Annotated in this window: 58 protein-coding genes and 1 pseudogene (1 of these 59 cut by a window edge); 36 read left to right on the forward strand and 23 right to left on the reverse strand. The window is 64.1% G+C overall.

The annotated features are described in order from the left end of the window. Window positions 1–749 carry the 5' portion of a transcriptional regulator GlcC gene (glcC, locus tag FQ664_RS17945; RefSeq protein ID WP_144173801.1) on the reverse strand. It extends 16 nt beyond the left edge of the window, so only the first 749 of its 765 coding nucleotides appear in the window; it begins with the start codon at window positions 747–749; its stop codon lies beyond the left edge, outside the window. Between the two features lie 195 nt (window positions 750–944). Between glcC and glcD the strand changes: the two genes are divergently transcribed. The 7 genes from glcD to pdxR all read left to right on the forward strand — a co-directional run bounded on the left by glcD (window position 945) and on the right by pdxR (window position 9,536). Then, window positions 945–2,444 (forward strand): glycolate oxidase subunit GlcD, encoded by a 1,500-nt coding sequence (gene glcD / locus FQ664_RS17950; protein WP_144173803.1) that lies wholly within the window; start codon window positions 945–947, stop codon window positions 2,442–2,444. Then, window positions 2,444–3,496 carry a glycolate oxidase subunit GlcE gene (gene glcE, locus FQ664_RS17955; protein ID WP_144173805.1) on the forward strand — a complete coding sequence of 351 codons (1,053 nt, stop codon included), beginning with the start codon at window positions 2,444–2,446 and terminating at the stop codon, window positions 3,494–3,496. The genes glcD and glcE overlap by 1 nt, the downstream gene beginning before the upstream one ends. Window positions 3,497–3,505: 9 nt before the next feature. Then, window positions 3,506–4,741 (forward strand): glycolate oxidase subunit GlcF, encoded by a 1,236-nt coding sequence (gene glcF / locus FQ664_RS17960; RefSeq protein WP_144173807.1) that lies wholly within the window; start codon window positions 3,506–3,508, stop codon window positions 4,739–4,741. Further along, window positions 4,734–5,132, forward strand: coding sequence for a heme-binding protein (locus tag FQ664_RS17965; RefSeq protein ID WP_144173809.1), 399 nt, complete (start codon window positions 4,734–4,736; stop codon window positions 5,130–5,132). Before glcF ends, FQ664_RS17965 begins: the two co-directional genes overlap by 8 nt. Window positions 5,133–5,284: 152 nt before the next feature. Next, entirely contained in the window at window positions 5,285–7,456 is a 2,172-nt protein-coding gene (locus FQ664_RS17970) for a malate synthase G (RefSeq protein WP_144173811.1), read from the forward strand. Between the two features lie 172 nt (window positions 7,457–7,628). Then, window positions 7,629–7,967, forward strand: coding sequence for a hypothetical protein (locus tag FQ664_RS17975; protein ID WP_144173813.1), 339 nt, complete (start codon window positions 7,629–7,631; stop codon window positions 7,965–7,967). Window positions 7,968–8,102: 135 nt separating this feature from the next. Beyond that, window positions 8,103–9,536: a MocR-like pyridoxine biosynthesis transcription factor PdxR gene (gene pdxR, locus FQ664_RS17980; protein WP_144173815.1), complete on the forward strand. Its 1,434-nt coding sequence runs from the start codon at window positions 8,103–8,105 to the stop codon at window positions 9,534–9,536. On the opposite strand, the gene FQ664_RS17985 is transcribed toward pdxR, so the two are convergent. Together FQ664_RS17985 and FQ664_RS17990 are read right to left on the reverse strand one after the other, a co-directional pair. Continuing rightward, window positions 9,529–10,725, reverse strand: coding sequence for a CynX/NimT family MFS transporter (locus tag FQ664_RS17985; RefSeq protein ID WP_144173817.1), 1,197 nt, complete (start codon window positions 10,723–10,725; stop codon window positions 9,529–9,531). The two genes, pdxR and FQ664_RS17985, sit on opposite strands and share 8 nt — an antisense overlap. Then, the gene (locus tag FQ664_RS17990) at window positions 10,722–11,180 is read right to left on the reverse strand and encodes a nucleoside deaminase (protein ID WP_144173819.1); all 459 of its coding nucleotides are present in this window, start codon (window positions 11,178–11,180) and stop codon (window positions 10,722–10,724) included. Before FQ664_RS17990 ends, FQ664_RS17985 begins: the two co-directional genes overlap by 4 nt. Window positions 11,181–11,378: 198 nt before the next feature. Between FQ664_RS17990 and FQ664_RS17995 the strand changes: the two genes are divergently transcribed. Continuing rightward, entirely contained in the window at window positions 11,379–11,816 is a 438-nt protein-coding gene (locus FQ664_RS17995; RefSeq protein WP_144173820.1) for a carboxymuconolactone decarboxylase family protein, read from the forward strand. A gap of 131 nt (window positions 11,817–11,947) precedes the next feature. Here the strand turns inward: FQ664_RS17995 and FQ664_RS18000 are convergent, their stop codons facing one another. Next, entirely contained in the window at window positions 11,948–12,958 is a 1,011-nt protein-coding gene (locus FQ664_RS18000) for an AraC family transcriptional regulator (RefSeq protein ID WP_144173822.1), read from the reverse strand. A gap of 168 nt (window positions 12,959–13,126) precedes the next feature. On the opposite strand from FQ664_RS18000, the gene FQ664_RS18005 reads away from it, so the two are divergent. The 3 genes from FQ664_RS18005 to FQ664_RS18015 are packed head-to-tail and all read left to right on the forward strand — an operon-like array spanning window position 13,127 to window position 15,767. Continuing rightward, window positions 13,127–14,311, forward strand: coding sequence for an acetyl-CoA C-acyltransferase family protein (locus FQ664_RS18005; RefSeq protein WP_144173824.1), 1,185 nt, complete (start codon window positions 13,127–13,129; stop codon window positions 14,309–14,311). A gap of 13 nt (window positions 14,312–14,324) precedes the next feature. After that, the gene (locus FQ664_RS18010; RefSeq protein WP_144173826.1) at window positions 14,325–15,173 is read left to right on the forward strand and encodes a 3-hydroxybutyryl-CoA dehydrogenase; all 849 of its coding nucleotides are present in this window, start codon (window positions 14,325–14,327) and stop codon (window positions 15,171–15,173) included. A gap of 12 nt (window positions 15,174–15,185) precedes the next feature. Next, window positions 15,186–15,767, forward strand: coding sequence for a TetR/AcrR family transcriptional regulator (locus tag FQ664_RS18015; protein ID WP_144173828.1), 582 nt, complete (start codon window positions 15,186–15,188; stop codon window positions 15,765–15,767). A 92-nt stretch (window positions 15,768–15,859) separates the two neighbouring features. Here FQ664_RS18015 and FQ664_RS18020 read toward each other — a convergent pair whose 3' ends face one another. Genes FQ664_RS18020 through FQ664_RS18040 form a run of 5 tightly spaced genes read right to left on the reverse strand, consistent with a single transcriptional unit; the run spans window position 15,860 to window position 22,359 of the window. Next, window positions 15,860–16,237: a response regulator gene (locus tag FQ664_RS18020; protein WP_144173829.1), complete on the reverse strand. Its 378-nt coding sequence runs from the start codon at window positions 16,235–16,237 to the stop codon at window positions 15,860–15,862. A gap of 44 nt (window positions 16,238–16,281) precedes the next feature. Further along, window positions 16,282–17,508 (reverse strand): hybrid sensor histidine kinase/response regulator, encoded by a 1,227-nt coding sequence (locus tag FQ664_RS18025; protein WP_144173831.1) that lies wholly within the window; start codon window positions 17,506–17,508, stop codon window positions 16,282–16,284. Continuing rightward, window positions 17,478–18,077, reverse strand: coding sequence for a chemotaxis protein CheB (locus FQ664_RS18030; RefSeq protein ID WP_144173833.1), 600 nt, complete (start codon window positions 18,075–18,077; stop codon window positions 17,478–17,480). The genes FQ664_RS18025 and FQ664_RS18030 overlap by 31 nt, the downstream gene beginning before the upstream one ends. Continuing rightward, the gene (locus tag FQ664_RS18035; protein WP_144173835.1) at window positions 18,074–18,895 is read right to left on the reverse strand and encodes a CheR family methyltransferase; all 822 of its coding nucleotides are present in this window, start codon (window positions 18,893–18,895) and stop codon (window positions 18,074–18,076) included. Before FQ664_RS18035 ends, FQ664_RS18030 begins: the two co-directional genes overlap by 4 nt. Beyond that, window positions 18,892–22,359 carry a response regulator gene (locus FQ664_RS18040; RefSeq protein WP_144173836.1) on the reverse strand — a complete coding sequence of 1,156 codons (3,468 nt, stop codon included), beginning with the start codon at window positions 22,357–22,359 and terminating at the stop codon, window positions 18,892–18,894. The genes FQ664_RS18035 and FQ664_RS18040 overlap by 4 nt, the downstream gene beginning before the upstream one ends. A 248-nt stretch (window positions 22,360–22,607) precedes the next feature. Here FQ664_RS18040 and FQ664_RS18045 point away from each other — a divergent pair, with 248 nt between their 5' ends. Then, a complete protein-coding gene (locus tag FQ664_RS18045; RefSeq protein WP_144173837.1) occupies window positions 22,608–22,958 on the forward strand; it encodes a response regulator in 351 nt (116 codons plus the stop codon). A 120-nt stretch (window positions 22,959–23,078) separates the two neighbouring features. On the opposite strand, the gene cobF is transcribed toward FQ664_RS18045, so the two are convergent. Both cobF and FQ664_RS18055 read right to left on the reverse strand, forming a co-directional pair. After that, the gene (cobF, locus tag FQ664_RS18050; RefSeq protein WP_144173838.1) at window positions 23,079–23,828 is read right to left on the reverse strand and encodes a precorrin-6A synthase (deacetylating); all 750 of its coding nucleotides are present in this window, start codon (window positions 23,826–23,828) and stop codon (window positions 23,079–23,081) included. Window positions 23,829–23,895: 67 nt separating this feature from the next. Further along, window positions 23,896–25,185, reverse strand: coding sequence for an OprD family porin (locus tag FQ664_RS18055; protein WP_144173839.1), 1,290 nt, complete (start codon window positions 25,183–25,185; stop codon window positions 23,896–23,898). 362 nt (window positions 25,186–25,547) lie between these two features. Between FQ664_RS18055 and FQ664_RS18060 the strand changes: the two genes are divergently transcribed. The 3 genes from FQ664_RS18060 to FQ664_RS18070 all read left to right on the forward strand — a co-directional run bounded on the left by FQ664_RS18060 (window position 25,548) and on the right by FQ664_RS18070 (window position 27,000). After that, window positions 25,548–25,907 carry a histone-like nucleoid-structuring protein, MvaT/MvaU family gene (locus FQ664_RS18060; RefSeq protein ID WP_144173840.1) on the forward strand — a complete coding sequence of 120 codons (360 nt, stop codon included), beginning with the start codon at window positions 25,548–25,550 and terminating at the stop codon, window positions 25,905–25,907. 225 nt (window positions 25,908–26,132) lie between these two features. After that, window positions 26,133–26,660: a lactoylglutathione lyase gene (gloA, locus tag FQ664_RS18065; RefSeq protein WP_144173841.1), complete on the forward strand. Its 528-nt coding sequence runs from the start codon at window positions 26,133–26,135 to the stop codon at window positions 26,658–26,660. 97 nt (window positions 26,661–26,757) lie between these two features. Beyond that, entirely contained in the window at window positions 26,758–27,000 is a 243-nt protein-coding gene (locus tag FQ664_RS18070) for a hypothetical protein (protein WP_144173842.1), read from the forward strand. 128 nt (window positions 27,001–27,128) lie between these two features. On the opposite strand, the gene FQ664_RS18075 is transcribed toward FQ664_RS18070, so the two are convergent. Further along, complete coding sequence (locus FQ664_RS18075; protein WP_144173844.1) at window positions 27,129–27,950, reverse strand: shikimate 5-dehydrogenase; 822 nt, start codon at window positions 27,948–27,950, stop codon at window positions 27,129–27,131. 162 nt (window positions 27,951–28,112) lie between these two features. Between FQ664_RS18075 and FQ664_RS18080 the strand changes: the two genes are divergently transcribed. Beyond that, window positions 28,113–28,457: a hypothetical protein gene (locus FQ664_RS18080; protein WP_144173845.1), complete on the forward strand. Its 345-nt coding sequence runs from the start codon at window positions 28,113–28,115 to the stop codon at window positions 28,455–28,457. Window positions 28,458–28,551: 94 nt separating this feature from the next. Continuing rightward, window positions 28,552–28,734, forward strand: a complete 183-nt coding sequence (locus FQ664_RS18085; protein WP_144173846.1) for a hypothetical protein — start codon at window positions 28,552–28,554, stop codon at window positions 28,732–28,734. A 230-nt stretch (window positions 28,735–28,964) separates the two neighbouring features. Here the strand turns inward: FQ664_RS18085 and FQ664_RS18090 are convergent, their stop codons facing one another. Next, entirely contained in the window at window positions 28,965–29,330 is a 366-nt protein-coding gene (locus tag FQ664_RS18090; protein WP_144173847.1) for a chemotaxis protein, read from the reverse strand. Window positions 29,331–29,493: 163 nt separating this feature from the next. On the opposite strand from FQ664_RS18090, the gene FQ664_RS18095 reads away from it, so the two are divergent. Beyond that, window positions 29,494–30,318: a S24 family peptidase gene (locus tag FQ664_RS18095; RefSeq protein WP_144173848.1), complete on the forward strand. Its 825-nt coding sequence runs from the start codon at window positions 29,494–29,496 to the stop codon at window positions 30,316–30,318. 37 nt (window positions 30,319–30,355) lie between these two features. Here the strand turns inward: FQ664_RS18095 and FQ664_RS18100 are convergent, their stop codons facing one another. After that, the gene (locus FQ664_RS18100; RefSeq protein ID WP_144173849.1) at window positions 30,356–30,679 is read right to left on the reverse strand and encodes a DUF1654 domain-containing protein; all 324 of its coding nucleotides are present in this window, start codon (window positions 30,677–30,679) and stop codon (window positions 30,356–30,358) included. A 232-nt stretch (window positions 30,680–30,911) separates the two neighbouring features. On the opposite strand from FQ664_RS18100, the gene FQ664_RS18105 reads away from it, so the two are divergent. Together FQ664_RS18105 and pbpG are read left to right on the forward strand one after the other, a co-directional pair. Then, the gene (locus FQ664_RS18105; protein WP_144173851.1) at window positions 30,912–31,586 is read left to right on the forward strand and encodes a polysaccharide lyase family 7 protein; all 675 of its coding nucleotides are present in this window, start codon (window positions 30,912–30,914) and stop codon (window positions 31,584–31,586) included. Window positions 31,587–31,835: 249 nt separating this feature from the next. After that, window positions 31,836–32,762, forward strand: a complete 927-nt coding sequence (gene pbpG, locus FQ664_RS18110) for a D-alanyl-D-alanine endopeptidase (protein ID WP_144173853.1) — start codon at window positions 31,836–31,838, stop codon at window positions 32,760–32,762. 110 nt (window positions 32,763–32,872) lie between these two features. Here the strand turns inward: pbpG and FQ664_RS18115 are convergent, their stop codons facing one another. Further along, window positions 32,873–33,307, reverse strand: coding sequence for a kinetochore Spc7 family protein (locus tag FQ664_RS18115; RefSeq protein WP_144173855.1), 435 nt, complete (start codon window positions 33,305–33,307; stop codon window positions 32,873–32,875). Window positions 33,308–33,509: 202 nt separating this feature from the next. Between FQ664_RS18115 and FQ664_RS18120 the strand changes: the two genes are divergently transcribed. From FQ664_RS18120 to FQ664_RS18160, 9 genes are all read left to right on the forward strand, one after another. After that, window positions 33,510–34,844, forward strand: a complete 1,335-nt coding sequence (locus tag FQ664_RS18120; RefSeq protein WP_144173856.1) for a lysine N(6)-hydroxylase/L-ornithine N(5)-oxygenase family protein — start codon at window positions 33,510–33,512, stop codon at window positions 34,842–34,844. Window positions 34,845–35,187: 343 nt separating this feature from the next. Then, window positions 35,188–36,381, forward strand: coding sequence for a PepSY-associated TM helix domain-containing protein (locus tag FQ664_RS18125; RefSeq protein ID WP_144173858.1), 1,194 nt, complete (start codon window positions 35,188–35,190; stop codon window positions 36,379–36,381). After that, the gene (locus FQ664_RS18130; protein WP_144173860.1) at window positions 36,378–36,917 is read left to right on the forward strand and encodes a thiamine pyrophosphate-binding protein; all 540 of its coding nucleotides are present in this window, start codon (window positions 36,378–36,380) and stop codon (window positions 36,915–36,917) included. Before FQ664_RS18125 ends, FQ664_RS18130 begins: the two co-directional genes overlap by 4 nt. Continuing rightward, window positions 36,914–37,234, forward strand: coding sequence for a hypothetical protein (locus FQ664_RS18135; protein ID WP_144173862.1), 321 nt, complete (start codon window positions 36,914–36,916; stop codon window positions 37,232–37,234). The genes FQ664_RS18130 and FQ664_RS18135 overlap by 4 nt, the downstream gene beginning before the upstream one ends. Further along, window positions 37,231–37,800, forward strand: coding sequence for a DUF6162 family protein (locus FQ664_RS18140; RefSeq protein WP_144173864.1), 570 nt, complete (start codon window positions 37,231–37,233; stop codon window positions 37,798–37,800). Before FQ664_RS18135 ends, FQ664_RS18140 begins: the two co-directional genes overlap by 4 nt. 16 nt (window positions 37,801–37,816) lie before the next feature. Then, window positions 37,817–38,719, forward strand: coding sequence for a metal ABC transporter substrate-binding protein (locus FQ664_RS18145; RefSeq protein WP_144173866.1), 903 nt, complete (start codon window positions 37,817–37,819; stop codon window positions 38,717–38,719). Further along, entirely contained in the window at window positions 38,716–39,462 is a 747-nt protein-coding gene (locus FQ664_RS18150; RefSeq protein ID WP_144173868.1) for a metal ABC transporter ATP-binding protein, read from the forward strand. The genes FQ664_RS18145 and FQ664_RS18150 overlap by 4 nt, the downstream gene beginning before the upstream one ends. Then, window positions 39,462–40,361: a metal ABC transporter permease gene (locus tag FQ664_RS18155; RefSeq protein WP_144173870.1), complete on the forward strand. Its 900-nt coding sequence runs from the start codon at window positions 39,462–39,464 to the stop codon at window positions 40,359–40,361. Before FQ664_RS18150 ends, FQ664_RS18155 begins: the two co-directional genes overlap by 1 nt. After that, window positions 40,358–41,221, forward strand: coding sequence for a metal ABC transporter solute-binding protein, Zn/Mn family (locus FQ664_RS18160; RefSeq protein ID WP_144173872.1), 864 nt, complete (start codon window positions 40,358–40,360; stop codon window positions 41,219–41,221). Before FQ664_RS18155 ends, FQ664_RS18160 begins: the two co-directional genes overlap by 4 nt. Before the next feature lie 133 nt (window positions 41,222–41,354). Here the strand turns inward: FQ664_RS18160 and FQ664_RS18165 are convergent, their stop codons facing one another. From FQ664_RS18165 to FQ664_RS18190, 6 genes are all read right to left on the reverse strand, one after another. Continuing rightward, a complete protein-coding gene (locus tag FQ664_RS18165) occupies window positions 41,355–42,407 on the reverse strand; it encodes a DUF1615 domain-containing protein (RefSeq protein ID WP_144173874.1) in 1,053 nt (350 codons plus the stop codon). A gap of 26 nt (window positions 42,408–42,433) precedes the next feature. Next, on the reverse strand, window positions 42,434–42,985 hold the full coding sequence (locus FQ664_RS18170; protein WP_144173876.1) for a hydrolase: 552 nt from the start codon (window positions 42,983–42,985) through the stop codon (window positions 42,434–42,436). Window positions 42,986–43,042: 57 nt separating this feature from the next. Further along, window positions 43,043–43,762: a thioesterase II family protein gene (locus tag FQ664_RS18175; RefSeq protein WP_144173878.1), complete on the reverse strand. Its 720-nt coding sequence runs from the start codon at window positions 43,760–43,762 to the stop codon at window positions 43,043–43,045. Continuing rightward, on the reverse strand, window positions 43,759–43,980 hold the full coding sequence (locus FQ664_RS18180) for an MbtH family protein (RefSeq protein WP_003256222.1): 222 nt from the start codon (window positions 43,978–43,980) through the stop codon (window positions 43,759–43,761). The genes FQ664_RS18175 and FQ664_RS18180 overlap by 4 nt, the downstream gene beginning before the upstream one ends. Before the next feature lie 103 nt (window positions 43,981–44,083). Next, on the reverse strand, window positions 44,084–44,485 hold the full coding sequence (locus FQ664_RS18185; protein WP_144173894.1) for a hypothetical protein: 402 nt from the start codon (window positions 44,483–44,485) through the stop codon (window positions 44,084–44,086). 110 nt (window positions 44,486–44,595) lie between these two features. Next, on the reverse strand, window positions 44,596–44,889 hold the full coding sequence (locus FQ664_RS18190; RefSeq protein ID WP_013973151.1) for a DUF1330 domain-containing protein: 294 nt from the start codon (window positions 44,887–44,889) through the stop codon (window positions 44,596–44,598). 78 nt (window positions 44,890–44,967) lie between these two features. On the opposite strand from FQ664_RS18190, the gene ribBA reads away from it, so the two are divergent. The 7 genes from ribBA to FQ664_RS18230 all read left to right on the forward strand — a co-directional run bounded on the left by ribBA (window position 44,968) and on the right by FQ664_RS18230 (window position 53,318). Continuing rightward, entirely contained in the window at window positions 44,968–46,089 is a 1,122-nt protein-coding gene (gene ribBA / locus FQ664_RS18195; RefSeq protein ID WP_144173880.1) for a bifunctional 3,4-dihydroxy-2-butanone-4-phosphate synthase/GTP cyclohydrolase II, read from the forward strand. 328 nt (window positions 46,090–46,417) lie between these two features. Beyond that, window positions 46,418–47,443 (forward strand): ABC transporter substrate-binding protein, encoded by a 1,026-nt coding sequence (locus FQ664_RS18200; RefSeq protein ID WP_144173882.1) that lies wholly within the window; start codon window positions 46,418–46,420, stop codon window positions 47,441–47,443. Next, window positions 47,440–48,357 carry an ABC transporter permease gene (locus FQ664_RS18205; RefSeq protein ID WP_015270844.1) on the forward strand — a complete coding sequence of 306 codons (918 nt, stop codon included), beginning with the start codon at window positions 47,440–47,442 and terminating at the stop codon, window positions 48,355–48,357. Before FQ664_RS18200 ends, FQ664_RS18205 begins: the two co-directional genes overlap by 4 nt. Window positions 48,358–48,363: 6 nt before the next feature. Beyond that, on the forward strand, window positions 48,364–49,173 hold the full coding sequence (locus FQ664_RS18210; RefSeq protein ID WP_015270845.1) for an ABC transporter permease: 810 nt from the start codon (window positions 48,364–48,366) through the stop codon (window positions 49,171–49,173). Window positions 49,174–49,192: 19 nt separating this feature from the next. Beyond that, on the forward strand, window positions 49,193–50,341 hold the full coding sequence (locus FQ664_RS18215) for an ABC transporter ATP-binding protein (protein ID WP_144173884.1): 1,149 nt from the start codon (window positions 49,193–49,195) through the stop codon (window positions 50,339–50,341). 429 nt (window positions 50,342–50,770) lie between these two features. After that, window positions 50,771–52,078, forward strand: coding sequence for a substrate-binding domain-containing protein (locus tag FQ664_RS18225; protein ID WP_144173888.1), 1,308 nt, complete (start codon window positions 50,771–50,773; stop codon window positions 52,076–52,078). A gap of 175 nt (window positions 52,079–52,253) precedes the next feature. After that, window positions 52,254–53,318 (forward strand): TerC family protein, encoded by a 1,065-nt coding sequence (locus FQ664_RS18230; RefSeq protein WP_144173889.1) that lies wholly within the window; start codon window positions 52,254–52,256, stop codon window positions 53,316–53,318. A 9-nt stretch (window positions 53,319–53,327) separates the two neighbouring features. Here FQ664_RS18230 and FQ664_RS18235 read toward each other — a convergent pair whose 3' ends face one another. Both FQ664_RS18235 and FQ664_RS27515 read right to left on the reverse strand, forming a co-directional pair. Then, window positions 53,328–53,720, reverse strand: coding sequence for a hypothetical protein (locus tag FQ664_RS18235; protein ID WP_144173891.1), 393 nt, complete (start codon window positions 53,718–53,720; stop codon window positions 53,328–53,330). Then, a pseudogene (locus FQ664_RS27515) lies at window positions 53,713–54,225 on the reverse strand (hypothetical protein); the annotation flags it as partial. The pseudogene FQ664_RS27515 and the gene FQ664_RS18235, both read right to left, overlap by 8 nt.

Raw genomic sequence — 54,225 nt, forward strand, 5'->3', positions numbered from 1 at the left:
ATGCGCATGGTCGCCCGCACCAAGCGCTGCTCTTCTTGCTCGATCTCCCGCAAACTGTCGCGGATCCCGTTGATATGCTCGCGCGCCGCCCGCTGCGCCTGCTCGGGCAACTGCTCCATCACTGCGTGATACAACCGCGCATGCTGGCGGTCGATCTGGCGCTTCTGCGCCGGTCGGCAATACAGGTTGTTGACCGAGGCGAACACCGTGCTCAAGGTCAGGTCACTGAGCGATTGCAAGGTATGCACCAGCACCGGGTTGTGCGACGCCTCGCTGATCGCCCGGTGAAAGGCATGGTCGCGGCGGGCATGTTCACGGGCATCGAGCGCTTCGGCGGCTTCGTGCGCAGCCAGCATTTCTTCATAGCGCCGGCGGATCAGCAAACGGTCGACTTCGGTGGCCCGCAACGCCGCCAGGCGTGCCGATTCGGCCTCCAGCAACGCCCGCACTTCCAGCAAGTCGAACAGCGTGCGCGGCTGCGAGCTGAACAGGTGCATCAACGGCGTGGCAAGCGCCTGGCCCGTCAGGTCGGCGACGAACGAGCCCCGCCCCTGCTCGGTGTCGATGATGCCGCGCCCGCGCAGGATGCGCAGGCCTTCACGCAGTGCCGAGCGCGAGCAGCCCAGTTTGTCCACCAGACGTCGCTCCGACGGCAGGGCCTGGCCCACCTTGAGTACGCCTTCGACGATCAACCGCTCGACCCGTTCGGCCACCTGGTCGGCGACCTTGGCCTTGCCTTCAGTTCCCACTGCGCACCCTCCAACTGGTAGGACCAGTTTGCTCACCTGCCTCAATCTAGCCAGGCAAAGCCGTCAATAACCAGTACCCGCCGCAAAAACTGGTAGGACCAGTTCACCCCGCACTCGACCCCCGCCGCTGCCACGCGCAGGCTGCAAGGGTGAGCGCTTTGCCAACAACAACAAAAACCGTTGCCGAGTGAGCCGATGAATATCCTGTACGACGAACGCGTCGATGGCGTGCTGCCCGACGTGGACCAGGCGGCGCTGCTGCAGGCGCTGCGCGCTGCCCTGCCGGACCTCGAGATCCTGCACCGCGAGGAAGACCTCAAGCCCTATGAGTGCGACGGCCTCTCGGCCTACCGCACGGTGCCGCTGCTGGTGGTGCTGCCCGAGCGCCTGGAACAGGTGCAGACTCTGCTCAGGCTCTGCCACCAGCGTGGCGTACCGGTGGTGGCACGCGGTGCCGGTACCGGCCTGTCGGGCGGCGCCCTGCCGCTGGCCAAAGGCATCCTGCTGGTGATGGCGCGCTTCAACCGCATTCTCGAAGTCAACCCGCAAGGCCGCTTCGCCCGTGTGCAGCCCGGCGTGCGCAACCTGGCCATCTCCCAGGCTGCCGCGCCCCACGGCCTGTACTACGCGCCGGACCCGTCCTCGCAAATCGCCTGCTCCATCGGCGGCAATGTCGCCGAAAACGCCGGTGGCGTGCACTGCCTCAAGTACGGCCTGACCGTGCACAACCTGCTCAAGGTGGACATTCTCACGGTCGAGGGCGAACGCCTGACCCTCGGTAGCGACGCCCTGGACAGCCCTGGTTTCGACCTGCTGGCGCTGTTCACCGGCTCCGAAGGCATGCTCGGCATCGTCACCGAAGTCACCGTCAAGCTGCTGCCCAAGCCCCAGGTCGCGCGGGTGTTGCTGGCCAGTTTCGACAGCGTCGAGGACGCCGGCCGGGCGGTGGCCGAAATCATCGCCGCCGGGATTATCCCCGGTGGCCTGGAGATGATGGACAACCTGGCCATTCGCGCCGCCGAAGACTTCATCCACGCCGGCTACCCGGTGGACGCGGCGGCCATCCTGCTGTGCGAGCTGGATGGCGTCGAGGCCGATGTACACGACGACTGCGAGCGGGTCGCCGCCGTGCTGGCGCACGCCGGCGCGCGTGATGTACGGCTGGCCTGCGACGAGGCCGAGCGCGTGCGCTTCTGGGCCGGGCGCAAGAACGCCTTCCCGGCGGTGGGGCGCATTTCCCCGGACTACTACTGCATGGACGGCACCATCCCGCGCCGCGAACTGCCACGGGTGCTCAAGGGCATCAGTGAGCTGTCCCGCACGTACGGCCTGCGCGTGGCCAACGTATTCCATGCCGGCGACGGCAACATGCACCCGCTGATCCTGTTCGATGCCAACCTGCCCGGCGAGCTGGAACGTGCCGAAGCCATCGGCGGCAAGATCCTCGAACTGTGCGTGGCCGTGGGCGGCAGCATCACCGGCGAGCACGGGGTGGGGCGCGAGAAGATCAACCAGATGTGCGCGCAGTTCAACAGCGACGAAATCACCCTGTTCCATGCGGTAAAGGCCGCCTTTGACCCGCAGGGCCTGCTCAACCCCGGCAAGAACATCCCCACTTTGCACCGCTGCGCCGAATTCGGCGCCATGCACGTGCACCATGGGCAATTGCCCTTCCCCGACCTGGAGCGCTTCTGATGAGCATGGACCGCGACATCAGCCAGGCCCTGCTGGAGCAGGTCAACCAGGCACTGAACCAGGCCACGCCGCTGCGTATCCAGGGTGGCAACAGCAAGGCCATGCTCGGCTGCCCAGTGGCCGGCGAGGTACTCGACACCCGCAGCCACCGTGGCATCGTCAGCTACGACCCGACCGAACTGGTGCTGACTGCCCGCGCCGGCACACCGCTGCGCGAGATCGAGGCGGCACTGCACGAAGCTGGCCAGATGCTGCCCTGCGAGCCACCACACCTGGGCCCCGACGCAACCTTGGGTGGCATGGTCGCGGCCGGGCTGTCGGGCCCACGGCGGCCGTGGGCCGGGTCGGTACGTGACTATGTGTTGGGCACGCGGGTGATCACCGGCCACGGCAAGCTGCTGCGCTTTGGTGGCGAAGTGATGAAGAACGTCGCCGGCTACGACGTGTCGCGGCTGATGGCGGGCAGCTTCGGCTGCCTCGGGTTGCTGACCGAAGTGTCGCTGAAAGTACTGCCGCGCCCGCGCCAGTGCCTCAGCCTGCGCCTGCCGATGGGCCGCCACCAGGCGCTGGCGGAGCTGGCCGAATGGGGCCAGCAGCCGCTGCCGATCAGCGCGGCCTGCCATGACGGCGACGCGCTGTACCTGCGCCTGGAAGGCGGCGAAGGCTCGGTACAATCGGCGCGCCAGCGCCTGGGCGGCGAAGCGCTGGACAGCCGTTTCTGGAGCGACCTGCGCGAGCAGCGCCTGGCGTTCTTTACCGACCCCGCACCGCTGTGGCGCTTGTCCGTGCCCAACGCCACCGGCGAGCTGGACCTGCCCGGCCAGCAGCTGGTCGACTGGGGTGGCGCCCAGCGCTGGCTCAAGTCCAACGCAGCGGCGCAGGACATCCGCGAGCAGGTCGCCAAGCTCGGTGGCCATGCCACCTGCCATGCCCCTGGCGCTGCCAGCAGCCCGCCGCTGCCCGCTGCGCTGATGCGCTACCACCGTGCGCTCAAGCAGCAACTCGACCCCCAGGGGGTGTTCAACCCTGGTCGCCTGTACCCGGACCTGTGAGGCCAGACCATGCAAACCAACCTGAGCGAAACCGCCCGGCGCCTGGCCCGCGCCGACGAGGCCGAAAGCATCCTGCGCTCCTGCGTGCACTGTGGCTTCTGCACCGCCACCTGCCCCACCTACCAGTTGCTGGGCGATGAACTGGACGGCCCACGCGGGCGCATCTACCTGATCAAGCAGATGCTCGAAGGCGCGCCGATCACCGCCAGCACCCAGTTGCACCTGGATCGCTGCCTGACCTGCCGCAACTGTGAAACCACCTGCCCTTCCGGGGTGAAGTACCACGACCTGCTGGACATCGGCCGCGCCGTGGTCGAACAGCAGGTGCCGCGCCCGCTCGGCCAGCGCCTGTTGCGCCAGGGCCTGCGTGCAGTGGTACCACGCCCGGCGCTGTTCAAGGCCCTGACCCGCGGCGGCCAGACCTTGCGCCCGCTGTTGCCGGCCACGCTCAAGCGCAAGCTGCCGGCGCGGGTCACCGCCCCCGGCCAACGCCCCGCACCACGCCATGCGCGTCGGGTGCTGATGCTGGAAGGCTGCGTGCAACCGGCGCTGTCGCCCAACACCAATGCTTCCGCCGCACGCCTGCTGGACCGCCTGGGCATCAGCGTGGTACCGATCCGGCAGGCTGGCTGCTGTGGCGCGGTGGACTATCACCTCAATGCCCAGGAACAAGGCTTGCAACGGGCACGGCACAATATCGATGCCTGGTGGCCTGCCATCGAGGCCGGTGCCGAGGCCATCGTGCAAACCGCCAGTGGCTGCGGCGCGTTCGTACGCGACTACGGCCACCTGCTGGAAAAGGACCCGCACTACGCCGCCAAGGCCGCACGGGTCAGCGCCCTATCCCGCGACCTGGTGGAAGTGCTGCGCGACGAGCCGGTCGAGCAACTGGGCCTGTGCACCGAACAGCGCCTGGCCTTCCATTGCCCGTGCACCCTGCAGCACGCGCTGAAACTGGGCGGTGCGGTGGAGGCGTTGCTGACACGCCTGGGCTTCACCCTGACCCCGGTGCCGGACGGCCACCTGTGCTGCGGCTCGGCCGGCACCTATTCGCTGACCCAGCCTGAGCTGTCGCTACAACTGCGCGACAACCGCCTCAACGCCCTGGAAAGCGGCAAACCGCAAGTCATCGCCACCGCCAACATCGGCTGCCAGGCCCACCTCGACGGGGCCGGGCGCACACCGGTGCGGCACTGGATCGAAATCGTCGAAGCAGCCTTGAACCCGGAGAACCACCATGTATAGCAAGTCCGTGATCGGCCAGGCCGAAGTCGCCCGCGTGCTGACCGCCGCCCGCCAGGAAGCCCAGGCGCAACAATGGAACGTGACCATTGCCGTGGTCGACGACGGTGGCCATCCGCTGGCCCTGGAGCGCCTGGACGGCTGCGCGCCGGCCAGCGCCTACATTGCCATGGAAAAGGCCCGTACTGCGGCGCTGGGGCGCAAGGAAACGCGGGACTACGAGGAAATGGTCAATGGTGGCCGTACTGCTTTCGTCACCGCGCCGCTGCTGACCAGCCTGGAAGGTGGCGTGCCGCTGCGGGTGGATGGGCAGGTGGTGGGGGCGATCGGCGTGTCCGGGGTCAAGTCCGAGCAGGATGCCCAGGTGGCCAAGGCCGGGGCGGCTGCCCTCTGAATCCTGTACTGGCCTGTTCGCGGGTAAACCCGCTCCCACAGGTACTGCACAGGTCTCAGGTCTTGTGAAAGCCCTGTGGGAGCGGGTTCACCCGCGAACAGGCCGGCACAAGCAACAACTATCCAGAAGACTGAACATCGAGCGAACAGACAATGCCAAACCACGCACTCCAGATCGCCCCCACCCTGCAGCGCTTCATCGAAGACGAAGTCCTCCCCGGCACCGGCATCGAAGCCCACACCTTCTGGCAAGGCTTCAGTACCCTGGTCCACGACCTCGCACCACAAAACCGCGCCCTGCTCGCCGAACGTGAGCGCCTGCAGACAGAACTGGACAACTGGCACCGCCAGCACCCCGGTCCGATCCGTGACATGGCCGCCTACCAGCACTTCCTGCAAGACATCGGCTACCTTGTGGAGCCCCCGGCAAGCGTGCAGGTCAACACAAGCAACGTCGACCGCGAGATCGCCGTGCAGGCCGGCCCGCAACTGGTGGTGCCGCTGAGCAATGCCCGCTACGCCCTCAACGCCGCCAACGCCCGCTGGGGCTCGCTGTACGATGCCCTGTACGGCACCGATGCCATCGCCGAAACCGATGGTGCCGAACGCGGCCAGGGCTACAACCCGCGACGCGGCGCCAAGGTGATCGCCTATGGCCGACAGTTCCTCGATACCGCTGCCCCTCTCGACGGCGCGTCGCACAACGATGCCAAGGCCTACGTGATCAACCAGGGCACGCTGCAGGTAACCCTGGCCGATGGCCGCCAGGTCGGCCTCAGGCACCCTGCGCAACTGCGTGGCTACCAAGGAGAGCCGAACACGCCAACGGCGATCCTGTTGCAGCATCACCAACTGCATTTCGAAATCCAGGTCGACCCGGCCAACGCGATCGGCCAGCAGGACCCGGCCGGGGTCAAGGACATCCTCCTGGAAGCCGCGCTCACCACCATCATCGACTGCGAAGACTCGGTAGCTGCCGTGGATGCCGACGACAAGGTCAACGTCTACCGCAACTGGCTGGGCCTGATGCAAGGCGACCTCAGCGAACAGGTCAGCAAGGGCGGCAAAACCTTCAACCGCACCCTGGCCGAAGACCGCCACTACCACGGCGCAGACGGCCAGCCACTGATCCTGCCGGGCCGCTCGTTGCTGTTTATCCGCAACGTCGGCCACCTGATGAGCAACCCGGCCATCCACGACCGCGATGGCCGGGAAGTCCCGGAAGGCATCCTCGATGCCGTGGTCACCAGCCTGATCGGCCTGCATGACCTCAAGCGCCGCGGCAACTCCCGCGAGGGCAGCCTGTACATCGTCAAGCCGAAGATGCACGGGCCAGCCGAAGTGGCCTTTGCCGACCACCTGTTCAGCCGCGTCGAAACGCTGTTGGGCCTGCCTGCGCATACCCTGAAAATGGGCATCATGGACGAGGAACGGCGTACCAGCGTCAACCTCAAGGCCTGCATCGCCAGCGCCGCGTCACGGGTGGTGTTCATCAACACCGGCTTCCTCGACCGCACCGGTGACGAGATGCACACGGCCATGGAAGCCGGTGCCATGCTGCGCAAGGGCGACATGAAGGGCAGCGCCTGGATCCAGGCCTACGAGCGCAGCAACGTACTGGTGGGGCTGGCCTGTGGCCTGCGCGGCAAGGCGCAGATCGGCAAGGGCATGTGGGCCATGCCTGACCTGATGGCGGCCATGCTCGAACAGAAAATCGCCCAGCCCAGGGCCGGCGCCAACACTGCCTGGGTGCCCTCGCCCACAGCCGCGACGCTGCATGCGCTGCACTACCACCAGGTGGATGTGGCGGCCGTGCAGCAGGCGTTGGAACAGGTTGACCTGAATGCCCAGCACGTGGAGTTGCTACATGACCTGCTAAGTATCCCGGTCAGCCCCGAGCGGCCATGGAGCGCTGCCGACATCCAGGCCGAACTGGACAACAACTGCCAGGGTATCCTCGGTTACGTAGTGCGCTGGGTCGAGCAAGGGGTCGGCTGCTCCAAGGTGCCGGACATCCATGATGTGGGCCTGATGGAAGACCGCGCGACCCTGCGGATTTCGGCGCAGCACATTGCCAACTGGCTGCACCATGGGGTGGTCGATGCCGAACAGGTCGAGGCGACCTTGCAGCGCATGGCCCGGGTGGTCGACCAGCAGAATGCCGGGGACCCGGCGTACCGGCCGATGGTGGCCGGTTTCGAGGCATCGCATGCCTTCCGCGCTGCGCGCGAACTGGTGTTCAGGGGGCGGCAGCAGCCGAGTGGGTACACCGAGCCGTTGCTGCATGGCTGGCGTTTGCGCTTCAAGCAGGAGGTTCAACGGTAAACGAGCAGTCGGGAGGGCGGGTAAGACCACCACTGCCACCCTCCCCCACCTTTTCGCATAGAACCAGAAATATCCTACATTCTGCTCGGAAGCCCCCTACTTGTTGCCCCTGCCCACTGAAAACATGATCGGCACTGGATGACGCAAGGTCGCGATCCAGAGGAGGCTCCGCATGCACCTGTACGCCCGCCCCACCGCCGAATTGCGCAGCACCCTGCGCGAACTGCTGGCCCATGACATGAACAACCCGGATGAAGACCCCCACCTGTCAGGGGTGATGTTCTTCTGCGCCACCGACGAACGCTCACGACAGCTGATCGAGCGTATCGAGTTGCTGGCCAGCGAGGTGTTCTTCGACCCGAACGGGCGGGCCATTTCCGAGTATATGAAAGCCGCGGCGGTGGAAGGCGTGCGCATCAAACGCAACCGCAAGGCACCGGCTGACGAGACGGTGATACGCATCGCGCTGGCGGACAAGGGCTACATCACGGTGAGTACGGCACGCTTCTGATTACCGACCGCATAGACCTCAAGCCATGTGCTATCCATATGGGAGCTGGCTTGCCGGAGATGGGTCGCAAAGCGGCCCCATGCCCGTCCCCGGTCAATCCGCTATCCTGAGCACTCCCCTGCTCCGGACCACGCCATGGAACTGCACATTCGCCTGGAAGGCCGCAAAGGCCTGGCCGACCAGCTTTACCAGCAATTGCGCGCCGGCATCGACAGCGGCCACCTGGCCGCCGGCACCCAACTGCCGCCAAGCCGCCTGCTGGCAGAGCAGTTGGGCGTATCGCGCAAGACCGTGGCCGAGGCCTATTCCCGGCTGACCTACGACAACCTGCTAAGCGGCGTGGTCGGCCGTGGCACCTTCATCACCCCGCGCCAGCCGCTGCGCAACAGCGAATCAACCGCCATTCCCCTGGCCGGTGCTGCATCCCTCGAACGCTGGCAGCAGCGCGCCACCGTGCTGAGCCAACGTCAGCTGGAGGCCCCCTCGCGCTATGACTTCATCGGCGGGGCCTCAAGCAAGGCGCAGTTCCCGTTCGACCAGTGGCGCAGTTGCCTGAACTATGCCCTGCGCCGCAGCCAGCACCACCCTGAGCGACAGTTCCCGGCCCAGGGCCTGCCAGAGCTGCGCGAGGCCATCGCCCATCACGTCGCCTACGCCCGCGGCGTGCATTGCAGCGCCGCCGACCTGCTGGTGTGCAACGGCGCCCAGCAGGCACTGGACCTGATCGCCCGGGTGCTGGTCGAGCCGGGTTGCCAGGTGGCCATGGAAGACCCCGGCTACCCGCCAGCGCGGCAACTGTTCCTGGCCCTGGGCGCGCGCCTGCAATCGGTACCGGTGGACGATGAAGGCCTGTGCGTGGAACAGATCGCCGACGGCACGCGGCTGATCTATGTGACACCCTCGCACCAGTTTCCACTGGGCATGCCGATGAGCGAACCACGTCGGCACGCGCTGCTGGCACGGGCCGCCGAGCTGGGTGCGTTGATCATCGAAGACGACTACGACTGCGAGTTCCGCTACCACGGGCCCGCCTCGGATGCACTACAGCGGCTCGACCGCCATGGCCTGGTGGCCTATGTGGGGACCTTTTCCAAGACCTTGCTGGCAGAACTGCGCCTGGGCTACGCCGTACTGCCGCCCGCTGTGTCAAGGGCCGCCTGCGTGGCCAAGCACCTCAGCGACTGGCACAGCCCGACCCTGTTGCAGTGGGCACTGGCGCGGTTTCTCGGCGAAGGCTACCTGAACAAGCACATCCGCCGTTGCCACGAGGTCTACAGCGCCCGCCGCGAACGCATCCTCGCACGGCTGGGCGGCGACCTAGCGCCGTGGTTCAGCGCCATCCCCGCCAGCGCCGGCTTCCACCTCAGCGCCCTGGCCAAACCTGGAGTCGATGTCGAGCTGCTGGCCAACCTCGCGCGCAAGGTGGAAGTCGGCCTGTACTCGCTGGCGCCGTTCTTCAGCGAAGCGCCAGTGCGCCCGGGGCTGTTGCTGGGCTTCGGCGCCATCGAGCTGCTGGACATCGACCCGGCGCTGGACCGGGTGCGCGACACCCTGCAGCGCCTCAGTTGACCGGCGCGGTCTTGCCCACCACAACCTGGCGGGCAATGGCTGCGGCATAACCGCGTGGGTTGAAGCACGCGGTAACCAGCAGCATCGCCACCACGGTCACGGTCAGCAGCGTCCACGAGGCCTGGAAATCGCCGCTCATGTCGCGCAACCAGCCGGTGACGTACGGCACGATGCCGGTGATGATGAAGCCGATGCCCTGCACGAACGCCGCCAGGCTACCAGCCTCGGCAGGTGTTTTCAGGTGTTCCAGGGTCAGCGTCAGGCTCTGGCTGAAGCAGGCGCCCAGGCCAAAACCGATCATCGCCACCCACAACCCCGAGGCCGATGTGGGTGCCAGCAGCAGGCCGAGGAAACCCACCAGCTGGATCGCCAACGCCAACCACAGGCCCGGGCGCCGGTCTGCCCAGCGCCGCAGCAACAGCGGCAGGCCCAGTGCGCCGGCCACCTGGAAGATGGTCATCAGGCCAACCAGGTCGGCGCCGCCCTGGGCGCTGCCGCCGTGCTCGATGTGATAAGCCGGCAACCAGGCCACCATGCTGGTGTAGCCGCCGTTGATCAAGCCGAAGTACAACGCCAGTAACCAGGCCCGGCGCCTACCGAACCAGTGCCCGCCGGTGGCACCGGCCAGCTTCGGCGCCGCCTGGCGTGGCCGCAGCACGGCCCAGGCCAGCACCGCCAGCACGGCAGGGACCGTCCACAGGCCCAGGCCTGCCTGCCAGTGGCCGAAGTAGCCACTGATGTGCGGCCCGAGCACGGCGGCCAGGCCGCCGCCGCTCATCAGCGCTGCCGAATACAGGCCCATCGCCCCCGCCAGGCGGCCGGGGAACCAGCGGTTGACCAGCCCCGGCATCATGCCCTGCACTACCGCCACTCCCAGGCCAGCGACCACCGCACTGGCAATCAGCGCCCAGGCGCTGTCCAGTTGCAGGCGCCACAGGCAGGCCAGAGCGATGGCAGACAGGCCGGCGAGCATGCCGCCATGTTCGCTGATCCAGCGCCGTAACCAAGGTTGCAGCAAGGGCACCAGGCCCATGCACAGCACCGGCAACGCCGTCAGCAAGGCCGCCTGCTGGTAACCCAGGCCGGTGCTGGCGCGCATGGGTTCGAGCAACGGGCCGATGCTGGTCAGGATCGGCCGCAGGTTCAGTGCCAGCAGCATGACCAGCAACAGGTTCAATGCCGCTCTCATTGTGCGTTGGCCTGTTTCCATTCGATGTACAGACCGGCTTCGCCACTGGGCTTCAGGGGGCGCAGCGGCAGGCTCTGCTGCTGGGGCGGGCGGGCCATCTGCGCGTATACCGCCGCGGTCGACAAGCCGTAGGGTTCGCCCTCGGCGTTGTCGTAGGCAAACCAGGCCCGCTCGATGCCGCACAGGTGCATGGCCGCCAGGCACATCGGGCACGGGTGGCCGCTGGCGTAGATTTCGGCGCCATCCAGGCGCGCCTGGCCCAGGGCGTGGCTGGCCTTGCGGATGGCCTGCATCTCGGCGTGGGCAGTCGGGTCCTGGGTGCTGTGGATCTCGTTGACCGCACGCGCCAGTACCTTTCCCTGGTACACCAGCACGGCGCCGAAGGGCCGGCCACCGGCCTGAATGTTGGCACGGGCCAGGTCGAGCGCTTCGCGCATGTAGCGTTCTTCGGACATGAATCGGTTCTCCTATTGCAAGACCTGGTCATTATCCGGCCTTGGGCGGCCTGGCAGAAATGAAGAGATTGGATGCCTGTCAGTGGCCTGCCAAATGGCCGATTGGCCTCCCGCTTATGCGCGTGATTGGCTATCGGGCAGGCCAACGGGCGGCGCTACAGTAGCGTCCATCCCACCCCACACCCTTTGGAGACAGCCATGCACAACCGTATCGAATGGGCCAAACACGCCCCTGAGGCCTACAAGGCCATGGTCGGCCTGGAGCAGGCCCTGGCCAAGAGCGGCCTGGAGAATTCCCTGCTGGAACTGGTGCGCCTGCGAGCTTCGCAGATCAACGGCTGCGCCTACTGCGTCAACCTGCACGCTAACGATGCGCGCAAGGCCGGTGAGACCGAGGCACGCCTGCAGACCTTGTGCGTGTGGCAGGAAACCGCCTACTTCACCCCGCGCGAACGTGCTGCGCTGGCCTGGGTGGAGAGCCTGACCCGGCTGCCCGAGCACGGCGCGCCGCAGGCGGAATATGCGGCCTTGCAGGAACACTTCGAGCCAGCCGAGGTAGCCAACCTGACCTTGGCAATTGCCACCATCAATGCCTGGAACCGCTTCGGGGTCGGGTTTGCCATGGTGCCGGCCTGATCATTGACCGGTAGCACCTACGGGCCTCTTCGCGGGTAAACCCGCTCCCACAGGGATCTCACAGAGTCTGAAAGTGGCGCTGTACCTGTGAGAGCGGGTTTACCCGCGAAGAGGCCGGCACTGGCAACATCTCAACGCCCGGCCAACCGCGCCCGGTAGCTTCCGGGGCTTTGCCCGGTCCACTTCTTGAACGCCCGGTGAAACGCACTGGGTTCCTGGAATCCCGTCTGTTCGGCAATCTCGGCAATGCTCAACTCCCCTTCGCGCAGCCGCTCGAAGGCCATTGCCCGGCGTACCTCATCCTTGATCTGCTGGTACGAACGCCCCTCCCGCTCCAGCTGCCGGCGGAAAGTACTGGCACTGACCCGCTGCTGCTGCGCCAGCGCCGCCAGCGTCGGCCACTGCCCATAGCGCCGCGCCCGCAGGTGTCGGTACACCTCGGCCACCAGCCCGTTCTGGTTGCGAAAGCGAATCACCAGCCCCTGCGGCGCGCTGCGCAGGAAGGTTTTCAGGGCCGCCAGGTCCTGTACCACCGGCAGGCGCAGGTAGCCGCTGTCGAACTCCACCTCGGTGCGCCCGCTGCCCAGGCGCAAGTCCGGCCCCCACAGCAGCAGGTCGTCCTCCTGAGCCGGGCGCGACACCGCCAGCTCGGTGCGGTCGATGGCGATCCGCCGCCCGGCCAGCCAGCACAGCATGCCGATCATCAGCACCAGGTAGGTTTCCTCGGCATACACCCGGGTCAGCGGGTCGGCAATGCTCGACTGCACGCTGATCAGCGCCCGCCCGCCACGCACCGTCAGGCTGCCGCGCAAGTCACGCAGGAACAGGCCGAAACCAGCCATGCACTGGCGCAAGGCTTTCTCCAGGTTCGGCTCCAGGATCAGGCCCCGGCAGATCAGGGCGAAACTGCCCGGCGGCATGCCGTGGCTGTCGAGGCGGAAGAACTCGTCGTCCAGGCGCTGGATCAGCGCCAGCCACAGCTGGGCGAAGGCCTTGGCCGGTACACGGGCCTGGGGCTGCTCGAGCAGTTGCGGGTCGATGTCCACCGCACGCAGTTGCGCATCGCGTTCGGCGGGGCAGTCGCGCAGGGCATGGAGCATGGCATTGAGGAAGTACACGGCGACCGAATCGCTATCGCGCATGGCGGTTTTCGCTGTCTATGCTGAGTGGCAAAAAGTGCCAGGTTGTCTGAACAGTTCCGGCATAGGCTGCAACAGAGCCTTTGCCTAGACTCGGTCCCACTCCGGGATTACCGGCCATTCTCGCAGAGCCTGGCCCCGTCCCGCCATGCCTTCGCAATCGGAGCCCCTATGAGCGCCGCAGAAATCTACGTCGTCAGTGCCGTCCGTTCAGCCATTGGTGGCTTTGGCGGTTCCCTCAAGGATCTGCCACTGGCCGACCTGGCCAGCGCCATCACCCGTGCCGCCATCGAGCGCTCGGGCGTGGCCGCCGAGCAAGTCGGCCACCTGGTGATGGGTACGGTGATCCCTACCGAACCGCGTGACGCTTACCTGGCCCGCGTAGCGGCAATGAACGCCGGCATCCCCAAGGAGACCCCGGCATTCAACGTCAACCGCCTGTGCGGCTCGGGCCTGCAGGCCATCGTCTCGGCGGCGCAATGCCTGCTGCTGGGCGACACCGACGTGGCCGTGGCGGCCGGCGCCGAATCCATGAGCCGTGGCCCGTACCTGCTGCCGCAGGCACGCTGGGGCGCACGCATGGGTGACCTGCAAGGCATCGACTACACCGTCGGCGTGCTGCAGGACCCGTTCGAACACTTCCATATGGGCATCACTGCCGAGAACGTTGCGGCCAGGCACGGCATTACCCGCGAAATGCAGGACGAACTGGCCCTGACCAGCCAACGCCGCGCCGCTCGCGCCATTGCCGAGGGCCGCTTCGCCAGCCAGATCGTTCCGCTGGAACTGAAAACCCGCAAGGGCAGCGTGCAGTTCAGCACCGACGAGCATGTGCGTGGCGAGGTGACCGCCGAGCAACTGGCGGGGATGAAGACCGTGTTCAAGAAAGACGGCACCGTTACCGCCGGCAACGCCAGTGGCATCAACGACGGCGCTGGCAGCCTGGTGCTGGCCAGTGGTGATGCGGTACGCCGCCTGGGGCTGAAGCCGCTGGCACGCCTGGTCGGCTACGCCCATGCCGGCGTCGAGCCCGAACTGATGGGCCTAGGCCCGATCCCGGCCACCCGCAAGGTGCTGGAGAAAACCGGCCTGAAGGTGCAGGACCTGGACGTGATCGAGTCCAACGAAGCCTTCGCCGCCCAGGCCTGCGCCGTGGCCCGCGAACTGGGCTTCGACCCGGAAAAGGTCAACCCCAATGGCTCGGGCATTTCCCTCGGCCACCCGGTGGGAGCCACCGGCGCGATCATCGCCACCAAGGCCATCCATGAGCTGCAGCGCATCCAGGGCCGCTACGCCCTGGCCACCATGTGCATCGGCGGTGGCCAAGGCATCGCCGTGATCTTCGAGCGCGTCTGAGGGAACCTGACACATGAACATTGAACAGATTGCCGTGATCGGTGCCGGCACCATGGGCAACGGCATTGCCCAGGTGTGTGCGGTAGCCGGCTACCAGGTGCTGCTGGTGGACGTTTCCGACGCTGCGCTGGAGCGCGGCGTGGCCACCTTGAGCAAGAACCTCGAGCGCCAGGTCAGCAAAGGCACCCTCGACGCCGACAAGGCGGCAGCCGCCCGCACGCGCATTCGCACCAGCACCGACTACACCCGGCTGAGCGGCGCGCAACTGGTGATCGAGGCTGCCACCGAGAACCTGCAGCTCAAGCAGCGCATCCTGCAGCAGGTGGCCGCCAACGTCGCCGGCGACTGCCTGATCGCCACCAACACCTCGTCGCTGTCGGTCACCCAGCTGGCCGCCAGCATCGAGCACCCCGAGCGTTTCATTGGCGTGCATTTCTTCAACCCGGTGCCGATGATGGCGCTGGTCGAGATCATTCGCGGCTTGCAGACCAGCGACAGCACCTACGCCCAGGCGCTGGTGGTGACCGAAAAGGTCGGCAAGACCCCGATCACCGCCGGCAACCGCCCGGGCTTCGTGGTCAACCGCATCCTGGTGCCGATGATCAACGAAGCGATCTTCGTGCGCCAGGAGGGCCTGGCCAGTGCCGAGGACATCGACACCGGCATGCGCCTGGGCTGCAACCAGCCGATCGGCCCACTGGCCCTGGCCGACCTGATCGGCCTGGACACCCTGCTGGCGATCATGGAGGCCTTCCATGAAGGCTTCGGCGACAGCAAGTACCGCCCTGCCCCGTTGCTCAAGGAAATGGTCGCGGCCGGTTGGCTGGGGCGCAAGAGCGGCCGCGGCTTCTTCACCTACTGAGGAGCGAACGCCATGCCCCCGGTCAATGCCGCGATGCGCTGTGCCAACTTTGAAGAGCGACGTGACCGGGCCATGGCGCTGTTTGCCGAAAAGGGTTTTGGCCAGGTCAGCATGCGCGAGCTGGCGGCCCATGTGGGGCTTACCGCAGGCTCGCTGTACCATCACTTTCCCAGCAAGCAGGACTTGTTGTACGACCTGATCGAGGAGTTGTACGAGGAGTTGCAGGCCACCCTGGACCAGGGGCGTCGGGCCATGGCTCGCGGGGCGTCGGCGTTGAGCTGCCTGATTGCCGCGCACTGGCAGCTGCATGCCGAGCGGCCAATGCAGTTTCGCCTGGCGGAGCGGGACTTCTGTTGCCTGAACGACGACCAGCAGGCGCGCCTGGCCTTGTTGCGCAAGCGCTATGAGGCGGGGTTGCTGAGGTTGATCGCACCGCAGGCGAAGTTGCAGGGGCAGGCTCTGGTGGCCACGGCGCATGTGGTGGCGACGCTGCTGAACCAGTTGCCGGGGTTGTTGCAGGCCTTGCCCGAAGAACAGGGGCTGGGGTTGATGGAAAGCATGCTGGTGGGTGGACTGGAGCGGACCCTGCGCTAGCCTGTTGCGGCCTCTTCGCGGGTAAACCCGCTCCCACAGGTACGGTGCAATGTTCAAGGTTTGCACAGTACCCGCGAAAGGGCCTGCGCAGGCTAGCGCAGCAGCGACTGGATCTGCTCGTGCAAGGTATCCAGGTCGAACGGCTTGGCCAGGATCGGTGCCCTGCGGGTGATCGGGCTGCCTGATTCGAGAATCTCCGCCGGATAGCCGCTGATGAAAATCACCTTCAGGTCCGGTCGCAACTTCACCGCCGGTTCGGCAATCTCCACCCCGGAAATCCCGCCCGGCAAGCGGAAGTCCGTCACCATCAGGTCAAGGTGCGGCTTGCTCGCCAGGATCGCGAACGCTTGCTCGCCATCCTCGGCCAGCAGCACGTGGTAGCCCTCACCTGCCAGGTAATCACGCAGAATCATGCGAATCGCCGGTTCGTCCTCGACCACCAGAACCACATCTTGTGCATCTTCACTCATGTCAACGCCTTGAAATACATGCAGCTGGCCATCAGACCCCAGGCTCAGGCAGAGGTTGCCCGTAGCTGGTCGTTTTGTTGTTCGCAGGTTGCCAGTGGCAATTGCAAGGTGAAGTTGGCGCCTTTACCCTCTTCACTCTCGACCAGTATGCGCCCGCCGTGGGCCTGGACGATCTGTTCCGATATGTAGAGCCCAAGGCCCAACCCACCAATGGCACGCTGGGTGGCGACCCGCTCGAACTGCTGGAAGATGCGCTGCTGGTTGGCCACGCTGATGCCGATGCCGTGGTCCTGCACCTGCACGCACGCCAGGCCATCCTGCTCGAACACCCGCACCTGCACCGGTTTGCGCTCACCATAACGCAAGGCATTGGACAACAGGTTGGCCAGCACCTGCTCAATGCGAAATTCGTCCCACTCACCCTGCAGCGGCTCGCAGCGTTGCAACTCGATATGGGTGCCCAATGCTGTGGCCTGGGCAGCAAAGCTATCCACCAGGCCACGCACCAACTGGCCAAGGTCGAACGCCTTCGGCCGCAGCGACAGTTTGCCGGTACGGATGCGCGACACATCGAGCATGTCTTCGACCAGGCGGATCAGGCTGTTGATCTGCCGCTCGTCGCGCTCGACCATGGCCTGCAGTTTGTCGCCGCTGAAGGCGGCGAAGTTGCCGCGCGCCAGGTGCAGCTTGCGCAGCTGGGTTTCCAGGATCAGGCCATTGAGCGGAGTGCGCACCTCGTGGGACACGATCGACATGAAGTCATCACGCATGCGCACGGCATGCTCCAGTTCACCCCGTACCGTTTGCAGCTGGGCCAGCAGCAGTTCCTGCTCCTGGCGGCTGCGCTCCAGGGCCTGCAACTGGCGGTCGAGCACCTTGCGCTGGCAGTACAGGTCGACGAACACCGACACCTTGCTTTTCACCGCCAGGGTGTCGAGCGGCTTGTGCAGAAAGTCCACCGCGCCGCTTTCATAACCCTTGAACGCGTAGTTCATCTCGCGCCCGGCGGCGGTGACGAACACGATGGGGATGTTGCGGGTCTTTTCCGTGCCGCGCATCAGCTCGGCCAGCTCGAAACCGTTCATGCCCGGCATCTGCACGTCGAGGATGGCCAGGGCGAACTCGTGCTCGAGCAACAGCGACAACGCTGCCTCGGCCGACTGGGCCTGGTGCACCTCGCGGTCTTCGCCCTGGATCAGGGCGTCGAGGGCCAGCAGGTTTTCTGGCAGGTCGTCGACGATCAGCAGTTTGGCGATGGTGTGGCTTGGCATGCGCTGGATTCCAGGGCGGCGAGCAATCGCTCGATGCCACTCAGAGAAAGAATATGGTCGGGCTGATGCAGGGCCAGGGCGGCCTCCGGCATCAGCGCCACCTGTGCGTCACAAGGGTCCTGGACCACGGTCCGGCCCCCATTGTGCTTGATATAGGCCAGGCCTTCGGCACCATCCTGATTGGCACCGGTGAGCAGCATGCCCAGCAGACCGGCACCGTAGGCATCGGCCGCCGACATGAACAGGTAATCGATCGCCGGTCGGGAAAAATGCACCGGCGGCTCCTGGCTCAGCGACAGGGTCAGGTCACGCTCCACCGACAGGTGGTAACCCGGCCCGGCCACGTAGATCTGCCCGGCGCGCAGCGGCTGCTTGTCACGGGCCTCGCACACTGGCCGCTGCAGGCGGCGCTGCAACACCTCGGCCAGCTGGCTGTGGCGCTCATCCGGCAGGTGCAGCACGCATACCACCGGGATGGCGAAGCCGGCCGGCAACCCGCCCAGCACGCTGAACAGCGCCGTCACGCCACCCGCCGAGGCGCCGATCACCACCGCATGCACGCCGTTCATGCTTTGCGGTAGATCCGTTCGGGCTTGACCAGCGGCTCGAAACGCTCGCTGTAGGCGGAAAAGTCCACCGATTCCTTGCTACCCAGCACCAGGAAGCCGCGGTGGCACAGGGACTCATGGAACAGGCCCAGGGCGCGGTCCTGCAGTGCCTTGTTGAAGTAGATGAGCACGTTGCGGCACGACACCAGCTGGGTTTCGGAAAACACGCTGTCGGTGGCCAGGCTGTGGTCGGCGAAGGTCACGTTGTCGCGCAGGGTGCTGTCCATGATGGCGTTGCCGTAGGCCGCCGTGTAGTACTCGGCAAAGTCCCGCCGGCCACCGGCGATGCGATAGTTTTCGGCGTACTCGCGCATGCTCTGCATCGAGTAGATGCCCTGCTTGGCCTTGTCCAGCGAATGCGGGTTGATGTCGGTGGCATAGATGATGGTGCGTTCCAGCAGGCCCTCCTCGCGCAGCAGGATGGCCATCGAATACACCTCCTCGCCCGTGCTGCAGCCGGCAATCCACACCTTGATCGACGGCCAGGTACGCAGCAGCGGCACCACCTCGTTGCGCAGCGCCACGTAGTGCCCCGGGTCGCGGAACATCTGGCTGACCGGGATCGTCAGGTACTGCAGCAACTGCATGAACATGCCGGGGTCACGCAACACGCGTTCCTGCAACGCCGACACCGTCAGGCAGTCGAACTGGCGCAGCGCATGCAGGATCCGGCGCTTGATCGACGCGCCGGAATAGTTGCGGAAATCGTAGCTGTACTTGAGGTAGATGGCCTCGATCAGCAAGCGGATTTCGATATCGGTGTTACGTTCGCTAGTCAAATTCGCTCCAGTTGCGGCAGCCACACACGGATCAGCGAGAACAAGCGGTCCAGGTCGATCGGCTTGGCCAGGTAATCGTTGGCGCCGGCCTGCAGGCAACGCTGCTGGTCATCCTTCATCGCCTTGGCGGTCACGGCAATGATCGGCAGCTTGCGCCAGCGCGGTTGCTGGCGGATCAGCCGGGTGGCCTCGAAGCCGTCCATCTCCGGCATCATCACATCCATCAGCACCAAATCGATGTCGTCATGCTGCTCCAGGCGCTCGATGGCCTCGCGGCCGTTGCGGCCGATTTCGACGATCGCGCCCTTGTGCTCCAGCGCGCTGGTCAGGGCGAAAATGTTGCGCACGTCATCATCCACCAGCAGCACCTTGCGGCCTTCGAATACCTTGTCGCGGCTGCGCGCGGTCTTGAGCATGCGCTGGCGTTCGTTGGACAGCTGCGACTCGACCTTGTGCAGGAACAGCGTCACTTCGTCGAGCAGGCGCTCCGGCGAGCGGGCGCCCTTGATGATGATCGAGCGCGAGTACTTGAGCAGGTCGGCCTCTTCTTCGCGGGTCAGGTTGCGCCCGGTATACACGATCACCGGCGGGAAGGCGCGGATGTCCTCGGCGGTCATGCACTTGAGCAGCTCGTTGCCGAGCATGTCCGGCAGCTTGAGGTCGATGATCATGCAGTCGTAGATGTTCTCGCGCAGCAACGCCAGGGCATCCTGGGCCATGGCCACGGCGGTGATCTCAACATCGTCGTCGCCAATCAGGCGGGCAATGCTCTCGCGCTGCAGGTCGTCGTCCTCCACCAGCAGGATGTGCTTGAGCTTTTGGGTCAGCTTGGCCTCCAGGCGGGCGAACACTTCCTTGAGTTGTTCACGGCTGGTGGGCTTGACCGCGTAGCCGACGGCGCCCAGGTGCATGGCAGCCTCGACCCGGTCTTCCACGGAAATGATATGCACCGGGATGTGCCGGGTGCCAGCCTGTTCCTTCAGGCGTTGCAGCACGGTCAGGCCGGAATGGTCGGGCAGGCGCATGTCCAGCAGGATGGCATCGGGGATGTACTGGGCGGCCAGCTCGAAGCCCTCGTCGGCGCACTGCGCCACCAGGCAGCTGTAACCCAGCTCGTGGGCCAGGTCGAAGAGGATGCGGGCGAAGTTCGGTTCGTCCTCGATCACCAGGATGCAGCGGTTGTCGAACGGCGCGCGTTCACGGTCGTCGGCGAACGCCGCTGTCGGGCGCTTCGGCGCCACTGCCACCGCTGCCTGCGGCGCGGGTGGCAGGCTATCGACCGCCGGGCGCAGGCTGAGCGGCTCGATATCCTGCGCCACGCGCTCATAGTGCTCCGGCAGGATCAGGCTGAACACGCTGCCCTGGCCGGGGCTGCTGTCGACGCTGATCTGCCCGCCCAGCAGGTGCGCCAGGTCGCGGGAAATGGACAGGCCCAGGCCGGTGCCGCCATAACGGCGGTTGCTGGTGCCATCGACCTGGTGGAAGGCGCCGAAGATCGCCTGCTGCTGATCGGCGGCGATGCCGATGCCGGTATCGCGCACGGCAAAGACGATACCGGTGCCAGGCTGGTAACCGATGTTCAGGCTGACCTGGCCGCGCTCGGTGAACTTGATGGCGTTGGACAGCAGGTTCTTGAGGATCTGCTCCAGGCGCTGGCGGTCGGTGAACAGAGTGGCCGGGACCTGCGCCTCGGCAGTCACCTCGAAGGCCAGGCCCTTGTGCCCGGCCAATGGCTCGAACATGCCGCGCAGGCCTTCGACCAGGCGCTCCACCTGGGTGGTTTCGGGGCGCACTTCGAGCTTGCCGGCCTCCACCTTGGCGATATCGAGAATGTCATTGATCAGGTTGAGCAGATCGTTGCCGGCCGAGTAGATGGATTCGGCGAACTTGACCTGCTCGGCGCTGAGGTTGCCCTCGCCGTTCTCCGCCAGCAGCTTGGCCAGGATCAGCGAGCTGTTCAGCGGCGTGCGCAGCTCGTGGGACATGTTGGCGAGGAACTCGGACTTGTACTTGCTCGACCGCTGCAGTTCCTCGGCGCGCGCCTGCAGCTCGTCCTGGGCCTGGAGCAGTTCGTCATTCTTGCGGTCCAGCGCTTCGGTGCGCTCGGACAGCTGTTCGTTGGTCTGCTCCAGCTCCGCCTGCTGGGTTTCCAGGTGGGCCTGGGACTCCTTGAGCACGCGGGATTGCTCTTCGAGCTCTTCGTTGGCAGTTTTCAGCTCTTCCTGCTGCACCTGCAGCTCTTCGTTCAGTTGCTGGGTCTCGGCCAGCACGTCCTGCAGGCGCTGGCGGTAGCGGGCACTTTCGATGGAGATGCCGAGGTTGTCACTGAGCCGCTGCAGCAGCTCCTCGTCACGCGCCTGCAACGGCCGCAGGAAGCCCAGCTCCAGCACGCCGTTGATCTGCCCGTCGTTGCGCGTCGGCATCAGCAGGGCACTGCGCGGCAGGCCCCGGCCCAGGCCGGAACTGAGGTAAAAATAGTCTTCGGGCAAGTCTTCCAGGCGCAGTAGCCGCGCTTCGCGCACGGCCTGGGCCAGCAGGCCCTCGTGATCACCCAGCACCTGCTCGCGGGCCTGCTCCTCGGCATTCAGGCCATAGCCGGCCACACGCACCAGACGGCCATGCTCGTCACGCACGTACAACGCGCCCACTACGCAGCCCAAATGCCCGGCGAAGAAACGCAGGATGTTGTCACCGAGCATGGGCAGGGTCAGTTGGCCCAGCACCTGTTCGGCCAGTTGGGTCTGCTCATTGCGCAGCCAGGCCTGGTGCTCCAGGCGCTCGGCCGAGCGCTGCTGGGCCTTGATGTTTTCGTCATAGGTCGCCGACAGCGCCAGCAGGTCGCGCCGCCCGAGGTAGGCCAGCAAGGCGCTGAGGCCGACAATGAATAGTACAAAGGACGATATGACCGTGACCGTGACACGGCTGACCTTTTCGTTGCGCGCCATGCGCAGCTGTTGTTCGCTGCCGATCAGGCCGTCGAACTCCTTGCGGATCTCATCGGTCAGGCGCTTGCCGCGGCCGCTGCCGATCGAAGCGCGGTATTCACCCTGGCTGCGGCGCAGGGCGATCATCTCGTTGGCGAAGGCGTTCCAGGCCTGCTGCAGGGCGATCAGCCGGTCGATGCGCTCGACCTGTTGCGGGTTGTCGCCGACCATCCCGCGCAAGCTCTGCAGGCTGCCAAGGATGCGCGGCTTGGCCACCTCGTAGGGGTCGAGGAAACGCTCTTCGCCGGTGAGAAGGAAGCCACGCATGCCGGTTTCCATGTCGATCGACAGCTTGACCGTTTCGTTGGCATTGCCGATCACCTGGTCGGTGTGCTCGACCCACTGCATGGCCGAAAGCAGGTAGTTGATCACCGCGACGAAGGCCACGGCCCCCAGCAGGCCCACCCCCAGAGGTAGGCCGACGTTGCGGCTCAACAGCTTGCGGAAGCTTCGCTGGTCCATCGAGGCTGCTTGCATCATGTGAGAACGCCCGAGCTAGAAAAGTCCATTGAAAGGTGTGGCGGATCAGTCGTTGTCGTTATCTGCCACTGTGCCGTCCTGTTAAGCGAGTCTAACCAGCTTTGCCAGGTCTGGCAGGGCATTTAGCCAGTATTTGAAGGCAGCGTAGGCCGATCGTTCCATCTGATTGCAGGGCCCGGTATTCTCGGGAACTTCTGCTGCCGTCCGGTGCACAGATTAAAGACATTCATTTGCACAGGATCCGAACCATGCACCTTCTGGTAGTCGAAGACGACGACATCGTACGCATGCTGATGGTCGAAGTGCTCGACGAGCTGGGCTACACGGTCATCGAGGCGGAGCATGCCAACGCGGCGCTGAGCATTCTCCAGGACCCGGAGCAGCAGCTGGCGCTGATGATGACCGATGTGGGGCTGCCAGACATGCGCGGCGAAGAGTTGGCAGCCAAGGCGCGCGAACTGCGGCCGCAGTTGCCGGTGCTGTTCGCCAGTGGCTATGCCGAGAGTTTCGATGTGCCGGAGGGCATGCAGCTGATCGGCAAGCCGTTCAGCATTGAGCAGTTGCGGGAAAAGGTGCAGGCCATTCTGGGGCCGGCCTGAGACCGGTGTTGCCTGCTTCGCGGGTGACCCCGCTCCCACAGGGACCGCACGGCCTCGAACCTGGCGCTGTACCTGTGGGAGCGGGTTTACCCGCGAAGAGGCCGGTACAGGCAAAGCACCTCACAGTTCCCTGCGCAACAGATAGGTATCCATGATCCACCCCTTGCGCCCCCGTTCCCGCTCTCGTACTTCCAGTATCCGCGCCTTCACCGCCTGCAACGGCCCGGCAATCAACACCTCATCCTCGGTCCCCAGGTACGCGCCCCAGTAGATCATCAACGCCGGGTCATCGAGCCGGGCAAACGCACACTGCCCGTCGAGCATCACCAGCACATTGTCGATCTGCCCCTGCCCGGCCAGACGCCGCCCGGGCAACACGGTCAATGGCTCACCGATTCGGTTGAGCGGCAGCTGATGACGTGCCGCCAACGCCTGCACGCTGCTGATGCCTGGAATTACCTGCAGCCGCAGCGCCACACCGCGCTCACGGACCAAGTCAAGAATGCGCAGTGTACTGTCGTAGAGAGTCGGCTCGCCCCACAACAGAAAGGCACCGGTTTCCCCAACGCCAATCTCCTGCTCGATCAGTTGGGCATACAGCGCCGCACGCTGGTGGTGCCAGTCCTGCACTGCACCCAGGTAGTCATCCGCCTGGCCATTGCGTGCAGGGTCGACCACCTGCACCAGGCGGTAGCCGCCCTCGGGCCGGTAACGTTGCAGGATGGCCTTGCGCAGGCGCACCAACTCGTCCTTGTCGCTGCCTTTGTCGAGCACGAAGACCACGCTGGCCTGGCGCAGCGCATCGACCGCCTCATAGGTGACCTGGCGCGGGTCACCCGGGCCGATACCGATCAACAACAGCTCTTTCATTGCCCTGCCCTTTGCGGGACCCTGCAGCCATTGTCAGGTGGCTGCCGGTATTTGGCAAAGCGACCCGTTAGAAGATGGAGAAGTTGTAGCTGACAATGACTCGCGTCTCGTCCATGTCACGCGCCCATTTTTCATAATTGCTGCGGTAAGTGGAGTTACGCAGGCGCACGCTGACGTCCTTGAACGTGCCACTTTGCACCTGGTACTTGAACTCGGTGTCGCGTTCCCACTCTTTGCCTTCGGCGGTGCTGCCCGGCACCTTGATATTGTCACCGTTGATGTAACGGGTGAAGAAGGTCAGGCCGGGCACACCCAGGGCCTTGAAGTCATAGTCATAACGCACCTGCCAGGAGCGTTCCTGGGCGGCGGCGAAGTCGTTGACCTGGGCATAGTTGACCAGGTACGGGTTGCTGCCATCCAGGTATGGCATGGCACTGTCGCCATACATGCGCTGCCAGCCGGCACTGAGCTTGTGGCCACCCAGGCTGTAGCCGAGCATGCCGCTGAACGCGCGATGGTCGATTTCGCCGGCGCGGGCATTGCCGATGTCATCGCTCTTGATCAAGCGCAGGTCGGCCGACAGGCTACCCACCGCCAACGGCTGGCTGGCCAGCAGGCCGAGGAAGTGCTGGCGGTAGATGTTCTCCAGCTTGGCCACCTGGTACTGGGCACTGAACCGCTCGTTGAAACGGTAATCGACACCGGCCAGGTCAAAGTGGTCAGCCTCGATATCGCAGGCATAGCGCTTGTTCTTGCAGTGCACGCGAATGTCCTGGCGGTCGGTGGAGTCCCGTGCGGTGTACTTGTCCAGGCGGGCCAGGGTGAACTTCAGGTCGCGCACTTCTTCGGAAGTTAGCATGGCACCATGGAACATGGTCGGCAGCAGGCGGCCATCGTTGTACTTGAGCAGCGGCACGTCCGGCATCAGCGAGCCGTACTTGAGCACGGTATTGGAAACCTTGACCTTGGCCGCCAGGCCCATCTTCGCGTACTGGTCCGCCGAGTGCCGCGGGTCGTGGCCGGAAGACGGCAGCAGGCCGCTGTTACTGTCCGCCGGGCTGGAGTCAAGTTTGAAGCCGAACATGCCCAGCGCATCCACGCCAAAACCTACCGGCCCCTGGGTATAACCCGACTGCACATTGAGGATGAAGCCTTGTGCCCATTCTTCGCGTTTGGACGCACCCTGGCTGGAACTACTGTGGCCGTCACGAAAATCCCGGTTGAAATAGACATTGCGTGCTTCGACCTTGGCACTGCTGTCTTCAAGAAAACCGGCGGCCTGGGCATTGACGCCGGCACACAACAGGAACAGGCCGGCAACACGACGCCCGGGGGCGAGGGGGAAAGGGGCAAACATGCGAGAAAACATCCAGAATCAAGGCGGGTAAACAACCTGTGGCACGTGCTGGCCACGGTACTGCGAGGGGACCGAACAATAGCCGGCCATCATCTGATGATTATCGTGCAAAGGCTCTGGAACGGGCCATTGGACCATGGTCTAAGCACGCCACAAGGCAACTGCGGAAAACCCGGGAAATACCGCACGCAAAACTAGGAAAGTTCCCGGCTTACTTACAAAAAGTTTGCAGTTTACCCAGTACCCACGAATGACTACACTCGATATCAGCGAACAGCAGAACCCACCTGCGTGGCCGGCGTTTTTATTCTTCTTCAATGTTCGTCACGCCCTGCCACGACCGACGTACAGGAGTGATTACAGTGTCCAGACTTGCAGAGTTTCGTGCTGCCGAAAAAGCGCTTCAGGAACAGATGGCACAACTGGAAGCGTTGAAAAAGGATGCCGGCCTCAAACGCGAAATCGAATTCGAGCAGAAACTAGTCGGCCTGATGAAAAGCTATGACAAGAGCCTGCGCGATATCATCGCCATCCTCGACCCGAAGGCCGTGGCCCGGGTTCCCAGTGCAGCACCCAAGCAACAGCGGCGCCCGCGCGTGGTGAAGGTTTACACCAACCCGCACACCGGCGAGCGGATCGAAACCAAAGGCGGCAACCACCGCGGCCTCAAGGCCTGGAAAGAACAGTACGGAGCCGCCACCGTAGAAAGCTGGGTACGCTGATGAAACGTCCACACGCACTTCACACTTTTTTCACAAGGGCTGGCTCAGTATCGAGACAGCTAAAGGACTAGCGACCCCATCACGCGCCCGCACATGCGGGCCTCTAATTCCAGCGCCCTGCCTCGTGCAGGGCGCTTTCATTTGCGCAATCGGCGCACTGCCGTATCATGGCCAGCCTGTCTGTTTTGCCGGCGCCCTGCGCCCGGCCTCGTCTCAGGAGTTCCCATGAGCCTGCACGATCTGCAAACCCTGCCTGGCGTCACCGCCCAACCGGACGCCGCCACCGCCCAGTTCGTCTTCAACCACACCATGCTGCGGGTCAAGGATATCGAGAAGTCCCTGGACTTCTACACCCGCGTACTGGGCTTCCGCCTGGTGGACAAGCGCGACTTCCCCGAAGCTGCCTTCAGCCTGTACTTCCTGGCCTTGGTCGACCCGGCGCAGATCCCCGCCGATGACAACGAACGCCACCAGTGGATGAAATCGATCCCCGGTGTGCTGGAGCTGACCCACAACCACGGCACCGAAAACGATGCCGCGTTCGCCTACCACAATGGCAACACCGACCCGCGCGGTTTTGGCCACATCTGCGTCTCGGTACCAGACGTACGCGCCGCCTGCGCGCGCTTCGAGGCACTGGACGTGCCCTTCCAGAAACGCCTGCAGGACGGGCGCATGAACCACCTGGCCTTCATCAAGGACCCTGACGGTTACTGGGTCGAAGTCATCCAGCCGACCGAACTCAGAGGCTAGGCGTTCATCCCCGCGCGCTCGTCGGGCCGGGAACTCCCGGCCCCTTGCTGTGGTATATGAAGGTAACTGCTTCACATGCCACAGCGAGGTAAGGACGATGCAATCTCTTCACTGTGAATACCGCAAGCACACCATCACCGCCAGCGTGATGCCCCACCCGGACTCCCCCCTGCCCTATGCCGTCGGCTGCCTGATCACCGACCCCGACGGGCACACCAGCAAGCGCATGTCGATGCCGATGAAGTTCTTCTCCGATCTGGAGAATGCGCAGCATGTGTCGCTGGCCCATGGCCGGGCGCTGGTCGACCAGCAGCTGGATGAAGGGCACAAGGTGTTCTGACCTTGTTAATACGCCTGTGCCGGCCTCTTCGCCGGTAAACCCGCTCCACAGGGATAGCGCCGCCGCTAAATGCCAGCGCTATCCCTGTGGGAGCGGGTTTACCCGCGAAAGGGCCGACACAGGAATAATCAGATATCCCGGGCGTACGCCACCGCCGCCTCCACCTGCGCCTGGGTGGGTCTCACCCCGGTGTATAGCACGAACTGCTCCAGCGCCTGCAGCGCAATCACCTCCAGCCCGGTGATCACCGGCTTGCCCAACGCCTGCGCCCGCTGGATCAACGGCGTGCGCGCCGGCATCGCCACCACATCGAACACCCGCTCCGCCGCGGCGATGGCGTTCTCGGAAAACGCCAGCTCCTCGGCCTCCGGCCCGCCCGCCATGCCGATCGGCGTCACGTTCACCAGCATGGGTGGGCACCGATCCCCCAGCTCCGCCGCCCAGCGATAACCGCATACATCCGCCAGCTGCCGCCCGGCCTGCTCATTACGCGCAACAATGATGCCATCGGCGAACCCGGCATCGCGCAGGGCACTGGCCACGGCCTTGGCCATGCCACCACTGCCGCGCAAGGCAAACGCCGTGGACGGGGCGACTTTGTGCTGTTCCAGCAACTGGCGCACGGCCAGGTAATCGGTGTTGTAGGCCTTCAGGTGGCCATTGGTATTGACCAGGGTATTGACCGACTCGATGGCCGCCGCCGACGGATCGATCTCGTCGACCAGCGCCATGCAGGCTTCCTTGTACGGCATCGACACCCCGCAACCGCGGATACCCAAAGCGCGGATACCCGCCACCGCCGCCGGCAGGTCATCGGTGCGCATGGCCTTGTAGTAGAAGGCCAGGCGCAACTGCTGGTACAGGTGGTTGTGGAACCGCACCCCGAAGGTGCCAGGGCGGCCGGCCAGGGAGATGCACAGCACGGTATCTCTGCTGGGAGTTATCGACATAACCTGCTCCTTTGTCATAACTGAAACGTTTGTGCAGCGTAACAGAGGCAACCACTGGTCGTCCCTTACACAACCTTTACCGTTCCCCTGTGCTCAGCTGACGGAGAGTGGAGTCATAGTAATAGGACCCCACACTTGGGGTGTTCTTGCGAGGGTTGCTTTATGAACCGTCACATTCCCGGAATCACCCTGCTGGTCGGTGCCCTGGCCATCAGCGGGTCCGCTGTCGCCCACGGCGGCCATGGCCATGGTGGTGGTTGGTATGGCCCGGGCCCGCTGCTGGGTGCGGCGGTGGTTGGCGCCGTGGTCGGGGCGACGGTGTATGGCGGGCGGGACCGTACCGTGTACGTCGAGCGCCAGCCAGTCTATTACGCGCCGCCGGTGTACGTGCAACCACCGCCACCGCCGGTGTACTACCAGCCGTACTACGCACCAGCGCCACCGCCCCCGGGCTACCGCACCTACTATGGCCCGCCGCCGGTGTACTACGGCCCGCCGCGCTGGTAAGTGTTGATGGAACCAATGACCACTATCGAGGAAGTTAATTTCAAACCGCCCCGGCTGCTGCGTAAGGTAGGGCCATGTTTTACAGGAGGTCCACATGGCCACTATCCAGATCATGTCCGTTGTCGGCAGTGCCGTCCCCCTCCCACTGCGTGAGCAGGGGTTGCTGGCGTGCTGGTATCTGGTGCGCAACGGCGAAGCCGTAAGCGGCCCGATGCCGACCCTCTCCTCGGCCCAGGCCCTGGTCGAACAGTTGCAGCCAGGCACCCTGGTCGCCTGACCCGTATTTGTTGTGCGTTGCTCCCTACGCCCTTCTGGCCCGCCTACCTGGCGGGTCTTTTTTTATGCCTGGCATGGTTTGCGTGATGCCGGCGCTCGATCTACGCATCACCTGAAAACCAGAGACAGACACCTGGTAGCCTTGAGCCCATCTCCCGACGAGCCATATTGTCTCCACACAGAAAAAGCCCGCCTGCATGGGCATTGAACACCATGGCCCTGCCGCTTGCGTCATCCATCAAGCTTGCCGCCGGGGCGGGCGATCCCCTCGCCCTGGGCAGTGACCTGGCGGGCGGGATGGCCGACCCGACTGGTCAGCGCTTCGATCTTGCCTTCCAGCCGCCCTACGGTTACCACCAGCTCATTGCGCTCTTTGGCGAGCTGATCGGCCCTGGCCTGCGCTTCTCTTCGGGCGTCGCGCTCGATATCGAGCAGTTCGTTCAGGCGCCGGACCACGCCAATATCAGCGGAGTCCATCGCACGGTCGGCCGCATCCCTGGACAGCCACTTGCGCAGCCAGAGGAATGCGCCCAGCAACACCGTGCCCGTTCCGCCCAGCCAGGTAACGGTGCCCGGGCCGAGGTCAGTCGGATCCATGAAAACCTCATTACGGATGGTGATGTCGTAAGCCCTGGAGAATGGCTTCTCGGGGGCTTTCCTTGTTTACACAATTAATTTAGCCTTAAGCTAATTCAATGGCAAGAGCAATTTAGCTTTGCGCACATTTAGCAGTAAGCTAAACACTGGCATGCTTCGCCTCATGGACATCTACGAAATTCGCAAGCACAACCTGATCAAGCTGATCGGTAGCCAGAGAAAGGGATCCTGCGCAGAGCGCTGGGGGATGGCGCCTGCGCACCTGAGCCAGATCCTTTCGGACAAGACCGCGAAGAACCTGGGCGACGACGTGGCCCGCAGAATCGAGGGCATCGAAGGATTGCCGCGGGGCTGGTTCGACGCAATGGCAGCGGGCGACCAGACGCAGGCGCCAGTCGAGGCTGGCGACAGCAAGCTTTCCGCGGCCGACCTGGTCAAGCAAATGCTTGCCAGAAGCGGCAGAGGCATCCCCGAAGAAACCCGGCAAAGGCTATTGGCCGCCGCCGAAGAGCCGACAGACTCGACGCTGGTGAAGGCTGAACTTGTTCGGCCTGGCCTGGTGGGCGACGAAGTGTGGATTGCCCATTATGACGTCCGGGCAGCCATGGGCGGCGGGCAGATCCCCCACGACTACCCCGAGATGTTCAAGGATGTTCGCGTCAGCCCCAGCCACCTGCGCGAGCTGGGCGTGGAGTTCAGCGAGCACCACCACCTGAAGATGGTGACCGGCTGGGGCCAGTCGATGGAACCGACCATCAAGCATCGCGACCCACTGATCGTGGACGTCAGCATCCGCGAGTTCGTCGGCGATGGTATCTACTTCTTCTCCTGGGGTGACCACATCTACATCAAGCGGCTGCAGATCGCTGACGAAGACCATTTCGAGATGATTTCCGACAACTCACGGCACAAGGACCGCATGATTCGCCGGGAAGAGACCTACATCCAGGCCAGGGTGCTGCTGGTATGGAATGCGCACCTTGTGTAAAGCGAAGCCCGCCAACCCGGCGGGCTTTTTCTGATGCTCAGAAAGGTGCCGCCTCCTCAACCTGCTGTTCGCTGTCCTGCTCGACGATAAAATCGTCGCGGTCCTCCACGCTACTGCGCTCCCAGCGCACCGTCACACTCGCGTCGTCGTTGAAGGTCAGCTGCAACTCGGGCGTCTCGGCCAGCAGGCCCATCACCTCCTCCCACTCAGCATCACCGTCGGTATCCAGGCGATGCACCGTCACCCAGCGCTGCGTCTGCGCGAGCGGGTGGTTGATCATCGCTGACACGCGCAAGCTCAGCCGCTCTATTCCGGTCATCTCCTGGCATGTATGGGGCGTCGACTTGATGTGCTTAGACATATTCCTATCCTGACAGCTGTATATTCGTACAGTATTCAAGGAAAGCTTATCTCACCGCCAAATCAAGCGTAAAGCCCCGCTGCGGAAAATTTTCGCCACCAGGTAATTTGTCGCCAAGCGAAATAAATTTAGCTACAGGCTATTGACTGATATTTAGCGTGAGGCTAAATTTCCTCCAGCAGCCGCCGCTGTGCTGCTGCACAAACCGTAATCTTTATTCAGGAGTTCCCCCATGAGCGTAGATATCAGCAACCTCACCCTCGCCATTCCGGTAGCCGAATCGTCGATCAACCCCGTAGCGATCGAAGTCACCGGCACCGAAGCGATTGCTCAATACCCAACCTACGTGTCAGTGCTCAGCGATGGTTCGATTCAGTTGTTTGCCCCCACCAAAGGCGCTTCGAGCAAAAGCACCCACAGGACCCGCTGCGAGTGGTCAGAGCCGCAATACTGGCCCCTGGGCAGCGCGCAGAATCACTGGAACCGCCAGGAAATGACGCTGACCAAAGTCAACTGGGCGCAGAAGGTGGTCATCGCGCAGATGCACGTCTACGGGGACGACAGCCCGCCGGTGAAGGTGTTCTGGAAGAAGGGCGACATCACCCTGGGGTTTCGGCGGACCTACAACCAGACTGACCCGATTAACTCGACAGTGCTCAAGGGGGTACCGCTGGGGGCGAAGTTCGAGGTGAGCATCCACGCCACCTCGGCAGGCGTGGTCACCGTTACCGCCAAGTGCAACGGGATGACCGGTTCGTCCGGCGATCTACAGTTCGACAGCACCTGGGCTTCGCGGCTATTCGAGTTCCACGGCGGAGTCTATAACCAGGTGGACTACACCGATACCACGCCGGTCGATGATGGCTCGATCTGTATCATCAGCGAACTGTCGCTGATCCATGCCTGAGCCCAGGCTGCCGGCAAGACCTCCCGATGCCCTGCGCGCCAGCGCAGGTTGCGTCGGGATGGCGCTGGACTACGCGCGATGTGGTGTTTTTCACCTACGAAATGGGCTACAGGATTAAATTTCGTTCACCTTGCGCCCTTTAGTCATAAGGCATTCGACAGGGTTTGGGCCATACTCCACAATGCAGCGGTTTTTAGGGGGAAAACCCTTGCACAGCCAATGACATACCAACTTTTAGTGAGCCTCAACGTGAAAACATCCCTGTCCATCCTCAGCCTGCTGCTGTTGCTCACAGGTACTGCCACCCTTCCGTCGACCGCTGCTGCACAACCCCCGGCCCAGGTTCAACGTGACCCGTCCAAGCTGCATCTCGCCTCTGGCAGTGCCCTGCTGATCGACCTGAACACCAACCAGGAGCTCTATTCGAGCCACGCCGACCGCGTGGTGCCGATTGCCTCGGTGACCAAACTGATGACGGCGATGGTGGTGCTGGATGCCAAACAGCCCATGGGTGAGATGCTCACCATGACCATTGCCAACAACCCGGAAATGAAAGGCGTGTATTCGCGTGTGCGCCTGGGCAGCCAGCTCGACCGCCGCGAAACCTTGCTGATTACCCTGATGTCATCGGAAAACCGTGCGGCCAACACCCTGGCCAACCATTATCCCGGCGGCTACCCGGCGTTCATCAAGGCGATGAATGCCAAGGCCCGCAGCCTGGGCATGGTGCACACCCGCTACGTCGAACCGACCGGCCTGTCGACGCAGAACGTATCCACGGCCCGCGACCTGGCCAAGCTGCTGATGGCCTCGCGCAAGTACCCGATGCTGAGTGAACTGTCGACCACCCGCGAGAAGACCGTGGCCTTCCGCAAGCCCAACTATACCCTGGGCTTCCGCAACACCGACCACCTGGTGAACAAGAGCAACTGGGACATCAAGCTGACCAAGACCGGTTTCACCAATGAAGCCGGGCACTGCCTGGTGCTGCTGACCCGCATGGACAACCGCCCGGTGGCCATGGTGATCCTCGATGCCTTTGGCAAGTACACCCACTTCGCCGATGCCAGCCGCATGCGCCAGTGGCTGGAAACCGGTGCCGCCAAGCCGGCACCGGCGGTGGCCATGCAGTACAAGGCGGAGCGGCAGAACAAGAGCCGGCTGGCGGCCGAATAACCTGATCCGGAAATGACGGCGCCTGCACGGGCCCCATCGCCGGCAAGCCAGCTCCCACAGGGATAGCACCAGGCCTGCAGGCGATGGGCTGCACAGCAGCCCCAAGGCTGTCAGGCCGTGGTGCTGACCATCCCGCCCGCGCTGCTGCCGCCGGTCTTCTGCAGTGCTTCGAGCAACTGCGCGGTGGCCTGCATGATTTCACCACTGATGGTCGCGATACTCGCCTGCTTGGCGGTCACGGCTGCCAGCTTGGTCGTTTCGTCCATCTTCTGCGCCATCAACTGGGCCAGTTGCTTCTGTTCCTCGGCCAATTGCTTCTGTAGCTTCTTGATCATCTCGCGCAATTGCCTGATGTGCGCAGGCTCCGAACTCTCACTGCTGCCCTGGGCACCTTGAGCCTGGCCACCACCGGTCACTTTCGACGTGTCGACCTGAGTGCCGGCCCCATTCTCTTCAGTCTTTTGCGCATTCTGGCTGTCGGTGGCCTGGGTTGCGCTCATCGCCTGGGCCGTGGTGCGGATGCTGACTGCTGCAATACCTGTCATGTCTTTCTCCCTATGTTGCAAATGGGTCCTTGGCTTGTTCTGCCTATCGGCCGACAGGCACAGGTCTTTAGCCCTCTGTGGCAAGTGGCCAGTCAACCACCAGTAAATTCCCCATCGTTTGGCTCGTTCCACCCAATGTACAAGCGCAGGCGCCGGTCCCTCCCGGCGAGCGTCCACATTCGACCATTATGGAACCGCAGCCATGAGCCAGTCTGCAAACCCGGAAACCATCAAGGACCTGATCGGTGTGGGCTTCGGCCCTTCCAACCTGGCCCTGGCCATCGCCCTGGAAGAACTCGCCGAGTCCCAGGGCCATGCCCTTGACGCGCTGTTCATCGACAAACAACAGGACTACCGCTGGCACGGCGAAACCCTGGCCACCCAGAGCGAGCTGCAGATCTCGTTCCTCAAGGACCTGGTGTCGCTGCGCAACCCCACCAGCCCCTACAGCTTCGTCAACTACCTGCACCAGAAGCAGCGCCTGGCCGATTTCATCAACCTCGGCACCTTCTACCCCTGCCGGCTCGAGTACAACGACTACCTGCGCTGGGCCGCCGAGCACTTCGCCACCCAGGCGGCATATGGCGAGGAAGTGCTACGCATCGAGCCGGCAGTGCACGCGGGTCGGGTCGAGCACCTGCGCCTGGTCTCGCGCGACGCCCAAGGCCGCGAATACAGCCGCCGCACCCGTTCGGTGGTGGTCGGCAGCGGCGGCACGCCGAAAATCCCGGAAAAGTTCGGCGCCTTCAAGGACGACCCTCGAGTATTCCATCACTCCCAGTACCTGAGCAGCCTGAACAAGTTGCCGTGCGCCGCCGGCAAGCCGATGCGCATTGCCGTGATCGGTTCGGGCCAGAGCGCCGCCGAGGCGTTCATCGACCTCAATGACAGCTACCCGTCGGTCAAGGTCGACATGATTTTGCGTGGTTCGGCCCTCAAGCCTGCCGACGACAGCCCGTTCGTCAACGAGATCTTCTCGCCGGACTACACCGACCTGGTCTACAACGAACCGGCCGACCAGCGCAGCAAGCTGCTGGGCGAATACCACAACACCAACTATTCGGTGGTCGACCTCAACCTGATCGAACGCATCTACGGCATCCTCTACCGGCAGAAGGTTGCCCACCAGTACCGCCACAACGTGCTGTGCCGGCGCCAGGTTGAAGCCGTGGTGGCCACCCGCGAAGGCCTGGAACTGACCCTGCGTGACCTCGCCACCGGCCAGCAGCAAACCCACCGCTACGACGCGGTGATCCTCGCCACCGGCTACGAACGTCGCTCGCACCGTGACCTGCTGGCACCGCTGGCCGGCTACCTGGACGATTTCAGCGTCGACCGCAACTACCGCGTGCTGGCCAGCCCCGACCTGCAGGCCTCGGTGTACCTGCAGGGCTTCTGCGAAAACAGCCACGGCCTGAGCGACACCCTGCTCTCGGTGCTGCCGGCGCGCGCCGCGGAAATTGGCCGCGCGCTGTACCAAGACCTGGCGCAGCTGCACGGCAAGGCACAACCGGCAGTGACGCTGACCCGCGCCTGATCCCCGACTTCACACCTTCCAGGCCGGCCTCTGTCAGTTAGCGTCACATTGGGGCTGCTATGCAGCCCATCGCCTGCACGCCCGCTCCCACAGGTGCCGCACAATTCTTTAGGTCTGCGCTGTACCTGTGCGAGCGGGCGTGCCCGCGAAGCATTCAACGCGGTGGCAGGCACCGGCTACGCCGGTGTTCACGGGCAAGCCCGCAAGCAGCATCAGGCCTTGGCACCCTGAAACATTTGCTTGCATTTAAAACGGCAGGTTTTCGATTCTCATTCGTCTTTATCAGTACAGCCCCTGTTTGGCTGGGCACACGCTCGACTCCCCCATTGCAGAAGACCGTCAGATGGCCAAATCACCGAAAAAATCCAGATCCAGGCTGTGGTTCCTGGTCCACAGCTGGCTCGCCTTGCCGATCTGGTTCTTTGTCCTGATCGTCTGCTTCACCGGCATGCTCGCCGTGGTCAGCCAGGAAATCGTCTGGCTGGCCGACCCGACAGTGCGTGCCAACAAGCCCGACACCGACATCGAGCGCCTGAGCTTCCAGCAGGTACTGGAGGCCTTGCACAAGGCCGAGCCGGACATGGTGGTGGAGCGGCTTAGCCAGCCCGACGGTTCGCACTTCGCGATCAAGGCCGATGTCACCCTGCCTGACGGCACCAGCCCGACGCTATATGTGAACCCCTACACCGGGGCCATCCAGGGCAAGACCCCGGACTTCAACTTCGAAGCCTTCACCCGCGCCCTGCACGGCTGGTGGCTGGTGCCGTTCACCAACGGTTTCAGCTGGGGCTGGTACCTGGTGTCGCTGCTCGGCCTGCCCATGCTGGCTTCGCTGGTCACCGGCCTGGTGGTGTACAAGAAGTTCTGGAAGGGCTTCTTCAAGCCGCTGCGCACCGGCCATGGTTCGCGGATTTTCTGGGGCGACCTGCACCGCCTGGCCGGGGTCTGGTCGATCTGGTTCATTGCGGTCATTTCCATCACCGGCACCTGGTTCCTGATCCAGGCGATCCTGGCCGACAACCACATCACCATTTCCAGCCGGCCCATCGTGCCGGTGATCGCCCGTGAGGACGTGCCGCAAACCCCGACTGGCAGCCCGGCACCGCGCATCGACCTGGATGAAGCGGCACGCATCGCCGGCCTGGCGATCCCGGGGCTGCAGACCAACTTCATCTCGCTACCGGCCACCGCCTACAGCCACGTCACCCTGGCCGGGCCGGGTTGGTACCCGCTGATGTTCCAGAGCGCTTCGGTGAACCCGTACACGCGTAATGTCGACAGCCAGTTCCTGATCAGCGACCGCTCGGCGCTGGAGTTCGTCACCGAGTCCATGCGCCCACTGCACACCGGTGATTTCGGCGGCCTGCCGATCAAGCTGGTGTGGTTCTTCTTCGGCCTGGTCCTCACCTTGATGGTGTTCAGCGGCTTGCTGATCTGGACCAAGCGCACCGCCCAGGCCACCACCGCCGCCCTCAAGCGCGGCGAGCGCGTGCCGCGCATGGCGCGCAATGAACCCCCTGTGGAGATCCGCCCATGAGCCAGGTTCAAGCCGTGCCCGCCAGCCCGCTGAAGCAACGATGGCTGAAGTGGCGTTTTCACCTGAACATCCTGCTGATCCTCATCCCGCTGGGTTTCATGCCCAAGTACTTCGCCGACGCCAAGCTGTTCCGCGGCGAAGCGGGGCTCGGCGCCAATGTGATCAACGACATCCAGGTCGGCCCCTATACCCTGGACCTGGCCGAACTGCGTGACGAAGCCCCCCGCACCGACGGCCCGGCCGGCCACTTCAAGGTCTTCAATGCATCGTTGTGCAAGGCCTGCATCAACGGCGTCAAGGCGGCCTACCTGCGCATCGGCAAACCGCGCAGCCTGCGCGCCGCCGGCACCATTTTCTTCGGTGCGCCGTACAACATGGGCACCTCGTTACCGATCCCGCCACGCACCAAGCCCGACGCGCAGATCTGGATCACCCTGGAAGGCTGGGACGGCAGCATGCACCAGGCGTCGGTCCCCCTGGCCAAGGCATCGCCAGCCACCGTGGCCTGGCTCGAGAAACAAGGAGGCAAGAAATGAAGCACGTGATGCGCACCCTTACCCTGCCCTTGCTGGCGCTGGCCGCCGGCCCGGCTCTGGCGCACAACCCGATGTGTGAATGCGAAGAACTGGCCAGCGGCCAGGTCAAGTGCACCGGCGGTTTCTCCGACGGCAGCGGGGCCCCCGGGGTAACCCTGGATGTGATCGGCTACGACGAACAGGTGCTGGTCGGCGGCAAGCTCGGTGATGACTCGACCCTGACCTTCAAGCGCCCGGACGGCGAGTTCTACGTGCTGTTCGATGCCGGCCCCGGGCACGTGGTGGAAGTCGATTACGCCGATATCGCCCAGCCATGAGCCGCGCCCAAGTGATTCGCCCGGCGGGCGCCGGGCACGAAACCCTGTACGTGCTGTTGGTCAGCCTGCTGATCGTGATTTTCGCCACCAGCGTGGTGCTGCTGCGCGGCGAACGCGAAGACGAACAGGCCATTGCCAGCTATCAGATTGACGCCCGTCGCGACCTCACCGCCGCCGAGCAAGGCCTGTACACCGACCTGCGGGTAGCCTTCGACGAGATCCAGTTGCTGCGCGAAGAAAACGCCGCCGCACCCAGCGTACAGGCCCTGGCCGAGGAGGGCCTGCCGCCGTTCGTGACCGATGCCGGCAGCCAGAGCCGCGGCAGCCACCAATGGTCGTGGCTGGAACCCGGGGCCTACCTGGGTCGCAGCCAAGCCCCGGCACTGGCCGGCAGCCTGCTGCTGATCCTGCCGGCCGACAGCACTGGCCAGGCCGATGTCTGGCTGCGCCGCGACAGCGCCGCCGTAACCCCCGACGACCTCACCCAGGCCGCCCTGATCGCCGCCGGTTGGCAGCAGGTGGTCAGCCACTACGACGCCGGGGTCACCCGCGAACACCGTCACTGAACCCAAGGACTCCCCCATGCTCCGCTCCGCCCTCGCCCTGCTCCTGGCCCTTGCCCTGCCGGCACTGGCCCTGGCCGATAACGGCAAGCCGCTGCGCATCGGCATCACCCTGCACCCCTACTACAGCTACGTGAGCAACATCGTCGGCGACAGGGCCGAAGTGGTGCCGCTGATCCCGGCAGGCTTCAACCCCCATGCCTACGAACCGCGGGCCGAGGACATCAGGCGTATCGGCACGCTGGACGTGGTGGTGCTCAACGGCGTCGGCCATGACGACTTCGCCGACCGCATGATCGCCGCCAGCGAAAAGCCCGGCATCAAGACCATCGAGGCCAACCATAACGTGCCGCTGCTGGCGGCCACCGGTGTTGCCGCCCGTGGCGCCGGCAAGGTGGTCAACCCGCACACCTTCCTGTCGATCAGCACCACCATCGCCCAGGTCAACAACATCGCCCGCGAACTGGGCAAGCTCGACCCGGACAACGCCCCGCTGTACAGGCAAAACGCCCGCGCCTATGCCAAGCGCCTGCGCACGCTGCGTGCCGAGGCCCTGGCCAAGGTCACCGAGGCCCCCAGCGCCACCTTCCGGGTCGCCACTATCCATGCTGCCTACGACTACCTGGTGCGCGACTTCGGCCTGGAGGTGACCGCGGTGGTCGAGCCAGCCCATGGCATCGAGCCCAGCCCGGCCCAACTGAAAAAGACCATCGACCAGCTCAAGGCACTGGACGTGCGGGTGATCTTCTCGGAAATGGACTTCCCATCGGCCTATGTCGAAACCATCCAGCGTGAGTCCGGCGTGCGCCTGTACCCGCTGACGCACATTTCCTACGGCAAATACACCAAGGACAAGTACGAGGTGGAGATGAAGCGCAACCTCGACACTGTGGTCCGCGCCATCCAGGAGAACCGCGCATGACCGCCGTCGCCAACCTGGTGACGGCCTGCGGGCCGCGCATCGAGTTCACCGGCATCAACCTGACCCTGGGCCGCACCCGCATCCTCGAGCAGGTCAGCTTCAGCGTGGCCGCTGGCAGCGTGCATGCCATCGTCGGCCCCAACGGCGGCGGCAAGAGCTCGCTGATCAAGACCCTGCTCGGGCAGATGCCGCACCTGGGCCAGTTGACCCTGCACTGGCCCGGCGAATGCGAAGTGATCGGCTATGTGCCGCAGGCGCTGGAGTTCGACCGTGGCTTGCCGATGACCGTCGACGATTTCATGGCTGCCATGTGCCAGCGCCGGCCGGCCTTTCTCAGCCTGTCACGGCGCGTGAAGCCAGCCATCGATGCCGCATTGGCGCGGGTCGGCATGCTCGACAAGCGCAAGCGGCGCATGGGCGCACTGTCTGGCGGTGAACGCCAGCGTGTGCTGCTGGCCCAGGGCCTGATTCCCGAGCCGCAACTGCTAGTGCTGGACGAGCCGATGTCGGCCCTCGATGAAGCCGGCATCCAGGTGTTCGAGCAACTGCTACAGGGCTGGCGCCAGGCCGGCACCACCGTGCTGTGGATTGAGCACGACCTGAAGGCCGTACTACGCCTGGCCGACCGGGTTACCGGCCTGAGCCGTCAGGTACTGTTCGACGCCCCACCCGCCCAGGCCCTGACCCCGGAGCGCCTGCTTGGCCTGTTCTCCGTTCACCCGCGTAGCGAGAGCCTAGCCTGATGAGTTTTGAAATCTTTCGTCAAACAGTCCAGGACTGGGCCACTGCCGGCTACCTGCCCGAGGCGCTGGCCTACGGCTTTGTGGTCAACGCCCTGCTGGCCGGCCTGATGATCGGCCCGGTGCTGGGCGGCCTGGGCACCCTGGTGGTGGTCAAGCGCTTTGCCTTCTTCTCCGAGGCGGTCGGCCATGCCGCGCTGACCGGCGTGGCCATCGGCATCCTGCTGGGCGAACCCTACACCGGCCCCTACGGCAGCCTGTTCGGCTACTGCCTGCTGTTCGGCATTTTGCTCAATTTCCTGCGCAACCGCACCGGGCTGTCGCCGGACACGCTGATCGGCGTGTGCCTGTCGGTGTCGCTGGCGCTGGGCGCCAGCCTGCTGCTGATGCTGGCGGGCAAGATCAACGTGCACATTCTCGAGAACGTGCTGTTCGGCTCGGTGCTGACCGTCAGTGGCCAGGACCTGGTGGTGCTGGGCATCGTTGCGGGGCTGGTGCTGGCGCTGGCCATGCCGCTGTACAACCGCATCATGCTGGCCAGTTTCAACCCGCAGCTGGCGGCCGTGCGCGGGGTGGCGGTGAAAACCCTGGACTACCTGTTCGTGGTGCTGGTGACCCTGGTCACCGTGGCCTCGGTGAAGGTGATCGGGGCGATCCTGGTCGGGGCGCTGCTGGTGATTCCCGCTGCCGCCGCGCGCCTGGTCAGCCAGTCGCTGAAGGGCTTTTTCTTCCTGTCGGTACTGATCGCCACGCTGAGCACGCTGCTCGGCATCCTGCTGCCGATCGTATTCGACCTGCCGGTGCCGTCCGGCGCCGCGATCATCCTGGTGGCCGGTATCTGCTTCGCCCTGGCGGCGCTGGCCCGCGCTCTCGTCCCCCGCCTGCAAGGAAACCCGGCATGAACCTGAAACGCCTGACTCTGGCGCTGGCCCTGGCCGGCCTGCCGTCGCTGTCTTTCGCCACGCAAGTACTGACCACCCTGCCCGTCACCCACAGCCTGGCCAGCACCCTGCTCGACGGCACGGCGGTACAGCTGACCCATGCAGCGCCCGCCAACCTGCCAGCCAGCCGCCAGCCGTCGTATTTCAGCGGGCGCGGTGGCGCCAGCCTGCACAAGGCCGCGCAGCAGGCCGACGCGGTGATCGGCGTGCGCTCGATCTGGCGTGACGACCCGCTGTACCCGATGGCCCGGCGCAGCAATATCCGGATCGTCGAGATCGACGCCGCACGGCCGGTGGATGGCGCGCTGCCGGGTATTGCGGTGAACGGTGACGAGGCCTATGGCGCCTACCCCTGGCTCAACCCGACCAACTTCGGGCGCATGGCCGATGTGGTAGCCAATGACCTGGAGCGGTTGGCGCCGGGCGACAAGGCGAAGATCCACGGCAACCTGGCGGGGCTCAAACGTCAGTTACTGGAGCTTTCGGCCAGCAGCCAGACGCGATTGGCCAAAGTCGACAACCTGACAGTGGTGAGCCTGTCAGAACGGCTGGGTTATCTGGCCAGCGGGTTGAACCTGGATGTGGTCGAGCAGCCACTGCCGGCCGAGTGGGATGCGGCTGCGCTGAAGGCGCTGGGGGACAACCTGAAGGCGCAGGATGTGGTGCTGGTGCTGGACCACCGGCAGCCTGAGGCGGCGCTGGCCGAGGTGATCAAGGCGGCCGGGGCGAAGCTGGTGGTGGTGGAAAGTGACCCTGAGGATGCGCTTGCCGGGCTGAAGGCCAGTATCGATCAGGTAGTAGCGGCATTGGGCGAAAGCTGATGTTGCCTGTGCCGGCCTCTTCGCGGGTGAACCCGCGCCCACAGCCCTCGCAGGAATACCATTGGACCAGAGGCTGTGCTATCTCTGTGGGAGCGGGTTCACCCGCGAAGAGGCCGGCACAAGCAACACAAGACTATCGCTTCATGCACCGCTGATAACGCTCATCCACCCGCCCGGCAAACCACGCCGTGGTCAGCTTGCGGGTAATCTTCGGGCTTTTCAGCTGGATCCCCGGCAGCACCGCCCGTGGCACCGGCTTGCCGGCCGCGGCATCCGCCAGGGCGAACACCCCGCTGTACAGCTTGCTGTCCTCGAAGGCCAAGCTGTCGCCCTCCTCCAGCTGGCTGCGGATCTGCGGGTTGCGCAACCCCAGCTTCGCCCCCAGCTTGCGCGCCGCCCGTTCGGTAGTGCCCGGCATGATCGAGCCCGGCGCTACCAGATCGCCGTCCAGCGCCAGCGTCACCCCCGTCGCCTTGCTCAATGCCGCCTGAAATGCCGCATTGCGACTGGCGTACCAGCCCGCGTTGAAATCGGCAAAGCGATACAGCTGGCGATCGTAGTTGGCCGAATAGCCGAGCAAGTGGGCGATACCGAAATACATGCCACCACGCCGGGTGAACACTTCCTGGCGAATGCTGCCATCGTGGCTGTAGGGGTAATTCCGCGCATGTTTTTCGGCGAAATCGATGCTGACCTGCATAGGCCCACCGGTATGCACCGGGTTCAACCCGCCCAGCAAGGTCTTGCCCAGTGGCACACGAGCAATGACCTCGTCGTACAGTTCGCTCAACTGCTTCTCGCTGCGCACCGCCTGCAAGCGCTGCTGGTAGCTCTTGCCATTACCTGACGGCGTCTTCAGTGCACCGTCGACCAGCAGCTTGGGGATATGCAGACGCGCGGCGCGGCGGTCGATTTCCTCACGGGCGATACGCCCCAGGTGGGGCACCTGCGGGTCGGCGTTGAAGGTCGACTCCTGCTCGGTCACCGCCAGCACTGCGCACAGGTTGCTTTTGCTGGGGGCAAGGCGCTGGGCTTCGAAGGCCACCTGGATATCTTTGGCCCAGCCCTCACGGTCCTTGGCCTGGGCGGGTAGCAGCCGCAGCAACTGGGCGCGGACCTTGGCCGGGTCCGCTTCGGGCGCTTCCTCGCGACGGCCGGCGCAGCCTTGCAGCAGTGCCAGGGCCATCAAGCCAGCAGCCAGTAACCGGCCGTTCAGGGCTGTTCACCGATCAGGTAGGTCTTGCTGATGTGGCGGAACAAGGGGTGCCCTGCACTGCCCATAAGCTCGAACAATACCATTTCGCGGGTCACCACCTGCGCCCCCGCGGCCCGCATGCGCGCCAGCCCTGCGGCCTTGCTCACCGGGGTACGGCTGTCACAGGCATCCTCGACCACGAACACCTGCTTGCCCAGTGCCAGCAGGCCGATCACGGTCTGCAACACGCAAACGTGGGTTTCCATTCCGCAGACAATCACTTGCTCACGCGCCATCAAGCTTGCTGGCAGGCACTGGGCGGCCACGCAGGAAAAATGGCTTTTCTCCACCACCTCGGCGGCCGGCGCTGCGGTCAGCAGCTCGGCCAGGGTATGGCCCAGGCCCTTGGGGTACTGCTCGGAAATCACCGTCGGCAGCTCCAGCTCGGCGGTCGCCGCCAGCAACCAGCGAGCCCGCGCACGGGTGCCTTCAGGGTCGCTCATGGCGCCGATGAGTTTTTCCTGGATGTCGACGACCAGCAGCGTGGCCTTGTGGAGATCGATCAGCATTGTCTGCCTCTTGCCTGGGAAAAGGCCTAGCCTCCACCAGGCAAGCGGTGACGTCAATCAGGCGGACAGCCGAAGCGGTTGCAGCAACGCGGCCAGCGCAGCGAGCACCCGGTCCTCATGCTCATGGATGAAGAAGTGGCCGCCGGGGAACATCTGCAGCGAGAACGCGCCATGGGTTTCCTTGCGCCAGGCTTGCAATTGCTCGTCACTGGCCCGGTCATCCACACCGCCCAACACGTGCAGCGGGCACTGCAACGCCGGCCGCTGGCGGTAGGCGTAGGTACCGCAGAGCAGGAAGTCAGCGCGCAGAGTGGGCAACGTCAGGCTCATCAGCTCGGCGTTGCCCAGCACTTCCTCGGGCGTGCCCTGAAGCGCGCGCAGCTCGCTGATCAACTCGACGTCGCTCTTGGGCTCGCGCCAGTTGTTGCCGTCGTAATCTTCACGGCGGGTGGGTGCCGCCGTACCGCAGGCGAACAGCGCCAGTGGCGGCGGGCAACCCAGCGCTTGCAGCTCATGGGCCAGCTCGAAGGCCAGCAACGCGCCCAGGCTATGGCCGAGCAGCGCGTAGGGGGTGCTGGCCGCCAGGCGTTGCTCGGTGGCCAATTGCCGGGCCAGGGCCTGCATGTCGGTGTGCAGTGGCTCGGCCATGCGTGCACCACGCCCGGGCAGCTCCACCGGGCGTACCTGCAGCCACGCCGGCAGCTTGCGCCGCCAGCGGCTGTAGAGCATGGCACTGGCCCCGGAATACGGCAGGCACAGCAGGTTCAATGCAGTCACTGGGCGGCGGCTTCGGCCATTTTCTGGCGCAGGCTCAGCGGGCGCATGTCAGTCCAGACCTCGTCGATGTAAGCCAGGCAGTCCTTCTTCAAGCCGCTCTTGCCCACGGCACGCCAGCCATTGGGAATGGCTTTGTAATCGGGCCAGATCGAGTATTGCTCTTCGTGGTTGACCACTACCTGGAACTGGATATCGTCGCGGTCGAAAACGGAAGTCATTGCCTGTCTCCTTAAGTGATGGATGCCGCTGCGCGCCTGGCGCAGGGGGGCTTTCAAGTAGACGTAGCGTGCACCGGAAAAATTAGTGGGCCTGACGCGGTCCTCAGGTGTCACGCAGCAGGTCGTGGGTATCGAGCAACCGGAAGGCAACCTGCGGGTTGCGCTCCAGCCCACGACGGATCGCCGCCGGGATAGACTGCCGGGTTTTGCGACACAACCCGGGCTGGTCTTCCAGCTCGATGACGATACCGCGCATGGTCCGCACTTCGTTGAAACCGGGGGCGATATGCACGCGGATGCCGAGGTTTTCGTACATCCGTTGCTGCAGGCGCTGCAGGTCTTCCAGGTCGTTGAGGTTTTCCAGGCGTTCGAGCAGGCGCTTTTCTTCCTGGCGGGTCAGCAGGAGTATGCGCTGGGTGGCCTGCGGGTGGTTGCCCAGGTGTTCGCGACCACAGTCGCAGACGCCAGGGGGGCAAGGTTGGCGCAGAGGTGGAGAGCTGGTCATGGGGCAAGCATAGCCAGTTTTCATGCCGCCTGTACCGGCCACATCACTCATTGAATTAGCAGGGTCTCTTTGGGAGCGGGTTTACCCGCGAAAGGGTCATCAGCCATCACTCAAGGCTCGACCCCCTCCACAATGATCACCTCAGCCTTCGCCACCCCCTGGCGATGGCTACATGCCTCCTGATACAGCTCGGAGCGGTAGCACGCCAACGCCTGCTCGTACGAGTCGAATTCAATCACCACGCTACGCTGTGGGGTAGGCCGCCCTTCCATCGCCTCGCTACGCCCGCCACGGGCCAGGAAGCGGCCGCCAAATGCCTTGAAGGCAGCCGGGGCGCGCTGGGTGTACTGCTGGTATTGCTCGGGGTCGGTCACGTCCACATGGGCGATCCAATAGGCCTTCATGCGCTGCTCTCCTGTTACGGCGATATTTGTGTATGATGGTATACCATAATAATCACCCCTCCACAGTGAGCGTGCAACATGGCTTTCAACACCATCGAAGAACTTCTCGAGGACTACCGGCAAGGCAAGATGGTCCTGCTGGTGGATGACGAAGACCGGGAAAACGAGGGCGACCTGCTGATCGCCGCCGAGCGTTGCGACGCCCAAGCCATCAACTTCATGGCCCGTGAAGCACGTGGGTTGATCTGCCTGACCCTGACCGACGAACACTGCCAACGCCTGGGCCTGGAACAGATGGTACCGGCCAACGGCAGCGTGTTCAGCACCGCCTTCACCGTGTCGATCGAGGCGGCTACGGGCGTTACCACCGGTATTTCCGCTGCCGACCGGGCGCGCACCGTGGCGGCGGCCATGGCCCCCAACGCCCGCCCCGAAGACCTGGTGCAACCCGGCCACATCTTCCCCCTGCGCGCCCGCGAAGGCGGCGTGCTGACCCGTGCCGGACACACTGAAGCCAGTTGCGACCTGGCGCGCCTGGCCGGGTTCACCCCGGCCTCGGTGATCGTCGAAGTGCTCAACGATGACGGCAGCATGGCCCGCCGCCCGGACCTGGAAGTGTTCGCTGCCCAGCATGGCATCAAGATCGGCACCATCGCCGACCTCATCCACTACCGCCTGAGCACCGAGCAGACCATCAAGCGCATCGGCGAACGCGAACTGCCGACCGTGCATGGCACCTTCCGCCTGGTCACCTATGAAGACCGCATCGAAGGTGGCGTGCACATGGCCATGGTCATGGGCGATATCCGCCGCGAGCAGCCGACCCTGGTACGGGTGCACGTGATCGACCCGCTGCGCGATCTGGTCGGCGCCGAATATGCCGGCCCGGCCAACTGGACGCTATGGGCGGCGCTGCAGAGGGTGGCCGAGGAAGGCGCTGGCGTAGTGGTGATTCTCGCCAACCATGAGTCCTCGCAGGCGCTGCTGGAGCGCGTGCCGCAGCTGACCCAGCCGGTGCGGCCTTATCAGCGTGGGCAATCGAAGGTGTACTCGGAAGTGGGTACAGGCGCGCAAATCCTGCAGGACCTGGGCGTGAGCAAGCTGCGCCACCTGGGCCCACCGCTGAAATACGCGGGGCTGGCAGGGTATGAGCTGGAGGTGGTACAGAGCATACCGTTCGAGCCAGACATGGTCGGCTAAAGCACATAAGCAACTGATTTGACAGGGCCCTGTGGGAGCGGGTTCACCCGCGAATACGATGGTGAAGCCACCAACGCATTCGCGGGTGAACCCGCTCCCACAGGGCCCGCGCTGTTTCTGAAAGGACGGAGTGATGGCCGGTCGCCTCATACCTCTTGCCAAAAGCTTGGAATACCATAATATGATATCCCGTAGACCTTGAATCTGCAGGCCGGTACCTACAATTAAAAACGGCCACCAGACACTTTGTTTTACCTGCACCCCGAACACTGTTGGCGGGCGCACCACAAGCCCCGCCTCGAATAACAAAAGCAACGAGGGCGTAACCATGCTGTTGAGCAAACGTGTAACCGCAGTGCTGTCTGCCAGCCTGCTGACCTTGGCATGTCAGGCCACCCAGGCCGCCGAAAGCCTGAACTTCGTCAGCTGGGGCGGTACCACCCAGGACGCCCAGAAAGAAGCGTGGGCAGCGCCCTTCACCAAAGCCACCGACATCAAGGTTGTCCAGGACGGCCCTACCGACTACGGCAAGCTCAAGGCCATGGTCGAGAGCGGCAACGTGCAATGGGACGTGGTCGACGTAGAAGCCGACTTTGCCCTGCGCGCCGCCAGCGAAGGCCTGCTGGAACCCCTCGACTTCAACCAGATCAAACGCGACAAGATCGACCCGCGCTTCGTCTCGGACCATGGCGTCGGCTCGTTCTTCTTCTCCTTCGTGCTCGGCTACAACGAAGGCAAGCTCGGTGCCAACAAACCGGTGGACTGGACCGCACTGTTCGATACCAAGACCTACCCCGGCAAGCGTGCCCTGTACAAATGGCCAAGCCCCGGCGTACTGGAACTTGCCTTGCTGGCCGACGGCGTAACCCCCGACAAGCTCTACCCGCTAGACCTGGACCGCGCCTTCAAGAAACTCGACACGATCAAGAAAGACATCGTCTGGTGGGGCGGTGGCGCCCAGTCGCAGCAGCTGTTGGCTTCCGGTGAAGCCTCGCTCGGCCAGTTCTGGAACGGCCGCGTCTATGCTCTGCAGCAAGACGGTGCACCGGTGGGCGTGAGCTGGAAGCAGAACCTGGTCATGGCCGATTTCCTGGTCATCCCCAAAGGCGCCAAGAACAAGGACGCAGCCATGAAGTTCCTGGCCAACGCCAGCAGCGCCGAAGGCCAGGCCGAGTTCGCCAACAAGACCGCCTACGCGCCGGTGAACGTCGATAGCGTGGCCAAGCTGGACAAAGACCTCGCGCAGAACCTGCCGACCGCCTACGCCCAGGACCAGGTCACCCTCGACTTCGCCTACTGGGCCAAGAACGGCCAGGCCATCGCAGCACGCTGGAATGAGTGGTTGGTCAAATGAAAGTCGCCATCAACGCCCTGCATAACGCGCAAGGTGCCCCCACGGGCACCGGCGCCCCGGGAACAGCCCCCCGCCGCGTCAGCCTGAGCCAGCGCTGGAAAGGCAGCCGCAACCTGCTGCCGGCCCTGCTGTTCCTTGGCCTGTTCTTCTTCGCCCCGCTGGCCGGCCTGTTGCTGCGCGGGGTGCTGGAGCCAACGCCGGGCCTGGGCAACTACGAGCAGCTGTTCGCCAACTCGGCTTATGCGCGGGTGCTGTTCAACACCTTCTCGGTGGCCGGCGTGGTCACCCTGATCAGCGTGCTGCTGGGCTTCCCGCTGGCCTGGGCAATAACCCTGGTGCCCAAGGGCTGGGGCCGCTGGCTGCTGAACATCGTGCTGCTGTCGATGTGGACCAGCCTGCTGGCGCGCACCTACTCGTGGCTGGTGCTGCTGCAGAGCTCGGGGGTGATCAACAAGGCGTTGATGGCCATGGGTATCATCGATGCCCCGCTGGAAATGGTGCACAACCTGACCGGCGTGGTGATCGGCATGAGCTACATCATGATTCCGTTCATCGTGCTGCCACTGCAGGCGACCATGCACGCCATCGACCCGATGGTGCTGCAGGCCGGCTCGATCTGCGGCGCCAGCCCGTGGACCAATTTCTGGAAGGTGTTCCTGCCGCTGTGCCGCTCGGGGCTGTTCTCCGGGGCGCTGATGGTATTCGTGATGTCGCTCGGTTACTACGTCACCCCGGCCCTGCTGGGTGGTGCGCAAAACATGATGCTGCCTGAATTCATCATCCAGCAGGTGCAGTCGTTCCTTAACTGGGGCCTGGCCAGCGCCGCCGCCGCACTGCTGGTGGTGATCACCCTGGTGCTCTTCTACCTGTACCTGAAGCTGCAGCCGGAATCCCCGGTTGGCAACGCGAGGTAAACCGCCATGCTCCTGTCTCCCAATGCCATGGGCCGCCCGCTGCGTACGGGCCTGTACCTGACCACCGGGGTCATCGCGGCCTTTCTGCTGCTGCCAGTGGTGTTCATCGTGTTGCTGTCGTTCGGCTCGTCGCAGTGGCTGGTGTTCCCACCACCGGGCTGGACCTTCAAGTGGTACGGCCAGTTCTTCTCCAACCCGGAGTGGATGGACGCCGCGCTGGCCAGCCTGAAAGTGGCCGTGCTGACCACCATCGCCGCCGTGCTGCTCGGCCTGCCCACCGCGTTCGCCCTGGTGCGTGGCCGCTTCCCCGGCCGCGAGCTGCTGTACGGGCTGTTCACCATGCCGATGATCGTGCCGCTGGTGATCATTGCCGTGGCGGTGTACGCGCTGTTCCTCAAGCTTGGCTACACCGGCACGCTGTTCGCCTTCGTGGTCAGCCACGTGATCGTCGCCCTGCCCTTCACTATCATCTCGATCATCAACTCGCTGAAGCTGTTCGACCAGTCGATCGAGGATGCCGCGGTGATCTGCGGCGCCTCGCGCCTGCAGGCGATCTTCAAGGTGACCTTCCCGGCGATTCGCCCGGGGATGATCGCCGGCGGCCTGTTCGCCTTCCTGGTGTCGTGGGATGAAGTGGTGCTGAGCGTGATGATGGCCAGCCCCGACCTGCAGACCCTGCCGGTGAAGATGTGGACCACCCTGCGCCAGGACCTCAGCCCGGTCATCGCCGTGGCCTCGACCCTGCTGATCGGCCTGTCGCTGCTTGTCATGTTCATTGCCGCCGCCTTGCGCCGGCGCACCGAAGCCAACGCCTGAGCGCGCGGAGAAAACCACAATGAGTGCAGTGATAAAAGACAACGCGCACGGCAAGACCCTGGTCAGCCTGCGCGGCCTGAACAAGCACTACGGCGACTTCACCGCCGTGGACAACCTCGACCTGGAAATCCACGACGGCGAGTTCCTGACCTTCCTCGGCTCCAGCGGCTCGGGCAAGTCCACCACCCTGTCGATGTTGGCTGGCTTCGAAACGCCGAGCAGCGGCGAGATCCTGGTCGATGGCCAGTCACTGGTCAACGTGCCACCGCACAAGCGTGACATCGGCATGGTGTTCCAGCGCTATTCACTGTTCCCGCACCTGAACGTGCGCGACAACATCGGCTTCCCGCTGGCCATCCGCAAGCTCGGCGCCAGCGAAACCAGCAAGCGCGTCGATGCCATGCTCAAGCTGGTGCAGCTGGAGAAGTTCGCCCACCGCAAGCCGTCGCAGATGTCCGGTGGCCAGCAGCAGCGCGTGGCGATTGCCCGGGCGCTGGTGTACGAGCCGCGCATCCTGCTGATGGACGAACCGCTCGGCGCGCTGGACAAGAAGCTGCGCGAAGATCTGCAGGACGAACTGCGTCAGTTGCACCGGCGTCTGGGTATCACCATCGTCTACGTCACCCACGACCAGGAAGAAGCCATGCGCCTGTCCCAACGCATCGCCATCTTCAGCCACGGCAAGATCGTCGGCCTGGGCAGCGGTTACGACCTGTACCAGAACCCGCCGAATGCCTTCGTCGCCTCGTTCCTGGGCAACTCCAACTTCCTGCGGATCAAGGCCAGCGGCAATGGCGCGGGCAGCTTCGAGGGCCAGCCGGTGGCCATCCGCCTGACCCCGGGCCTGGCCGCCTCGCAGGATGTACTGATCATGGTGCGCCCGGAAAAGGCCCTGGCCTTGACCGCCGAACAGGCCACGCGCGAGCCGCTGCCGGCGGGCTGGAACGAGGTCAGCGCCAAGGTTGGCGAAGTGCTGTTCCTGGGCGAGAGCCAGACCTGCCATGTGATGACCGCGGGTGGCACCGAGCTGACGGTGAAGGCGCTGTCGGCTGCGGGCATGCCGATGCAGCCGGGGGATAGCGTGAAGGTGCGCTGGGCGGTGGCGGATGCGTGCATTTATACCGAGTGGGCAGAGAGTGACCTGAGCAAGTCCGCCGGGGCACATTGAGATTGCCGGGGCGCTTTGCGGCCCATCGCCGGCAAGCCAGCCCCCACAGGTTACCTGCCCTCCTGAAGGCTTCACTGTACCTGTGGGAGCTGGCCCAGCCCTTTGGGCTGCGCTGTCGCATAGAGAACTGAATCCGCAAGCGGTCCGTGCATCCTGTGGGAGCGGCTTTAGCCGCGAAGAATCCAACGCGGTGCATGGCACCGGCTGCGCCGGTGTTCGCGGCTAAAGCCGCTCCCACAGGGGCCCTGCTAATTCAACCAGTTATGTGCAGTTCTATGAGAGCTGGCTTGCCGGCGATGGGCTGCACAGCAGTCCCAGTGACGCTAACTGACTGGCATCAGGCAAAGCTCACTACCCCACGGACTGTCACATTATCATCACGCCACTGTCGTAATCTGCCGGCCAACTCTATGCCATAGGCCTCCCGGCATGCCCCGCCTGCTTGTCTTGCTGCTTACCCTGCTACCGCTGGCGACCCTGGCCGAGCCCGCGCAGCTGCGCGTGCAAGGCTCCAACACCATTGGCGCGGCCTTGCTACCGGCGCTGGTGCAAGGGCAATTGCGCGCACAGCAAGCTACCGCCATCGAACAACACCCGGGCGAGTTGGCCAACGAGACCGTTATCAGCGCACGTGACGCGCACGGCCAGGCTTTGCGCATCGACATCGCCGCCCACGGTTCCAGCACCGGCTTCTTCGCCCTGGGCCATGGCGAGGCCGACCTGGCCGCTGCCTCGCGGCCGATCAACGACAGCGAAGTACGCCAACTGCAGGCTTTGGGCGACCTGCGCACTGCGGCCGCCGAACAAGTCATCGGCCTGGATGGCGTTGCAGTCATCGTCCATCCCGACAACCCCCTGCCGCAACTCACCACCCGGCAACTGGCGCAGGTTTTCTCGGGGCAGATCCAGCGCTGGGAGCAACTGGGCGTCAGTGGCGGGACCATCCACCTGTATGCCCGTGACGACCGCTCCGGCACCTTTGAGACCTTCAAGGCACTGGTGCTGGAACCCCAGCATGGCGAGCTTTCGCCCACGGCCCAACGCTTCGAGTCCAGCGACGATCTGGCCGCGCGCGTGAGCGCCGACCGCCAGGCCATCGGCTTCAGCAGCCTGGCAGCGATACACGGAGCCAAGGTGCTGGCGGTGGCCGAGGGCGACGCGCCAGCCATGTTGCCGGAGCGTGCGCTGGTGGCCAGCGAAGACTACCCGCTGTCACGGCGCCTGTACTTCTACCTGCCGGCCAACCCCAAGCCCCAGGCCAGGGCCCTGGCCGACTTTGCCCAGAGCCCGGCCGGCCAGGCGATCATCGCCCGGCAGGGCTTCGTTTCGCAGCAGATCAAGGCCCAGCCTGTCACGCCCCAGGCCGACATGCCGCCGCGCTATCGCACCCTGGCCCAGCAGGCGCAGCGGCTGAGCGTCAACTTCCGCTTCCAGGAAGGCAGCGCCAGCCTCGACAACAAGGCTCTGCGCGATGTACAGCGGGTGACCGAGTACCTGCGCAATACCGGCAAGCTGCGGCGCAAGGTGGTGCTGGTGGGCTTTGGCGACCCCAAGGAGACGCCCGGTCGCGCCGCCCTGCTCTCCCGCCTGCGGGCCCAGGCGGTGCGCCGTGAGCTGGCGCGCGATGGTGTGGAGGTGCTGGAGGTGACGGGGATGGGGGATGAACTGCCGGTGGCAGGGAACGAGCTGGAGCAAGGGCGACTGCGTAACCGGCGGGTGGAAGTGTGGGTTTATTGAAAGGCCTGATCACCGGAGGTCGGCCCTGGCAAAGAAATGTAACAGCTCCCCATTCGGCATCACCGGCAAACGGGTCTAGGCTCAAGCCCATGTGATACCGGGCCCCTCTGACGGCTACTTGGCCGCCATGTCGGATCACTGTTGCCATGCAACGTCGACATGCAAGGAGGGGCTCATGGCAGCTCTACAGGCATTCCTCACCACCCCGTTCCTCGGTACCAGCATCTGGTTGTGGCTGATATTCATGGCCATCGTCATCGGTCTGCTGGTGCTCGACCTGGGCGTGTTGCACCGCCACGACCGGGAAATCGAAATGCGCGAAAGCCTGCTGCTGTATTCGGGCTACTTCAGCGTCGGCGTGCTGTTCGGCGCCGGGGTCTGGTACCAGCTGGGTGCGCAGTCGGCGCTGGAGTTCTACACCGGGTTCCTGGTCGAGCAGTCGCTGTCGATGGACAACGTGTTCGTCATGGCGATGATCTTCAGCTACTTCGCCATCCCCCGCCGCTACCAGCACCGCGTGCTGTTCTGGGGCATCCTCGGGGTGGTGTTGCTGCGGGCGGTCATGATCGGCGTGGGCGCGGCGCTGGTGCAGAACTTCGCGTGGGTGCTGTATTTCTTCGGCGCCTTCCTGCTGTTTACCGGGGTGAAGATGGCGCTGTCGAAGCAAGACAGCCGTCCGGACCTGGCCAACAACCCGATCCTGAAGTTCGTACGCCGGCACATGCGGGTCACCGAGCAGATCCACGGCTCGCACTTCTTCGTGCGCCAGACCCCGCCCGGGCAGCACAAGGCACTGCGCCATGCCACCCCGCTATTCATGGCGCTGGTGCTGATCGAACTGGCCGACCTGGTGTTCGCCGTCGACAGCGTGCCGGCGATCTTCGCCATTACCCAGGACCCGTTCATTGTCTATACCTCGAATATCTTCGCCATCCTCGGCTTGCGCTCGCTGTATTTTGCACTGGCAGCGTTGATGCACCGGTTTGTGTACCTCAAGTATGCGTTGGCGCTGGTGTTGGTATTTATTGGCTGCAAGATTTTCTATCACGGCATGGTCGGCAAGGTGCCGGCGTTGTTGTCGTTGGGGGTGACGTTTGGGTTGCTGTTGGGTGGGGTGGTGGTTTCCTTGGTCAAGACGCGGGGGGAGAAGCCGGATATCAAGGATGCTAAACCCAGACAGCCTTCAAATGCCGATTGTACAGTCAGCCAGAAAGAGGAAGACCCGCAGATGCGGGGCTGATCCTCCGCCTTATTTAAATTTAAATGATGCCCATACAATCACCATCCAGATGAAACCAGTCATGCTTAGCCACGCTGATATCTTCAACCTACGTTTAAGCTTGTGCGGAAACGCATTTAACTCGTCGGCATCCAGTTGCCCCATACGCAATACTAGCCACGGGAATGCAACTAGCCCGCTTACCGTACAAAGGGTCATCCAGCGCCATTTGAATGATCCAGAACCCCATGCACGCTTGATGCTTTCGAAATAGGGGTTGCTGGTGATGGCCGAGCAGGCGACGTCATAATCTTTTGTCAACGTCGAGACAGCACTAAGGACAAGCCCTGGAAGGCCGATAACAAAGGGACTTAGTAAGATTATTAATTTGGCAAGTGATTGCCAGCCAGTAACATCAATCACTGGTCGCCTCGTAAATAACTTCGCCTACCGACTCACCGAGCATCCCGCCCAGCATTCCTCCAGCCATACCGCTGCTACCCACCAGTACTATGCCGCACACTGGTGCGGCCAGACCTGCAGAACCCATATAATAGCGGCACATATTGTTCCAGATACAAGAGTTGCACCTGAGGAACCAAGCATAGCTCCGCCGGTTCCAACAGCAAAACCTCCTGTCTCGGTCAATCTGACCTTTTTACAAGCTTCAGCCTCACCAACTCGACAAACCTCTTGTACTTTCAGATAAGAAGAAGTCCCACCCAACCCAATTGCAGCACACCCTCCATATTCGAGGTACTTGCTAAGCCGTGCCACCTTGTCCAGATGCGTCGCATACCTCGGAATCTGCCCCGGCCCGCCCGCCTTCAACCAATGGTGCACAAGGCTCGTGGTCGAAATGTTCAAGCTCTTCTTCAGCCGCTCATAGCTGCCCAGGTTAAGCTGTTTGTTGAGGTACGCCGCTTTC

The sequence above is a fragment of the Pseudomonas persica genome (assembly GCF_900291015.1).
Lineage (GTDB): Bacteria > Pseudomonadota > Gammaproteobacteria > Pseudomonadales > Pseudomonadaceae > Aquipseudomonas.

Excerpts from the sequence above, each read along its gene's own strand:
- FQ664_RS18015 (WP_144173828.1), top strand. The coding sequence starts at position 15,186 with ATGCCCCCGGTCAATGCCGCGATGCGCTGTGCCAACTTTGAAGAGCGA.
- FQ664_RS18075 (WP_144173844.1), bottom strand. The coding sequence starts at position 27,950 with ATGTCGATAACTCCCAGCAGAGATACCGTGCTGTGCATCTCCCTGGCC.
- FQ664_RS18005 (WP_144173824.1), top strand. The coding sequence starts at position 13,127 with ATGAGCGCCGCAGAAATCTACGTCGTCAGTGCCGTCCGTTCAGCCATT.
- FQ664_RS18135 (WP_144173862.1), top strand. The coding sequence starts at position 36,914 with ATGAAGCACGTGATGCGCACCCTTACCCTGCCCTTGCTGGCGCTGGCC.
- FQ664_RS18030 (WP_144173833.1), bottom strand. The coding sequence starts at position 18,077 with ATGAACGGCGTGCATGCGGTGGTGATCGGCGCCTCGGCGGGTGGCGTG.
- glcD (WP_144173803.1), top strand. The coding sequence starts at position 945 with ATGAATATCCTGTACGACGAACGCGTCGATGGCGTGCTGCCCGACGTG.
- FQ664_RS18025 (WP_144173831.1), bottom strand. The coding sequence starts at position 17,508 with ATGCCAAGCCACACCATCGCCAAACTGCTGATCGTCGACGACCTGCCA.
- FQ664_RS18105 (WP_144173851.1), top strand. The coding sequence starts at position 30,912 with ATGAGCGTAGATATCAGCAACCTCACCCTCGCCATTCCGGTAGCCGAA.
- FQ664_RS18130 (WP_144173860.1), top strand. The coding sequence starts at position 36,378 with ATGAGCCAGGTTCAAGCCGTGCCCGCCAGCCCGCTGAAGCAACGATGG.
- FQ664_RS18090 (WP_144173847.1), bottom strand. The coding sequence starts at position 29,330 with ATGGATCCGACTGACCTCGGCCCGGGCACCGTTACCTGGCTGGGCGGA.
- ribBA (WP_144173880.1), top strand. The coding sequence starts at position 44,968 with ATGGCTTTCAACACCATCGAAGAACTTCTCGAGGACTACCGGCAAGGC.
- gloA (WP_144173841.1), top strand. The coding sequence starts at position 26,133 with ATGAGCCTGCACGATCTGCAAACCCTGCCTGGCGTCACCGCCCAACCG.
- FQ664_RS17975 (WP_144173813.1), top strand. The coding sequence starts at position 7,629 with ATGCACCTGTACGCCCGCCCCACCGCCGAATTGCGCAGCACCCTGCGC.
- FQ664_RS18160 (WP_144173872.1), top strand. The coding sequence starts at position 40,358 with ATGAACCTGAAACGCCTGACTCTGGCGCTGGCCCTGGCCGGCCTGCCG.
- FQ664_RS17970 (WP_144173811.1), top strand. The coding sequence starts at position 5,285 with ATGCCAAACCACGCACTCCAGATCGCCCCCACCCTGCAGCGCTTCATC.
- FQ664_RS18055 (WP_144173839.1), bottom strand. The coding sequence starts at position 25,185 with ATGTTTGCCCCTTTCCCCCTCGCCCCCGGGCGTCGTGTTGCCGGCCTG.
- FQ664_RS18155 (WP_144173870.1), top strand. The coding sequence starts at position 39,462 with ATGAGTTTTGAAATCTTTCGTCAAACAGTCCAGGACTGGGCCACTGCC.
- FQ664_RS17990 (WP_144173819.1), bottom strand. The coding sequence starts at position 11,180 with ATGTCCGAAGAACGCTACATGCGCGAAGCGCTCGACCTGGCCCGTGCC.
- FQ664_RS18185 (WP_144173894.1), bottom strand. The coding sequence starts at position 44,485 with ATGACCAGCTCTCCACCTCTGCGCCAACCTTGCCCCCCTGGCGTCTGC.
- FQ664_RS18115 (WP_144173855.1), bottom strand. The coding sequence starts at position 33,307 with ATGACAGGTATTGCAGCAGTCAGCATCCGCACCACGGCCCAGGCGATG.
- pdxR (WP_144173815.1), top strand. The coding sequence starts at position 8,103 with ATGGAACTGCACATTCGCCTGGAAGGCCGCAAAGGCCTGGCCGACCAG.
- FQ664_RS18095 (WP_144173848.1), top strand. The coding sequence starts at position 29,494 with ATGGACATCTACGAAATTCGCAAGCACAACCTGATCAAGCTGATCGGT.
- FQ664_RS18145 (WP_144173866.1), top strand. The coding sequence starts at position 37,817 with ATGCTCCGCTCCGCCCTCGCCCTGCTCCTGGCCCTTGCCCTGCCGGCA.
- FQ664_RS18230 (WP_144173889.1), top strand. The coding sequence starts at position 52,254 with ATGGCAGCTCTACAGGCATTCCTCACCACCCCGTTCCTCGGTACCAGC.
- FQ664_RS18200 (WP_144173882.1), top strand. The coding sequence starts at position 46,418 with ATGCTGTTGAGCAAACGTGTAACCGCAGTGCTGTCTGCCAGCCTGCTG.
- FQ664_RS18125 (WP_144173858.1), top strand. The coding sequence starts at position 35,188 with ATGGCCAAATCACCGAAAAAATCCAGATCCAGGCTGTGGTTCCTGGTC.
- glcE (WP_144173805.1), top strand. The coding sequence starts at position 2,444 with ATGAGCATGGACCGCGACATCAGCCAGGCCCTGCTGGAGCAGGTCAAC.
- FQ664_RS17985 (WP_144173817.1), bottom strand. The coding sequence starts at position 10,725 with ATGAGAGCGGCATTGAACCTGTTGCTGGTCATGCTGCTGGCACTGAAC.
- FQ664_RS17965 (WP_144173809.1), top strand. The coding sequence starts at position 4,734 with ATGTATAGCAAGTCCGTGATCGGCCAGGCCGAAGTCGCCCGCGTGCTG.
- FQ664_RS18080 (WP_144173845.1), top strand. The coding sequence starts at position 28,113 with ATGAACCGTCACATTCCCGGAATCACCCTGCTGGTCGGTGCCCTGGCC.
- FQ664_RS18100 (WP_144173849.1), bottom strand. The coding sequence starts at position 30,679 with ATGTCTAAGCACATCAAGTCGACGCCCCATACATGCCAGGAGATGACC.
- FQ664_RS18210 (WP_015270845.1), top strand. The coding sequence starts at position 48,364 with ATGCTCCTGTCTCCCAATGCCATGGGCCGCCCGCTGCGTACGGGCCTG.
- FQ664_RS18140 (WP_144173864.1), top strand. The coding sequence starts at position 37,231 with ATGAGCCGCGCCCAAGTGATTCGCCCGGCGGGCGCCGGGCACGAAACC.
- FQ664_RS18205 (WP_015270844.1), top strand. The coding sequence starts at position 47,440 with ATGAAAGTCGCCATCAACGCCCTGCATAACGCGCAAGGTGCCCCCACG.
- FQ664_RS18010 (WP_144173826.1), top strand. The coding sequence starts at position 14,325 with ATGAACATTGAACAGATTGCCGTGATCGGTGCCGGCACCATGGGCAAC.
- FQ664_RS18150 (WP_144173868.1), top strand. The coding sequence starts at position 38,716 with ATGACCGCCGTCGCCAACCTGGTGACGGCCTGCGGGCCGCGCATCGAG.
- FQ664_RS18040 (WP_144173836.1), bottom strand. The coding sequence starts at position 22,359 with ATGATGCAAGCAGCCTCGATGGACCAGCGAAGCTTCCGCAAGCTGTTG.
- cobF (WP_144173838.1), bottom strand. The coding sequence starts at position 23,828 with ATGAAAGAGCTGTTGTTGATCGGTATCGGCCCGGGTGACCCGCGCCAG.
- FQ664_RS18180 (WP_003256222.1), bottom strand. The coding sequence starts at position 43,980 with ATGACTTCCGTTTTCGACCGCGACGATATCCAGTTCCAGGTAGTGGTC.
- FQ664_RS18215 (WP_144173884.1), top strand. The coding sequence starts at position 49,193 with ATGAGTGCAGTGATAAAAGACAACGCGCACGGCAAGACCCTGGTCAGC.
- FQ664_RS18085 (WP_144173846.1), top strand. The coding sequence starts at position 28,552 with ATGGCCACTATCCAGATCATGTCCGTTGTCGGCAGTGCCGTCCCCCTC.
- FQ664_RS18045 (WP_144173837.1), top strand. The coding sequence starts at position 22,608 with ATGCACCTTCTGGTAGTCGAAGACGACGACATCGTACGCATGCTGATG.
- FQ664_RS18170 (WP_144173876.1), bottom strand. The coding sequence starts at position 42,985 with ATGCTGATCGATCTCCACAAGGCCACGCTGCTGGTCGTCGACATCCAG.
- FQ664_RS17995 (WP_144173820.1), top strand. The coding sequence starts at position 11,379 with ATGCACAACCGTATCGAATGGGCCAAACACGCCCCTGAGGCCTACAAG.
- FQ664_RS18120 (WP_144173856.1), top strand. The coding sequence starts at position 33,510 with ATGAGCCAGTCTGCAAACCCGGAAACCATCAAGGACCTGATCGGTGTG.
- FQ664_RS18020 (WP_144173829.1), bottom strand. The coding sequence starts at position 16,237 with ATGAGTGAAGATGCACAAGATGTGGTTCTGGTGGTCGAGGACGAACCG.
- FQ664_RS18070 (WP_144173842.1), top strand. The coding sequence starts at position 26,758 with ATGCAATCTCTTCACTGTGAATACCGCAAGCACACCATCACCGCCAGC.
- FQ664_RS18190 (WP_013973151.1), bottom strand. The coding sequence starts at position 44,889 with ATGAAGGCCTATTGGATCGCCCATGTGGACGTGACCGACCCCGAGCAA.
- FQ664_RS18165 (WP_144173874.1), bottom strand. The coding sequence starts at position 42,407 with ATGGCCCTGGCACTGCTGCAAGGCTGCGCCGGCCGTCGCGAGGAAGCG.
- glcF (WP_144173807.1), top strand. The coding sequence starts at position 3,506 with ATGCAAACCAACCTGAGCGAAACCGCCCGGCGCCTGGCCCGCGCCGAC.
- FQ664_RS18000 (WP_144173822.1), bottom strand. The coding sequence starts at position 12,958 with ATGCGCGATAGCGATTCGGTCGCCGTGTACTTCCTCAATGCCATGCTC.
- FQ664_RS18225 (WP_144173888.1), top strand. The coding sequence starts at position 50,771 with ATGCCCCGCCTGCTTGTCTTGCTGCTTACCCTGCTACCGCTGGCGACC.